Origin of the sequence: Paraburkholderia sp. CNPSo 3274 (genome assembly GCF_024206475.1) — a bacterium.
Classification (GTDB): Bacteria; Pseudomonadota; Gammaproteobacteria; order Burkholderiales; family Burkholderiaceae; genus Paraburkholderia.
Window position 1 is genome coordinate 1 of sequence record NZ_JAMBPR010000066.1, and the last position, 50,404, is coordinate 50,404.

Below are 50,404 nucleotides of genomic sequence, written 5' to 3' on the forward strand. Positions count from 1 at the left end.
GCGCAGCAGGTTGGCGTTGATCTCGTGCTCTTGCGCAATGCGCGCCACCGACACGCCTGGGCGCAATGCAGCCTCGACCAACGTGCGTTTGCCGCTTTCGTCGTAGCGGCGACGGCCATCCCTGCTTTGCCGAACCACCCTCAACCCTGAGTCTTTGTCAGCCATAGGTGTCCACCTCCAAATAGGTGGACACCTATGCTCCTCGCTCAGAGTCGCATTGGGTAGACGTCGATAATGGATCGCTTACGATTTTTTCAGCGTGTTCAGAGGAACTATCACCCAGTTTCAGAGGTGGATAAACACACTGCAGGTCGCCAGATTGTCAACCTGCGGTCGACAGTCTTGCTCCAAAAGGGCCAACGGGTCACGCGAAGTGCTGCCATCTGTGGAAGCGACGCAGGGGCATTTTTCCGGCGCCAGGAAATGTCATTTCGCCGGAGCGCATTTTATTTCCGGCAACGAAGCTTTAACTTTGTCGGGAAGACGCTTGCAAGAGCGCACACCGGAGACAATTGAAATGCGCAATATCAACGAAGACACCATCACGCTCGCGGTGATCGAATCCTTCGCTAAGTGCGAAGACGCTCGCCTGCGAACCATCATGACCAGCCTCGTGCAGCACCTTCACGCTTTTGCGAGAGAGGTGAAACTGACCGAGGCTGAGTGGTTCAAGGCTATTTCATTTCTGACGGAGGTCGGTCACATCACCGACGACAGGCGCCAGGAATTCATCCTGCTTTCCGATACGCTTGGCCTGTCCATGCTGGTGACGGCTCAGAACAACAGCAAGCCGGCCAATTGCACCGAGGCAACGGTGTTCGGGCCGTTTTTCCTTGAGGGGGCGCCGCTCTACAGGAACGGCGACGACATCTCGAATGGCGCACATGGCGCGCCATGCTACGTGAAAGGACAGGTACGAGGCGCGGATGGAAAGGTTGTGCCGAATGCGTGGCTTGATGTATGGCAGTCGGACGAAGACGGCTTTTACGACGTCCAGACGCACAGTGGCGACGGGCCCACAGAACATCGTGCTCGCGGGCGGTTGCAGACCGATGCCGAGGGGAATTTCCATTTTCGGTCGATCCTCGCTGAAGCTTATCCGATTCCCCACGATGGGCCGGTCGGCCGGATGCTCGCCGCGACCGGACGCCACCCCTGGCGCCCCGCCCACCTGCATTTCATGCTTCAGGCGCCCGGCTACGAGACCCTGATCACTCACGTGTTCCGGGATGGCGACCAGTATCTCGATTCCGACGTGGTCTTCGGTGTGCGCTCGTCCCTGATCGCAGACTGGGTTCGTCACGAGCCCGGGATCGCACCGGACGGCAAGGTATTCGAGGTACCGTGGTACACGCTCGACTACGATTTCATCCTCAATCCATCGGAGGCAATCGCATGATCCGGCATATCGTTATGTGGCGAGTACGCGGTGACACGGAGGCTGAGCGTGCGGCAACGTCGGAGCTTGTGAAGACAAGTTTCGAAGGGCTGCGCGGTCGAATTCCGGGAATGAGTCATCTTGAGGTCGGCATCGACTCAAGCGGGGTCGATTACGCATGCGACGCCGTTCTCGTGACGGAGTTTGAGTCCCGTGAAGCGTTGGACGCGTACGCGTCTCATCCTGAGCATCTGCGTGTCCGGACGGAACTCGGCGACCTGCGGACCGCGCGGTTTCAGGTCGACTATGAGATTAACGCCGCGGCGACACGTAAGGTGGAGGCGGAGCACGCACATGCCAAAGCTTGAATTTCTCTATCAGGCACGCCCGGGCCGCGTTGTTTTCGGCGCGGGTAGCTTGCAGCACCTCGAGCGCGAAGTCCTGGAACTCGGCGCGCAGCGTGCGCTTGTGCTCTGCACGCCGGAGCAACGCGGGACTGCCGAAATGGTCGCTTCGAGGCTCGGTGCCCGCACGGCAGCCGTTTTCGACAAGGCTGTGATGCATGTGCCGATTGAACTCGCTCGCGAAGCACGTGCGTTGGCCCGGGAACTGAACGCGGATTGCGCGATCGCCGTTGGTGGAGGCTCCACGGTCGGCCTCGGCAAGGCGATCGCGATGGATTCCGGTCTTCCTATCCTGGCGATTCCCACGACCTACGCCGGTAGCGAGCTGACGGCGATCTATGGCATTACCGAAGGCGGCCTGAAGAAGACCGGAACGGACGTCAGGGTGCTTCCGAAAACGGTGATCTACGATCCCGACCTCACGGTGACATTGCCCGTTGGACTCTCCGTTACGAGCGGCATCAACGCCATCGCACATGCTGCAGAGGCGCTCTACTCGCGCGATGCGAACCCGGTGATAAGCCTGATGGCGGAAGAGGGCATCGCATCGCTGGCGCGTTCGCTGCCAGGCATCGTTGCGAATTCCACGGACATCGATGCCCGTTCGCAGGCACTGTATGGCGCGTGGCTGTGCGGGACGACACTGGGTAGCGTAGGAATGGCGCTACATCACAAGCTATGCCACACGCTGGGCGGGAGCTTCAATCTCCCACACGCGCAAACCCATACCATCGTGTTGCCGCACGCGCTTGCATACAACAGGCAGGCTGCGCCTGACGCGATGACCCGCATTGCGCGTGCCATCGGAGCCGACGATGCAGCAGTCGGCGTCTACGAACTGGCGAAGGCCAACGGCGCGCCGGTCGCGCTGAAGGATATCGGGATGAAGGCCGAGGACGTGGAAAAGGCAGCGGAAATCGCCAGCTCGAATCCGTACTGGAATCCACGGCCGATCGAACGTGAAGCGATCCACGCCTTGCTGCAGGATGCGTTCGACGGAGTTAGCCCGCACTAGGGTGGCACAGGCCGGCATCAGCCCGCGCCAGCATTGATGTCGCGCATGAGCACATCGGCCGTTTGGATCTCTGGAGGTGCAGTATGCATTTCACTGTCTATTGTCTTGACCACGACGGCGTCGTCGAGCGCCGGCTCGAACACTACGACGCCCACAAAGCCTACCTGCAGACTTCACCGGTGAAGACCTTGATCTCCGGCCCGCTGACCAAAGCGGACGGAACGACGATGATCGGTAGCTTCTTCCTCTATGAGGCAGAGGAGATCGCTGACATCGAGGCATTCGTCAAGGACGATCCGTTCAACAAGGCGAAGATCTGGAAGTCGATCGATATTCGGCCATTCATCAAGCGCGTGGATAACCGTTAGCCATGCCTTGAGGGATGACGGCGGCCTGGTGTGCGTAGGTCGCCGCGTGGTGGCATGGATCAAAACGATGCCTGAGTTTCTCGAATCTAAAGGATTACTTATAAATAGGAAAGGAGACAATGATGCAAACGGGTCTTGATGGAAAGATCGTCTTGGTAACTGGCGCTGCGAAGGGCATCGGCCGCTCAACGGCAGTTGCTTTCGCGAAGGAGGGCGCACGACTGTGTCTGGTGGATATCGATGGCGGCGCACTCGAGGAGGTCCAGGCGGAAATCCGTGCGATGGGAAGCAACGTGAGCATCGCTCAGGCCGACCTCTCGATGGCCAACGGCGTTCAGGAAGGAATTGATGCGGCGCTACGGCCGTATAGCGGGCAGGTCGACGTGCTCGTGAACAATGTTGGCGCGGGCAAGGTGCGGACATTCGAGGAACTCTCGGACGAGGACTGGGATTTCACCCTGAACCTCAATTTCATGAGTTACGTGCGTGCATGCCGCCATCTGCTTCCTGCACTTCGCTCGCGGGAGAAAGCCGTGATCATCAATAACGCATCGGACCTGGCTCGACAGCCGGAGCCGGTTCCCATCGACTATTCGGCGTCAAAAGCGGCGGTGCTTGCTCTGACCAAGGGGCTGGCGCGCGCGGAGGCGCCCCGGATCCGTGTCAATGCGGTCGCCCCCGGACCCGTATGGACGCCGTTCTGGACCAAGGAAGGTGGCTTCGCGGACACGATGGGCAAGTTCCACGGCATGGCGCCGCGTGAAGCCGTGGAGCATGAACTCTCCCTGCGCCAGCTCCCGTTGAACCGTCTCGGTACGCCTGAAGAGGTGGCGAACGTAATCGTATTCCTGGCCTCAGACCTCGCTTCGTTTGTAACGTCAGCAGTGTGGGGCGTCGATGGCGGCAGCATTCGAAGCCTCATCTGAGGACGGGGGCGCGCGCAGCCGCAGAGCTGGTACGGTCTTGGCGTGCGTTCCCGCGCCCTATGAGGGTAACCGAAAGGTAGCAGGAGAAGATATGTCTGGTTCGTCAATGTCTACCCAGGACCGCAGCATTCTCGCGGAGGCGCTTGCCATGCTGCTAAGGGAGCGCAGCTACGCCCATCGCCTGGCGATCGAAATCGCAGCGGCGCGCGCAGAGCAAGGGCCGGATATCTCGGAATATGGTGTCGTGGATATCCTTCGGTTGAGCCGGGAGTTTGCACCGGATGGCCCGAACAGGCCAGAGCATCCCTACGTTCAGAGGTTGCTGCAACCTAAGTGTGCAGGTTCGCCGTCGCGCCGAACGACTGTTGCTACCTCTGAAAATTGAAGTTTGCAATAAATAGCGCGTCGCACAGGCGCGTGGTTGGACACAGGAGACTTGTATGTTGCGAATTGCTGTCCTTGGTGCGGGCCGCATCGGAAAAATCCACGCTGCAAACGTGGCCGCTGACCGTCGTCTTGAACTCGTCGTTGTTGCCGATCCCAACGAGGCTGCGGTTGCAGAGCTGGCGAGTTCGCTCGGCTGTGATTTCAGCCTCGACTGTGGGGCAGCGGTCGATCGCGAAGACGTTGACGCGGTCATCATCGGCACGCCGACTGACACCCATATTGACCTCACCCTGCGCGCTGTACGGCTCGGAAAACCCGTTCTCTGCGAGAAACCGATCGATCTCGATATCGATCGGGCGCTCGCTGCGGTGGAGGAGATCGAGCGACTGCAGGGCAAGGTGATGCTCGCTTTCAACAGGCGCTTTGATCCTGACGCGATGGCCCTGAAAAAGGCGATACGTGACGGCGAGGTGGGTGACGTTCGTCAGGTCGTCATCACGAGCCGCGACCCCGGCCTCGCGCCGCGCGAATATCTTCGCCACTCTGGCGGGATCTTTCGCGATATGACCATTCACGACTTTGATACCGCGCGCTGGCTGCTGGGCGAGGATCCGGTCGAGGTCATGGCGATGGGTAATCGTCTGGTCGATCCAGGCCTGGATGAGATTCCCGACTTCGACAGCGTGATGGTGCTGTTGCGCACGGCATCCGGAAAACAATGTCACATCAACGGGTCGAGACAGGCCGTCTACGGCTTCGATCAGCGCGTGGAGGTGTTCGGTTCGAAGGGAATGGTTCTGAACGAGAACCATCGCCCGTCGAGTCTGCGTCGCTGGACCAGCGGCGCGACCGACGCGCGCGATCCGCTACTCAACTTCTTTCTGGAGCGGCACGCGGATTCGTATCGTGTCGAGCTCAACGCCTTCATCGACGCATTGCAGAGCGGCACCGCAATGCCCGCGACTCCACGCGACGGCATCAGGGCGCTTCACATCGCCAATTGCGCGCTCGAGGCGGCGCAGAGCGGCCGCGCAGTCCCGATCTGAAGGCCGTGACCGCGGGCGCATGGCGAAGCCGGCGTCCGCGTCACCCGTTGAAAAAAAGTTGACAATGGCGCGATGTGCGCCCTAAATGGAGAGGATACCTCTCCATTTAGGGCGATTTCATGGCGCAACCGGAAACCTTCAGCGGCGTTGCGATTTTCGTAGCCGCTGCCAAATCGCGCAGCTTTACGGACGCTGCGGACCAGCTCGGGCTGACCAAGTCAGCCGTTGGCAAGTCCATTGCCAAGCTGGAGGAGCGCCTTGGCGCCAAGCTTTTTCACCGGACGACGCGAAGCATCGCGTTGACCGCCGATGGCGAGGCTTACTTTGCGGCGTGCTCCGCGGCGCTGGACGAAATTTCGGCGGCCGAAGCCGCCCTCGGGCCAGGACAGCAACGACCGGTGGGCCGCCTGCGCATTGATATGCCTGCCGCGTTCGGTCGACGTGTGCTGGTTCCGATCCTTCTCAAGATCGGCCGGGAGCACCCCGATCTCCAGTTCACGATGACCTTCTCCGACCACATCATCGACCCGATCGAGGAGGGCGTCGACCTCGTAGTGCGATTTGGAGAACTGCAAAGTTCAAGTGGGCTCGTCGCGCGCCGTCTGACGAGTCAGAGGATGGTCATCGCGGCGGCTCCAGAGTATTTCAAACGGAACGGCACTCCAAAGACGGTCGATGACCTGCAGCACCATTCGTGCATTGTGGGGTATCGCAGAGGGCAGCCGCTTTCATGGCGGGTCAACACAGATGGGGAATCGCGGCGCATCTCGCCGCCACCGACTCATCAGATAAGTGACGGCGATACCATTGTCGACGCCGCGTTGTCTGGACTCGGAATTTGCCAGATGCCGATGTCGCTGCTCCGACCGGGCCTGAAGGATGGAACACTCGTATCGGTGCTCGACAAGATATCGAAAGATCTCATCGACGTGCACGTTGTATGGCCGAAGGTGGCGCATCTCCGGCCAAAAGTCCGGCACGTTGTTGATACGTTGGTTGCGCTGGCCGCAGAAGGGGCGCTCGACTGATCAGTCGTTTTCGCGTCGGTAAGTTCGCGACGAGATTCAGGAGACGACGATATTCAAAACGGTGGACGGCACGGTGCGGCCGCGGACTTTCAACTACTGCATTGATGAAACTGGTGGGGCCAGGCTGTCTGAGATCGCATCGACCGCCAAAATGGGAGCCGAGACACTCGCTTCTAAGAATGGTGTATCGCATTTAACATAACGAAATTTATCAATCTTTTAGGGTCGAAGTCAAGTTAGTCTATCGCAGTGTCCGGCGCCGTCCAGGCGGCCAGATCGCCCGAAATGTTCGTTGCCGCCCCTAATCCAGCCCGACCTCACGCTAACGTCTATCCATGCAGCCTGTGGCGGGCAGCAAGGAGGCGACGATGGAGCATCTGGTCAGAGTACACAACGAGAACGACCGGCAATGGCTGCGCCGGCATATCGGTGACGCAGCCATCGCTGCGAGGGCTCAGGCAAACCCCGGCTTTCCGCCGTCTGCAGGCAGTTGGGTGTCAGGGTTCCAGGATTTCACCTGCCGCGGCGGGAAAGCCCGAGCCCGGTGGCTGAGCAGTCCCTGGCGACCATCCGGCGCATCCTCAACGCTCGTTCCACGATGACCGTAGCGAACCCGATCGTTTCCAGCTAACTACAGTCGATCGCAACCGGGGTATGCACAGTTGTTTGTAGGCTATACATGAATGGATATTTGATCATACGGATTGTCAATCGTGCTCTATGGCTCCAGAGGCCCGTCCTCGCCGACCATGATGAAACTGGCCCAGTAGGAGAGGTGCGGTGCTTGCGCCCGGGGTGTCTCGCGTCCATCAGCATCGCAAGTTGTGCGGCGCGCAGCGCCGACGAGCGTCCTCCCTCCAGACAGTCGCCTGTAATAGCCCACCATTAGGTTCCTGGTCGCTGCGTCATCTACCTTCCACAGACTCGTTACCTGCGTTTCCACGCCAGCCAGCACTAGAGCCCGGCGCAGGCTGTACACACCTTCGCCATTCTGTACCTCCCCCCGTCTCGCATGCGGACAGGACCGCGAGCTCGGTGTCCGCCAAATCAAGCCCGACGCTTCCAGTGCCATAAGAATGCCGTCGCCCTGCCCAGAGTACACATAGTTGGCTCCTGCCAGCGCCAACCCGGATCGGAGCGACGGGTCCTCACCAGACGGACCATGTGGCCCACCGCCCCCCAATGGCCGTATCGCTGCGGCCCCTTACTTGACGGGCAGGTCAGCCAAGAAAAATCCATGAGTGGCCAGATGCAGTATGCGTGGACTTATGAGCTGCTTGAGTCGCGCTGCGGTCGCACTACTCCCAGTGAGCGCCTGTTGGTCTGTCAGATCGAGGATGCCCTGGATCGCTCGAGCTTCCTCGACGGTGCCGGGCAGCGGTGCAATTCAACTGCTCCAGCGCGCATATCGGCGGAGCGGCTGCTGGAATCAGTCCTACAGGCACAAGTGTGCGGTAGCGCACATTTATTTGTGGGCGGCAACGAAATTAGTTGTCGTATTAACTAGGCTGGAAAATCACGGCCGCAGACACGTAACGCTGCCCTGATGCTGTCACGCATACCTCGCTCCTTATGGAACGCGGGGGCAAAGGAGACGGACTTGGATGGCAAGAAATTCTCTAAACCGGAGATCGTTCTCCTTGGGGATCTCGCGTCCCACATAATGCTCGAGCGCAACCCTGGCAAGGATAACGATGAGCCGCCGCACTATCCGAACTTCCGGCGGCAACATGAACCTTTGCTGCCTGAGATGATTGCCGAAGCGCTTGCCGATGGGCGCACGCGCTTTGACAAGCAGCGAGTCACTTGGCATAGGCCTGAAAGAGTCAATGCAGGAATTGATCCTCTAGACGGTTGTGAGCAGTGCATCAGTGTCCTTGAACTCTTTTCCCCCGGGTCGCGCAAAGGTGAGAATGTTTCAGTGTTGCGTGTCAAGAAGGAGTATCTGGCCTCTGCATACCAAGCAGGCGAATGCGACAGCAAGTACTTCCTCGACTCCATACAAGCGGGCTTAGGGCATGCCCGGGAGGAAGGCAATTACCGGATCGCAGTGATCTATGACCAGAACGGATCGACCCGCGAAGCGATCCGCACACTTGGCAACGATAAAATTGGCGCCTTGCGCGAAACGATAGGTCATCACAAACTTGTCATCTGTATAACGAATGACGTCTTGAAATGGGTGAAGTCGCTCGAGTTCCTCGACGAACACGTTTTCGGTCGCGTTCCGAAGCTCGCTCAAGAGACTTCTGGTATTGATACGCCTGATCCGACTATCAGCTACCGCCACAAACGGCCATCGATCACGATCCAGATCGCCGCAGATACACTTCGCAAAGCCGGTATCAACATTACCAAATACGGTGCGTTAGAAGACAGTATTCGCGATATTTCGCAGGCGACGCGACAACCTCCGCTGTCCGATCTGCTCGCGTTTGCCGACGACCTGATCATTCTTTTTCGTGAGACGGGTAGCCTGCATATCAAAAAGATGAACACAGTAGGGTATGCGGCTTCTATTCACTACTGTCCAAATTTTGACCGGATTGCTCAGGCGAATCCGGGCACGTACGGCAAAGTACCGGGCAAGTCAGCAGTCTTCCTCACAGCGGTGATCAAAGGGTTATACACGTCCGCGGAAAAGGGGGATCCAGAGCCTGAACTGGGCGGCGCGCTGCGGCTCGGTGCAGTTGCATTCAACCGTCATTTTGCAAAAGGGCTTCAACCGGGCGACCCTTTCTCGTCCATCGTGAGAGTACTCTCGCATACCCAATGCAATGAGCTGGCGGGATATTGCGAGAACAGCAAGCGACGCGAGTATCTGGCATGTTCGCTCTCGCTGGACGTGGAAGACATGAAAGAGCCAACGAAATGGAGCCGCGCTGCATCGTTCCTAAGGCAGGACGAAGATATCTTGGCGACCAAGCTGCGCGACATCGTAACATCAAGCATGGATCAGGTATTGATCACCTCAGAAGACGAAGATACACGATCACTCAGAACAGCGCAGCGCCAAGCGGGTCTATCACGCACTCCGGGCGAGCCATGGTTTCCTCGTAGCTTCATTGAGGTCCCTTATGTCACCTTTAACAAGCTAAAGCTCGTGGATAGCAAGGAAATTGCCGAGCACTATGCGCTTGCGAAGATTATCAGCAACTATATTGAAACCAAAACGTGGGCGACCCCGCTTTCAATTGCCGTTTTCGGTACCCCGGGCTCCGGTAAGTCATTCGCGGTACAGCAGGTGCTTGCTTCTGTCGACCCTATGCGCAAGAGCGCGCCCCTTACATTCAATCTTGCCCAGTTTAGCTCTGTGGATCAATTGACAGACGCATTTCATAAGATACAGGATCGGGCACTCGCGACAGATGAAGTACCTCTGGCGATCTTCGACGAATTCGACGCAAAGTTTGTTGACGATCTCGGTTGGTTAAAGTACTTTCTCGCTCCAATGCAGGATGGTCTATTCCGCGGAAAGAGCGGTGACTATCGCACGGGTCGCGCGATCTTCCTTTTCTCTGGCGGCACCAGTGACAACTATAAGGACTTCACGGCGCCGTTGAATGACAGAACGCGCGAAGACGAAATCCGCGCGGCAAAACTGAAGGATTTCGTGAGTCGACTGCGAGGGTACCTCGACATTCTCGATCTCAATCAGGGGCTCCATAGTGTGGGGCCAGACAACAGAATGATGCGCCTGCGCCGAGCGGTTAAGCTGCGAGCCCTGCTTAAAATAAATGCAAAGGATATCATGGTCACGTATTCGGACGGCGTCGAACATGCCCGAATCGGCGAACGTGTGATTGACGCCTTTCTAAACTGTGAATACGTGCACGGCGTGCGGTCAATGGAAGCGATCATCCAAATGAGCCGATGGATCGACGGCTGGTTTGTTCCGGCATCGTTACCACCGGAGGATCAACTCAGTATCCACGTGAAGGATGGCAAATTCCTCGGGTGATAAGGGCCGGTCACGCGCTACCCGGCGGGCGAGAGTAAATGAATCGATATCGACTCTTCCAATACGTTTAAAATCTTCTTACGCGAAGACGGACGAGACCGCGCCAAAGCGGGGGCGAAATCGGGTCGCAGCGAGTATGGCCGATAGGAAGTCTATAGTGGGTCAATGCACTCCGACCCTTCCGATCCGGCTTCAGTCCTCCAGTTGCGAATCAGTCTGCGCGGCGTCAGCCCGCCGGTCTGGCGGCGAGTGCTGATTCCCGAGCAGGTCACGATTGCGCAACTGCATCGTGTGATGCAGTTCGCCATGGGCTGGAACGACGAACATCTGCACCGGTTCATCATCCGTGGCTGGCGTTATGGTGGACATCATGACGGCGCGTTGCAGTTCTTCGACGGCCCAGAAACCCTGTCGCTGGCAGCGTTTGGCCTGCACGAACATGAGCGCTTTGTCTACGTGTACGATTTCAACTCGTGGTGGTTACATGACGTGCGCGTCGAGCGGCGAACGTGCGACCAGCTGTCAAGACCACCACCTCGCTGTATTGCCGGCGCCGGGCGCTGCCCGCCGGAAGATACCGGTGGGTCCGGGAGATACATGAACGCTGTGGAAGTTCATGGCGAGCACGAATTTCTCGAGTGGATTGAGACTTTACGCGAAGGTCTGATTGACGTGGACGATCTGCGTATCGAGGCCGACGAATGGTTGATCTGGCTGGACCGGCGTTTCGACCGTCGGGCGGCGAATGAACGCCTGCAGAAGCTGGCGCGGTAAGCTGTCCGCCCGGGCGATGTGCCCAGCGGAGGCCGCCATGCAGATCAGCGTGCAGATAGTGGTTCAGACGGACGTCGACGAGCAGCCGAGTGTCACTGAGATTGCCCACTTCGAACGGGAAGGCTTCGATGCCGGCTCACTCGGCTTGCATCTTGATGAGGCAAAGGCGTTGCTGGGCCAGCTTCAGCGTTCGATGATCGACGCGCAGGCCGCCGAATCGATCGCCCGGATGAGCGTGTGTCCGGAGTGCGGCTTGCCTCTGACCGTCAAGGGCCACCATCGTCTGGTCTACCGCTCGGTGTTTGGCCGGCTATCGATCGACAGCCCGCGGTACTATCAGTGCCGATGTTCCGGAGCAGGGCCCCGGTCCCTCAGCCCGCTGGCCAGTTGCCTGCGGGAGCGGACGAGTCCCGAGCTGCAGTATCTGCAAGCCAAATTTGCCGCGCTGATGTCTTACGGGCTGACCGTCCGGGTACTGGAGGATGTGTTACCGCTTGAGCATGTGCTCGCGGCCACCACGATCCGCAGACGCGTCGCCGGACTCGGCCGCCGCCTTGAGAGTTCGAAGGCGACGATCGCCGTCGAGCAACCACTCCGCGTCGATCCGCCTGCCGGCCGACGCGCTATTCCGCAATACAGTTCAGTACGCGCAGTGGGAATCGACGGCGGATATATCCGGCTGGCCGGACACAGCAGCAGGCAGGACGGCTGGTTCGAAGTGATCGTCGGGAAATCACTGCACGACGACGGCGGCGGACACAGCTTCGCATACGTACATACACTCGAGCACGCGCCCGCCGAGCGGATGCTGGCGTTTCTCGCCCAGGAGGGTGTCGGTGCGGACCAGCCAGTAACTTTCCTGTCCGACGGCGGCGACACCGTGCGCCGCGCCCAGCTCGACTTTGGCGATTGTGGCGAGAAGGTACTCGACTGGTTTCACGTCGCCATGCGAGTGCAGAATCTGGAACAGGTGATCAAGGGGTTGCCGGACCGCGACGAACGGCCGTCCGTCGGCGCGATGATCGATAGGCTGCACAGTGCAAAGTGGCACCTCTGGCACGGCTGCCCTTATCCGGCGCTGCAGCGGCTTGAAAGCCTGGGCTGGGAACTCGCCGCGGTTGGCAGTCCAGAGGAGGCCAGGCTGCTGGCCAGACTGGATGAGTTTATCGGTTACATCGAAAATAACCAAAGCTTTATTGTGAACTACGGAGACCGCTACCGTCACGGCGAGCCGATCACCTCGAGCTTCGTCGAATCGGCGGTCAACCAGGTGGTCAGCAAGCGCTTTGTGAAGCGGCAGCAGATGGCGTGGCGGCCCGCTCTCGCGCATGCCCTTCTGCAGGTGAGGACGGCGGTCCTGAATGAGCAGTTGCGATCACGGTTCGAGCGATGGTATCCGACGCTCGCGCTCAACAATCACGCTCACAATATCGCGGCTTAGTGCCCCCGCTTTGGCGCGGTCTCCTATTTGACACGCAAGTGGCTAGGCCTGCGTCCGAAGCCGCTGGCGATATTTCTGGCGCAGTCACTGGCTCGCGCAATGGGGGCAAAAACTGCATTGATCGTTTCGAGCAAAACGCCCGTTTACTCGAGCTGGCGGTACCTGTTTCGAAAGCGAAGGATCAAGGCCGACTACCGTGCACTGGCGTGGGATTGCGGCGCACGCCGGTCGTAGCGCCAATGGCATGTTCTTCCGATGCCGCATCGCAGGCTGGCGCCTGATGCGGCCGGCAACGACGCCGTACGGCGCAGACGTCACGCGTTGCTGGCGGCGCTGGATGGGCAGATCCGCGATGCAGTGCATGGGTAGGTGGCGAACCTGTAGTGCGGGAATGCCGTCGAAAACCCCTGACCCGAAACCAGTGGAACTACCAAGTTGCCGCGCATATTCGTTTGTGGTCAAATGACCATGTCATTTGATCTAGATATCTGCTCTACCCCCAATTTGGATGACGCCCGTATGGGGTGCTCTCTTCGGTGCAGTGGCAATTCCTGGCGAAAGACCGGGAGGGCGCTCTTGCATTCAATGCCCGAGCGGTTCTCGACGGTCGGTTGAAAGCGCCAGGGTAAGCGACATGAATTTCTGGGGACGGTTCGCGTGGAGGCAACGCGAGGCCGCCCACTAGAGCGATAAGAAAGAACAAGTGTCCAGGTCTTTGGGGATCTCGGACTGAGTACCAATGGAATCGACGCTGCTCGATTTCACCATACAGAGTGAGACAGGATGAACCAGGCGACTGCACCTTCGGCGCTACGCGCCCAACTGCGAGACGGCTCCTTGCTGGAAACGCGTGCCTGGCTTGCGTCGGGATGGGAGGGGGGCACGGATGGTCGTTCGTTTCCCGTATCGAATCCAGCGACGGGTGAAATGCTGGCTCGCGTGGCCAGTCTTGGCGCCTCAGAGATCGAGAAAGCGATTGCATCGTCGGCGCTTGCACAAGAAGGCTGGCAGAAACGGAGCAGTCACGAGCGCGCGAGGATATTGCGCGCGTGGTACGACTTGATAATTGCGAATGCCGACGACCTTGCATTCATCATGACGTCGGAGCAAGGTAAGCCGCTCGCGGAGGCCCGCGGCGAAATCATGTATGCAGCTTCTTTCGTGGATTGGTTTGCCGAAGAAGCGAAGCGTATATACGGCGACGTCATTCCTCACCCGCAAGTTGACAAGCGCATCCTTGTCATTCGTCAGCCGGTCGGCGTTTGCGCCGCGATCACGCCGTGGAACTTTCCTGCCGCGATGATCACTCGCAAGGTTGCTCCCGCACTGGCTGCGGGTTGTTCCATCATTGTGCGCCCAGCAGACCTGACTCCGCTGACGGCGCTTGCGCTTGCCGTACTGGCTGAGCGAGCCGGAATTCCGGCCGGTGTTCTCCAGGTCGTGTGTGGACCGTCGCGCGAGATTGGAGCGGTCCTCACGTCTAGTCCGATCGTGCGCAAGCTGTCGTTTACCGGTTCAACGGAAGTCGGCCGTGTACTCATGAGCCAATCGTCCGGAACGATCAAGCGACTTTCTCTCGAACTCGGTGGTAACGCACCTTTCATCGTATTCGACGATGCAGATCTCGACGCAGTGATCGAAGGTGCCATGGCGTCGAAATACCGGAATAGCGGCCAGACCTGTGTTTGCGCGAATCGCTTCCTTGTTCAGGCAGGCATTCATGACCGTTTCGTCGACGCGCTCGCCCGGCGAGTTCAGGGGCTCAACGTAGGAAACGGCACGGAACCCGGGGTACAGCAGGGGCCGCTGATTCAGAAGTCGGCCTGTGACCACCTGAGCCAGCTGATTGACGATGCAGTAGCCAAGGGTGCACGAATTGTCACGGGCGGCAAAGGTCATCGGCTTGGCGGAACGTTTTTCGAGCCGACGGTTATTGCCGATGTGACGCCGGCCATGCGTCTCGCGCGCGAGGAGCTCTTCGGACCCGTCGGTCCGGTGTTCCGTTTCGACGACGAGGCAGACGCGATCGCAATGGCCAACGACACTGAGTACGGACTGGCGGCCTATCTCTATACACGCGACCATGGCCGCATCTGGCGGGTAGGTGAGGCACTCGAGTACGGCATGGTTGGCCTGAATACTGGTGTGATTTCCAACGAGGTAGCGCCGTTCGGTGGGGTAAAGCAATCTGGCCTTGGCCGTGAGGGTTCCCGTTATGGAATCGAGGAATACCTGGAGATCAAGTACATGTGTGCCCAGATCTGACTGCCGACGTCTGCATGAAGGAAATGTCAATGAAAGTTCTCCCTCAGTCGATGCTCTTCGAAACCGTTCCGTCAATTCTCCAGGAATGGGGCTGTGTACGCCGCTTGGGTCAAGTGATGGCGGCATGGACGGATCGACGCAATGTGCTGATTGTTACCGACGCGGGGCTGCACAAGGCCGGTGTGCTGGAGCCCGCGAAAGCGTCGTTGGTGGCCGGGGGATTCTGTGTAGCAGTTTTTGACGAGGTCGTGGCGGACCCGCCAGAGAGTGTGGTATCGCACTGCGTCGAGTTCGCGCGCTGTGCAGAGGTAGACGTTGTTATTGGCCTTGGCGGTGGTTCGTCGATGGACATTGCAAAACTGGCCGCCGTTCTCACCGTCTCACAGCAATCGCTGGCAGAAATGTACGGAATTGGCAACGTTCAGGGTGTGCGCCTGCCATTGGTGCAAATCCCTACCACGGCTGGTACCGGGTCCGAGGTCACCAACATCTCCATCGTTTCGGTTAACGAAACAAATAAGATGGGGATCGTCGCACGTCAACTGTATGCCGACAGGGTGATCCTCGACGCCGAACTGACGGTCGGGCTGCCACGCAGTCATACCGCTGCAACAGGCATCGACGCGATGGTCCACGCTATTGAGGCCTATACCAGCAAGCACAAGAAGAATGCTATCTCCGACGCCCTGGCGCGTGAAGCATTGCGATTGCTGGCGAGCAATCTGATCCCGGCTTGTGAAAATGGCCAAGACCAGCGCGCGCGCGAAGCAATGCTGCTGGGGGCTACTCTTGCGGGACAAGCCTTCGCCAACGCACCAGTGGCCGCGGTCCATGCACTTGCGTATCCGCTGGGGGGGCATTTCCATATTCCGCACGGTTTGTCCAATGCATTGATGCTTGCACCAGTGCTGCGCTTCAACGCCGAAGCGGCAGTTTCGCAATACTCGGAATTGGCAGACGTCGTAGGTGCGGCCGGAAAAAGCAACGCGGCAGAAGGCGCAGCCGCGTTCATCGAATTTATGGATGACCTGATGGACCGATCCGGCGCTCCGCGCCGTCTCCGCGACGTGGACGTGCCGCGGTCGAGTCTTCCTACCTTGGCGGCCGATGCCATGAAGCAGCAGCGCTTGCTGTTGAACAATCCCGTTGTTGTCACTGAATCAGACGCATTGCACTTGTATGAACAGGCCTATTGAACCGGGGCAGGCAATTCTGTGATCGCCGTTACGTCAATATAGAGAGCATCATGAATAATGTAGAAACGATTGAGCACCACGAGGTCGTCATTCTGGGCGCCGGCTTCGGCGGCCTCGGAATGGCCGTTCGCATGAAAATCGCGGGCATCGACGACTTTGTCGTCCTGGAGAAGCGTCCCGAGCTCGGCGGTGTCTGGCTTGATAATTCGTATCCCGGCGCAGCATGCGATACCGAGTCGCATCTGTACTGCTACAGCTTCCATCCGCATCTTCGCGTAAGTGCCATGTATGCCGGCAGGAATGAGTTGCTCAATTACTTGAACTCGCTATCCACACGGTTCAACCTGGCAAAACACTTGCGGTTCAACAGCGAGATTCGTAGTGCTGAATGGGATGTGAGCGCGAGACTTTGGCGATTCGAGCTAGCCGATGGTTCGCGCTTGAGCGCTCGTTTCTTCGTGCCGGCTTGGGGGCAGCTCAATCGCCCGATGATTCCCACGATTCGCGGCCTGGCAAGTTTCAAGGGAGACTATTTCCATTCCGCGCAGTGGCGGCATGATGTGAATTTGAGTGGCAAGCGTGTTGCAAGCATTGGTAACGCCGCAAGCGCGGTGCAGTATGTGCCGGAAATCGCGCCGAAGGTCGAGCACCTTGCTGTGTTCCAGCGAAGCGCAAACTGGATCATGCCACGCAATCAGATCGTCTTCTCGATGGAGCAACTCGATACATACGAGCGAGATCCCCATCTCTTTGAGGAAAGCAGGAAATCGTTGCATGCATTCCGTGAAGCAGGGTTCGAGCGCACACGCATCGGTACCAACGCGCAGACGGAAGGCAAGAGTTTGGCTTTGGCGCACCTTCATCGGCAGGTGTCGGACGCGGTACTTCGCGAGCAGCTCACGCCGGATTACGAATACGCCTGCAAGCGAATTCTGCGATCAGATGATTACTATCCAGCTCTTATGCGCGAGAACGTCTCGTTGGAGACGGCGGGCGTAGAGGCTTTTGTCGAGGATGGTATCCAGACCAGGGATGGGCGTGCTCTCCCCTTCGATGTAGTCGTGTTCGGAACGGGATTCGAGAGTCAGGCATTCCAGGGTAGCCTGCAAGTTCGCGGGACGGATTGCACGTTGGCGCAGGCATGGGAAGATGGCCCGGAAGCCTATCTTGGCATGACGGTGCCGGGCTTTCCGAACATGTTCATGTTGTATGGGCCGAATACGAATCTGAACCACAACTCCATCGTTTCGATGCTCGAGATCCAGCAAAGCTACATCATCGACGCGATCAGTGGTTTGGCTGAGGCTGGCGTGAGGGCGGTAGACGTCGACAGGAAGGTGTTTGACGAATACAACAACAGGCTACAGTCAGCGATGGCCGGCTCTGCGTTTTCGGCGGGCTGCTCAAGTTGGTACAAGAACGCGAAGGGCAAGGTGATCAACAACTGGGCTGGCACAGTGGACGAATACCGCACTGTGACACGATGGGATCAAAGCGCGTTCGGTGTGATCTGACCGGGGATGCACATGACATCAGTGCACTGGTTGCCGCTGACGGAGGTTTCCGAAGATGCTCGGGACGCTGTTCGGGCGTTCCGCGAGCTGGGCGGAATGCATTACGGTAGCTTTTCCGTAGACCAGTCGCGCGTGAACTTCGTGCGCGCGTGCGAAATGAACGGCATCACAGGTGACGAGCCTGTTGTCCATGAGGATATGCCCGTTCCCGTAGCGGACGGCAGCATTATCGTACGGCTCTATCGTCCGCGCGACGGGGAGGACAACGAGGAAAATCCACTTGTTGTCTTCATTCACGGAGGCGGGTGGGTGATCGGGAGCGTGGACACACATGATGGCATCTGCCGACATCTCGCACGGCATAGCCGATGTCCTGTCGCCTCGGTGGAGTACCGGCGAGCGCCAGAGCACCAGTGGCCAGTCCCGCTCGAAGACTGCGAGCGGGCATTGGACTACCTGATCACCAACGCCCCTGCGCTCTCAATTAACACGTCTCGGGTGGTCCTGGCGGGCGACAGCGCCGGCGGCAATATGGCGACCATTATCGCCAATGCGGCATCGACGGTGGGATCCACAGTCATCGGGCAGATCTTGTTTTATCCGGTGACGGACCTGACGGCGACGCTCCCGTCATATCAGCGCATTCAAGGTGGATTTCCGCTTGTAGCCGAATCGATGCTTTGGTTCCGGGATCACTACGTGCCGGCTGGCGTTCCGTTTGATCTTCCGCGCCTGTCCCCGCTGCTGCATGCCGAAGGTCGGCGACAGCCGCCGATGTTCATTGCAACGATGGGGCTGGACCCGCTATGCGACGAGGGCATAGCCTACGCGTCGTGCGCTGCACGAGCTGGGAGCAATGTCGAGCATCATCATCTTCCTGGGCATCACCATGGCATCGTCACCGCAGCCCGCAATATCGCGGCCGCGAGATATCTACTGGAACGCGCAGTTTCCTTTGTTCGACGGCTTGCCGAAACAAGATAGATTCAATGTTTGATGCTTTAATCTCCACGAGGGCTCGTGCATACACCCTGACGAGATCGAAGATGTCGTTGTCAAACTTACAAACGACCGAAAAGCATCGAGTTTCTCGACGCCTTACCAAAGAGCAACGTCGGAAAGATCCTCCGGCGAGAGTTGTGGGCCCGAAGAACTAACGTCACCGTCGGGATCCGATGCTATCGGGGTCGCGCCCATCGCGTTTATCCGGTCTTGCACAGAAATGAAGGGACGGGAAACGTCCGCCGTGGGGCAGTCTCGCGAGGTACCTTAGCCCCACTTCGTGTGCTGCGGTAGTCCAGAGTGACTGCCAGTCAGCGGGGGAGGGGGATTGAAGGCGGAAGGAGCGAAATAACGCCTGATGTTGCCTAGTCGGCCATTGCTACATTCGCAACCGATTGTGTAATGGAAAGCCCTTATTCAAATTGTCATTCGACTGCATGAGACTGGGAACACTGGAACTTGGTCAAATGATCATGTCAGAAGTGACCGATCGAACCGAGGTGCGCATGTCGGCTGCTCGCGTGCATGTCAGAGTGCATGCATGGATGACCTGTCTCGGGGCGTCTCCTGTTGGGTTGGTGAATTGTCGCCCTATATGCGGGGAATCCGACATCAACGTGTTCAAATGACCAAGTCAATTGATGCGTTCGTGTGGCGTTACAGATATCTTCAATAACTGGTCAGTGGAGGGATCTCATGACTAAGAACCAAGCGTATTCAAGTTCGATAGAACATATAGAAGTACTAATCATTGGCGCAGGAATCTCTGGCATCGATGCCGCGTGCCATCTCCGCATGCACCTGCCGGATCGCTCGTTTGCCATTCTGGAAGCGATGGAGGGATTCGGTGGTACGTGGTGGACCCATCGTTACCCCGGGGCGCGCTCCGACAGCGACCTGTACACGTATGCGTACGGATTCCGTCCGTGGAGTGGGCGTTCGATCGCCACAGCGGATGAGATCCATGGCTATCTGGGAGAGGTCATCAAGGAATATGACCTCGGTTCGAAGATCCGCTATGGGCATCGTGTTCACACGGTGGGCTGGTCGAGTGAACAAAGGCGCTGGACTGTCGAAGTATCGCGAAACGATACGGGTGAGCGCTTCTCGATAACTACCGATTTTTTGTGGCTGGGGGCGGGATACTACGACCATCGTCAGGGCTTTACGCCCAAGTGGAACGGGTTCGATCGTTACAAGGGAATGATCGTTCATCCGCAGCACTGGCCCGAGGACCTCGACTATGCCGGAAAGCGGGTGGTCGTGATCGGCTCGGGGGCTACCGCCGCAACGTTGATTCCGGCGATGGCCAAAACCGCAGCGCACGTGACGATGCTTCAGCGGTCACCCACGTTCTTCACATCCGTTCCATGGACCCACCAACTGGACGCTCCTCTTCGCGAACTTAACGTTCCGGAAGAATGGCGTGCGGAAATCCTGCGGCGTGCGCATCTCAAGCAGACGTTTGACCTGATCAACCTGTCCGCGGCGAACCCGGACGCTGTTCGCGATTGGCTGATCAACGAGACTCGCCAACAATTGCCGGAAGGTTTTGACGTCGACAAGCACTTCAACCCTGGCTATCGGCCGTGGCAGCAGCGAGTTGCCGCCGTCCCCGAGGGAGACCTCTTCGCGGCTATTCGTGACGGGAAAGCATCCGTAGTGACGGACATCATCGAGTCGTTCGATGAGAACGGCATTACCTTGGCATCCGGCGAGCAACTGCAGGCGGATATCGTCGTGACGGCGACCGGCTTCGACATGAGTGCTTTTGGCCAGATCGCATTTCACGTCGACGGAGATCCAGTCGATATGACCAGGCGGGTCTCATATCGAGGAATGATGATCGAGGGTATCCCGAATATGGCGTTCATTTACGGATATTACCGTTCGAGCTGGACGCTCCGCGCTGATCTCATCTGTGAATTCACCTGTCGTGTGCTCGCACATATGGACAAGGTTGGGGCGAAGACGGTGGAGCCGCGCCTGCGAGCCGAAGACGCCGACATGCAGCGGTTGCCCTGGACAGACCCGAACAACTTCAATGCAGGATACGTTATGCGGTCGCAACACCAGATGCACTCACGGGGAGATCGTATGCCGTGGCAGCACCATTTTGAGTACGAGGAGGAGAGCCAGACTCTTCCGGAATTGAGCCCGGATTCCGAAGTCCTCGTATATCGCTGATCTCCCAGTAACGTTCACATAAAAGGTAATGTTATGGCACTCGATTTGCATCTCGCTGGTTTTCTCGAAGCTTTTGCCGGATCTGGCGCGAAGCCACTGCCGCAGTCAACCCCGGAAGAGGCGCGCGCATTGATGCATCAATTGGCACACGCAGTGCGTGCATCAGGGGCCGTGGTCGAAATTCATAGTGTGGAAGACTTGACGGTTCCCGGCGCGACTGGATCGCTACGGGCGCGGCTTTATCGTCCGACTCAAGAGAGTCATTTGCCAACGGTCATTTATCTTCATGGCGGTGGGTTTGTCATTGGTGATCTGGATACCCACGACAATATTTGTCGAGAGCTGGCTCGTGGTGCGAACGCGGTAGTAGTCTCAGTGGATTACCGGCTGGCTCCCGAGCATCGGTATCCGGCAGCGGCGGACGACGCTGTCGCCGCGACTAAATGGGTTATCGCAAACGCTGGGGAACTGGGCGGCAACGATGTAGTGGCGGTTGCCGGCGATAGCGCTGGCGGCAATCTTGCGGCCGTCGTGACCCAACAACTGCACGTTGAGGGAATTTCGCTTGCCGCCCAGTTCCTGATTTATCCGGCGGTAGCACAAGACCGATCCGACTTTCCCTCCTTCAAGGAAAACGGTGAAGGCTATCTGCTCGACCTCGATTCGATCGTCTGGTTTGATCGACATTACGTCCTCGACGGTACGAACCGGGCGGATGCACGACTGGCCCCGGTCCTCGCCAGGGACTTTGCAGGGCTGCCTCCCGCGGTCATCGTTACCGCGGAATACGATCCACTGCGCGACGAGGGCGAAGCATACGGTCGCTTGCTTCATGCAAGCGGCGTCAAGGTAGAAACGATCAGGTGCGATGGCATGCTTCACGGGTTCTTCGATATGGGGGGGATCTCCCCTGGCGCCCAGGCATGGATCGAGAAAGGAATCGCAAGTTTTCGGAACATGCTCGGCAGCGCGCAGCACCATTGATACGTTCACGGTAGCGACTTGACTCTGCTGTTCGCAATTCTGTGGCCGCATGCAGCGTGGCAGGCGAGTTCAAACGTCGCCGGTGCGGCCACAGTCCTGTCGTATGACGGAATGTGTCCGATTGCGCGACGCCTCTGTGGAGCCGAAAAGTGCGTGCTTTCGCGACAGGGCTCCTGTTATTTGTCTCGATGCACTCGGACCTATCGACCGTGTTGAGACAGAGCGCGACGCGTCGGTACGCTTTGCAGTGGAACCGCACTTTGTGGTCGAAAGTTGTGAACGGGTGTGAAAAATCAAAATATAAGGGATGGAGGAGTCGCCAATATAGCCGGGCGAACATTTGGGCCTGGTGACAAGTGCGTACGTTGTGACCTCCTTTTATAAGGCCGGCCAGGCCGTGGGAAATGCTCGCATGTCTGATCAAGTCAAGATTTGACGTGCGAGCCGACCTCACGTGCATTCGCTGCGTAGTCTATCCAGGACACAAACCTGTGAAGAATTCATTCGATTATCTTGTTGTAGGTGGCGGATCGGCAGGCAGTGTGCTGGCTTCGCGTTTGACCGAAGACCCTGATGTGACGCTGTGCCTCTTCGAAGCCGGCGGCACCGGCGATGGATGGACAGTAAGCGTTCCGGCCGCCTTGGTGCTGATGATTCCATCCCGGCTGAACAATTGGGCGTTTCAGACCATTCCGCAAAAGGGACTGCTGGGACGACGGGGCTACCAGCCGCGTGGCAAGGCGTTGGGCGGATCGTCTGCAATCAATGCCATGGTGTACACGCGCGGCCATCATTCCGACTACGACGATTGGGCGGCGCTTGGCAACGAAGGCTGGGCCTGGAATGACGTTTTCCCTTATTTCAAGCGAAGCGAGCATAACGAGCGTCTTGGCGATGAATGGCACGGCCGCGGCGGCCCACTTTGGGTCAGCGATCTGAGGACAGGTAATCCATTTCAGGAACGTTGGCTGGAGGCCGCACGACAGTGCGGCTTGCCCATCACGGACGATTTTAACGGTGCGGAGCAGGAGGGCGTCGGCATTTACCAGGTAACCCAGAAGAATGGTGAGCGCTGGAGTGCAGCACGTGCTTATCTTTTTCCGCATATGAAGGTTCGCGGCAATCTGACGGTGGAGACCAATGCGCAGGTTAGACGCATTGTGTTCGATGGAAAAAGAGCCGTTGGTGTCGAAGTCACGCGTGCGGGGAGTGTCGAGACGGTTTGGGCGAAAAAGGAGGTGATCCTTTCCGCGGGCGCTCTTCAGTCGCCTCAGTTGCTTATGTTGTCCGGCGTTGGGCCGAAGGACGAACTTCATCGCCATGGGATAAAGGTCGTGTCCGATCTCGCGGGCGTTGGAGAGAACTTGCAGGATCACCCGGACGTCGTTGTCAGCTACAAGACAAACAGCCTGGATGCGCTCGGCGTCTCGGTGCGCGGCGGGATCAAGACGCTGCGCGACATCAAGCAGTATCGGAATTCGCGGCACGGCACCTTGACGACCAATTTCGCTGAAGGTGGCGCCTTCCTGAAGACACGGGCCGATCTCGATCGACCGGACGTTCAGATGCACTTTGTCGTTGGTCCCGTCAACGATCATGGAAGAAAGTTGCAGCTTGGACATGGGATTTCCTGTCATGTGTGCCTGTTGAGGCCGAAAAGCCGTGGATCGGTCAAACTGCAAAGCGCGGATCCGCTTGATACGCCGTTGATCGACCCGGCATTCCTCGAGCACACGGATGATCTCGAAGTCCTGGTCGAGGGCTACAAGTTGACTCGGCAGTTGATGGCGGCCCCGGCCATGTCGGAGTTTGTGACGGAGGATCTGTTTGAGCCGCGGTCGCAATCAGACGAAGACATTCGTGGGTTGCTACGTGAGCGGACCGACACCGTTTACCACCCGGTAGGAACCTGTCGCATGGGAAGTGACGAACTCGCCGTCGTTGATTCTCAATTGCGAGTTCGGGGAACGGAGGGGTTGCGCGTCGTTGACGCCTCCATAATGCCGACGTTAGTTGGCGCAAACACGAACGCTCCGACGATTATGATTGGAGAAAAAGCCTCGGATTTAATCCGGGGGATTGCAAGATTTCCGGCCACGGTGCCGAATTGAATTTTAGAACGGTGGTTTAACTAGCACCCTTTCGCGCCGGCATTCGTACGCGCGAATGCCGCAACCATGCACGGATGTTGCGGGCGTAGGATGCGCAACTACAGAGATGGCTATTCGGGAGACCCGCGCCCCTATTCGGTCATAGACAAACTTTCAAAATGCCGACATAATTCACGAACGTGATGGTCATCTGACCATGTATCTCGAATGAACGCTACACGCCTGTACGACGTGAGCGCAAGAGGATTTTCGGGTGTCGGAGCTTACCAATGACAAGAGTTCGGGCTGCGTTGCGGCGACAAGACTTTGTTGACGCTGCCGTTGATGTCATCGCCGCGCATGGTGTTGCAGGAGCCACCACGAGGCGAATAGCTCAAGCCGCAGGCAGCCCTCTAGCGTCCCTACATTATGTATTCCACACGAAGGACGATCTGTTCGATGCGGTTTACGAATCCCTGTTTGAGCGTATCGCGACGAACCTCGCCGCCGATAGTACATTTCACTCTTTCGCCGAACTGGCTGGATGGCAGTTGCGCAAGATTGTCGAATGGCTCGTGCAGAATCCGTCATACGCCCGCGCCCAGTCCGAGCTGATCCAGTGGGCAGCGCGTCATCGACCCGATTTCGCCTTGAGAACCTATGTCCAGTCTGTCGAGCGAACGACGGCTTACTTCAGCAAGTGCGCCGTGGAAGTCCACAGCGACATGATTGAAGCCGTAGCGAGAATGAGCCTCGTCCTGATCGATGGATTACTTAATAGTTGGTATGCGGAAGTGAATATCCGCAAGCTTGCGGCGAACCTGAATAATGCGAGTTCAGCTTTGGAGGCGTTTGCAACCGCCATCTCGAACTCAACGGTACAGGTTTGAAATCGACGCGGCCTGCTATGGCGCTTTTTGAAGCCCATTTCGACCTTGTTTCCGGTACGTAGATGGACGACGGCATCCAGCTGGGCACCTCCAGAGAGAGACACCCAGCGTCGATTCTAGCTAGCTGATGGCGCCCGGCGCCGCGCCGAACATAGACTTCGTCTCCAGGAACTCCTCGATGCCGGCGTAGCCCCATTCCCGTCCATTTCCGGACTGCTTGTAACCACCGAATGGTGCCGCGATGTCAACTGGCGCACCGTTCAAATGGACCATTCCGGTCCGCAACTTTCTCGCGACACGCTCCGCTTGTTCGATCGAGTCTCCATAAACGTAGCCGGACAATCCGTACGGCGAGTCGTTGGCAATGGCGATAGCGTCTGCTTCATCTTTATAGGGGATGGTTACCAATACGGGGCCGAAAATCTCCTCGGTTGCTATTTTCATGCGATTGTTCGCGCGGCTGAAGATCGTCGGCTTTACGTAGTAACCTCTCTCAAGCCCGGAAGGATTGCCGGGGCCGCCCGAGATGAGCACTGCACCCTCCTCAATTCCAACCCGAATCATTTCCTGCACCTTTTGATGTTGGCGGTGGTTCGCCATTGGTCCCATTGTTGTGCTGGGATCGCGCGGGTCGCCGACTACTACCTGCCCGCACGCGGCTGCTGCAATCGCTTCTGCTTCCTCAAGCCGATGCTCTGGCACCAGCATTCGCGATGGCGCCGTGCACGTCTGACCGGAATTGGCCATCATCTGGAGCACCCCATGCGTGACTGCTTGCTGAAAGTTTTCGCTATCCAGAATGATGTTCGCCGACTTTCCACCCAGCTCTAGCGTCACCCTCTTGATCGTCGTCGCCGCTGCCTGAGCGACCTCCACACCAGCGCTCGTTGACCCCGTAAGCGACACCATGTCAATGAGCGGGCTGGAAGCGATGGCCTTGCCCAGGCGCTGTCCGGAGCCCTGTACGAGATTGAATACACCGGGAGGTACGCCTGCCTTCTCAAGGATCTCGGCGAGAACAATTGCCGAGTACGGTGCATTCTGACTGGGCTTCAACACAATTGTGCAGCCCGCAATCAGAGCCGGTGCAACCTTGCACATGACCTGGTTCATTGGCCAGTTCCATGGCGTAATCAACCCGCAAACACCCACTGGCTCCTTCACGATCCGCGAAGTGCCTTGGGCTCGTTCGAACGGGTACTGCTTTGCAACTTCCAGGGTCGTATGGAGGTGCCAGAGTCCCAGCGCCGCCTGAAGTGGTCGAGAAATGGCATCCATGGGTGCGCCCATCTCCAGAGTGATTGCGTCCGCCATGTCCTGCAACCGCTCTGTGTATGCACCAATCACGCTCTCGAGCATTTTAAGTCGCTCAACCAGGGACGTGCTCGAAAATGCTGCGAAGGCGTCACTAGCTGCCTTCGCAGCCAGATTCACATCCACTTCGTCAGAGAACAGCAACACCCCAGAGACCTCGCCGGTCGCCGGATTGATGATTTCGTGCTCAATGCCACCGTTGGCCGGCTCCACCCATCGTCCGCCTATGAACGCCCGGCGTAGATGGTCTTCTTCAAAAATTGGCATCAGCTTGCTCCATGTTAATTGGCCTCACGGGCGAATCTTCAGAACCGCCCAGGAGCATCCATGCTATCGCCTTTTTTGATCATTTGGCCAAGTCGCACGACTTAGTAATAATCAGTATTGACCACTAGTACTTCGAAGAACGATGCTTTCCAGGAAACCAACAGTAATGCTGCTGAAAAAAGGCCCGCAGCCAATGCAATCGGACAACGAGGTGACGAGCTGGCTTCCTGCCAAAGCTTGCGACAAACCGAGGTCACTTTTCTTGAGCACAACGGTGTGGCCTATCGGCAAGAACATCCACTTACGGGGGCGGTGAGTTCAAATCCACTCACTGCTTGAGAACCCAGGTAAGCATCACAGAGGGTTAACCTTCATCGACAAGGAATTTTTCGAGCAATACCTTCTACTACACGGTCATTTGATCAAGTCACGTAGTAGACTTCGCGCCGGATGGCCAAGGAAGTGCGCAATCCGCAAAGTGGCGAACCGCGATCCGGTCGCTTTTAGATTTGAACGTCGAACGACAACTCTCCTTCGGGAGCGAAAGGTAATTACCATGGCAATCATTCAAGTACAGCAGATCATGCAAGAGCACCCGCTGCATGCTCGCGCCCCACATGAGTCCCGCTACGAAGATGGCAGTGCTTTCTGCGACGGCAACTATGTTCCCATCACCGAAGCAACCGTCCCGCTAGTTGACGCGGGATTCTTGCATGCCGATGCTGCCTACGATGTTGTTACCGTCTCACGAGGCAACTTCTTCCGGCTCGACGATCACCTCACCCGCATGGAAGAGTCATCGGCGAAGTTCTTCCTCGAGAATCCGTTCAATCGCGACCAGGTCAAGGAAATTCTCCACAATCTCGTGCGAAACGCTGGCCTGAAGGATGCGTACGTCTGGTGGTGCGTCACGCGCGGCCCCCTGAGCGTCGACCGTCGCGATCGCAGCGCGATGAAGAATGCGATGTTTGCCTTTGCCGTGCCGTTCTTCTTCCAGGCGGACGACGAGGTCCGCACGCGAGGCTCGAACTTGCTGATCAGCAAGCGGTACAACCGGATTTCTGCAAAGGCTGTGGATCCCACGGCCAAGAACTTCCATTGGATGGACATGAAGCTCGCTCTCTTCGAGGCGATGCAACAAGAGAAGGACTGGGCGATTCTCGTCGACGAAAACGACAACCTGACCGAAGCCGCCGGTGCGAACGTATTTTTCGTCAAGAACGGCGAACTCTATACCCCTGCTGAAGGCTGCCTGCTCGGTATCACGCGCCAGAGTGTCTTCGATATCGCCGCCGAACTCGGCATCAAGATGAACATCGGCAAATACACGGCGACCCAACTGCGCCAGGCCGACGAAGCATTCACGTCCTCGTCTGCAGGCGGAATCATGCCCATCAGCTCCGTGGATAGCCAGCGCCTTGGTGACCACAACGGCGCCGGCCCGATCTCCGAGAAGATCCATAACCTCTACTGGGAGAAGCGCTGGGCAGGGTGGCACTCGCAGCCAGCTGAATATCTCGCGTCTGTCCCGGCATAAGCCGGGAGCCCATCATGAGTGATGCATGTGCAAAGCCGCCCCGGTCAGATTTTTTATACCCGGTTTTGGGGCGCTCACGATAGCTCTAGCAATCGTGAAGGGATTGATAGTTCGTCCGGCCCTCCATCAAAGTACCGGACAATACTAGCTTCCAGGTTATAACGACGACCGGTTCGTTGTCTAACAGCATCTGGTCAGGAATCCAGATCGTTTCAAAAGTCTGGCGCGGAGTGGCGATGACCTACGTTGAACCCGCCATCGGCGACATCGCACTTCGCGCGGCCGGACATTCGAGTCGTTAAGCGGAAGGAATCGAGAGGAGAACTGTGATGAAGCAGAGGAATATCAGAGCCGTGTCCGTGATCGCGGCCGTAGTATGTCTTTTGACTGGAACTGCAGCCATGGCGGAAGACCTCACGCCGTCAGGAGCCGAGCGCGCGGCCAGTAAGGACGGTCTCGTGCCGGTTTTGGCCGGGCGGGAAGCTACGCCTTCAGGCTGGGAATGGGGCAAGGTCCGGGGCGACTTCTGGAAGCACAAGAACGAGAAGCCGTTGTACACGATCGATGCGGCAAGCGTCGACAAATACGCCGACAAACTGTCGCCGGGGCAGATCCAGCTCATCAAGCAACTGAAGGGCTACCGCATGGAGGTCTATCCCTCCCACCGCGAATGCCAGTTGCCGGAATCCGCCGAGCAGAATTCGACAGCGAATCTCACGACAGCGAAGCTGGCTTCGAATGGCGAGACGATTCAGACCGCGACATTACCGGGTGTGGCATTTCCGCAGCCGAAGAATGGCGCCGAGGCGATCCTGAACTACGAAACGCGCTACCGGGGCGAAGGCGTGGAGTGGGCGCCGGGCGTCACGGCCATCTCCCCACGCCCGGGCGGTAGCGACTGGATCGACAGCGTCGGCCCGCAGGTCTTCTATTTCCCGGCGGGCAAGGATGGCAAGACCGCGCCGCAGGACGTCGACCAGTTTAGCCAGGGCGCCTATTTCGAGGTTGACTCACCCGCTGCACTGGCCGGACAGGCGTTCGTGCAGCGACAGTACTTCGACAAGGACTCGGAGACCTACTACTACTTCCCCGGACAGCGGCGTGTGCGACGCATGCCGGCCTATACACACGACGCACCGCTGATCGGCTACGAAAACCAGTATCTGATCGATGAAGCCAACATGTTCAACGGTTCCATCGACCGCTTCAACTGGAAGCTCATAGGCAAGAAGGAAATGATCGTCCCGTATGACGATTTCGGCATGTACACCTTCAAGGACAAGCTGCACGACGTCGCCACGCCCAACGGCATCGCGTCCGATCATCGTCGATATGAGGTGCACCGCGTCTGGGTGGTCGAAGCAACGCTCAAGCCTACGGCGCGCCACGTCGATTCTAAAAAGATCTTGTATCTGGACGAGGACAGCTGGCTTGCACTCGTCGGCGAGGACTATGACGCGCAGGGCAAACTCTGGAAGGTACGTGAGAGCTACCCGATTCCGGTTTGGGAGCTTGGCGGCGCCTGCGACAACGAGCCGTTCGTGCAGTATGACCTCAACAACGGACGCTACGTGTTCGACGCCTCCTCAATCGGTCAAGGCAAGGACATCCGCTGGTACGAGCATATTAATGATCCACGTTTCAAGACGGACTTTTTCACGGCCGAGTCTCTGAGATCGGTGAGCGAGCGCTGAGGTTCGGCGCAAATGCGGGGACCGACGTGCATCGGTGGTGCGCGTTGGCACTGTGAGTGTCAGCAGGGGAGATGAATGAAAACGAAAAACATCGGGATATATGTTGCGGCGTCGCTGGCCATGTTCGGCACGGCCGCAACGACTGCGTACGGCTATGAGTTCACGACGGGCCTGAACGATCTCACGGGTTCGTGGGTCACCAACCTCACGGCGGGCGGCGGTATCCGCACAAAAAACCCAAGCTGCTCGCTTACGGGCGACCCGAATTCATTCGGTTGCGGCGCGGCAGCCAACACCAACCAATGGGGCGCCGCCGACGACGGCAATCTGAACTACCGCAAAGGTCAGCCCTTCAGCACCTACATCAGCGCGACGAGCGAACTGCTCTTCAAGATGCCAAGCGAAGGGCTCAAGTTCATGATCCGCGGCACGGGTATGTACGACTTCCTTGCCGGCGACACAAACCGCACACCGTTGTCGAGCACCGCGTCGGCACAGGTGGTCTACGACGTGCAGCTGCTCGACCTCTGGGGCGAGAAGGACTTCACAATCAACGGCCAGAATGCCCACGTTCGCCTGGGCAACCAGGTGATCAACTGGGGCGAGAGTATGTTCGCGCAGGGCGGCATCAATGCCACTAACTCGCTCGATGTCCAGAAACTGCTGATTCCTGGCTCGCAGCTAAAGCAGGCGCTGCTGCCCGCGCCGATGATCAGCTTCGCCGCCGATCTTTCCCATGGATTTAGTACTGAGGATTACTATCAGTTCTGGTGGAACGGCAATCGCTATCCACCGGTAGGGTCGTACTGGTCCCTGTCCAACAGCCTGGGCCGCGGGACGACCCCGTATACGGTAAGCACGAACAACCTCAACGTGTCCGGCCCCAGCGCGGGTACGATCGCGGGGCCTGCCAGCGGCAACCAGAACACGCTCAACGGCATCTACACGGGTCTCGTCAACGGCGATTTCGCCGGGCCCCCGGACAACGTCATTGGCCTTCCTGTCAACTGGCAGGCACCATCGAAGTACAAGCCGCAGTTCGGCCTGAAGTTGAACTATTCGCCTCGTTCCTTCGACGCGAACTTCGCGATCTACTACGTAAACTATACCGACAAGTCGCCCGTGCTTTCTTCGTTGGCCAACGGGACGCTGCAATGGTCGTATCTGCAGAACCGCCAGCTCTTAGGCGCCAGCGCGAACTTCGGCATCGGCAACTGGGCGATCGGCACCGAGCTTTCGTACCGGCCGCACGATGCCGTGGCGCTGTCGGGGTGCTATGGCGCGGGCGGTCCACTCGATCTGAACACCAACGGTGTAGCCGGGGTGAATTGCCAGCAGTGGGCCGACATGAAGAAGTTCCAGTACGACATCAACGGGTTGCTGGCGCTTACGCGCAGTGAGTATCCGTTCCTGAAGCTGATTGGCGCGGACGCGGCGACGCTGACGTGGGAGCTTACCTGGATCTACTACCCGGGCCTGAGTTCGAGCGGCGTCACACGTAACGTCAACGGTCAGGCGGTCACGCAGGTGCCTCAAGCCGGTTACCTGCCCTGGCTGAACAATGGCTCGAGCCTGGGTTATCCCATCGGCATGGCGCAGGGCACGTCGAGTTCGGTTGGCGCCACGGTCGACTTCAACTGGACCTATGACGGCACGTTGATTCACGGCTGGCAGGTAACACCGGGTATCACGTTCGCCGATAGCCTGTACGGCTACACGCCCACGCTCACTGCGAACTACCTGCAGGGCGCAAAGTCGCTGAATCTCTATGTGCTGTTCAACCAGAACCCGACCGTCTGGCAGGCGGGTATCAACTACACGCTGTTCTGGGGCGGGCACAACACCGTGGGTAATCCCTACGCGGACCGCAACTTCGTCGGGATGTTCGTCACCCGGAACTTCTGATGGCCGGTTCCGTACGCCATTGAATCATCTGAAGGGAAAATGCCGTGTTAAATCGTTTGGTGAAAACACTGGAAAGGGCGTTCTTCGCTCGCCGCATGGCCGTGCTCGTGAGCATCGGCCTGTTCACCGCAGTCATGGCGTTTTTTGCTGTGCAGCTGCGCATGGATGCGGGCTTCGAGAAGCAGATGCCGATCGGTCACGAGTACATTCAGACCTTCCAGAAGTACCGTTCCGACCTGCTGGGCGCGAACCGCATCACTGTAGTCGTGCACGCACGGAAGGGCTCGATCTGGACGAAGGAGGGACTCACGCGGCTGTACAAGGTGACCCAGGCCGTCGCGTACCTGCCGAACGTGGACCGCATTGGCGTGCAGTCGCTGTGGACACCGAACGCTTACGTGAACGAGATCACCGACGAGGGCTTCCGCGCCGAGCCGATCATCTCCGGCACGATCACGCCCGATCAGCTCAGGCCAGGCGTTGTCGCGAAGATTCGCCGCGCGACTACGCTCGGCGGCTATGTCGGCACGCTCGTTTCGCATAACGAAGACAGCGCCATGATTACGGCCGAGCTCAACGAGCGTGACCGTAACGGCAAGGTGCTCGATTACGTGGCGTTCAACCAGCTGCTCGAAGCGCAGATCCGCGAGCCGTTCGAAGACGCGGGCTATGAAATCCAGATCATCGGCTTCGCCAAGCAGATCGGTGATATCGCCGATGGCGCAACCGCCGTGCTCGGCTTCTGCGGCATCGCGCTGCTGCTCACGGCGCTCGCGGTCTACTGGTACTGCCATTCGGTGCGCTTCACGGTGCTGCTCATTTCGTGCTCGCTCACGTCGCTCGTCTGGCAGTTCGGCACGCTCAAGCTGCTGGGCTTCGGCCTGGACCCACTCGCGGTGCTTGTGCCATTCCTGGTCTTCGCGATTGGCGTCTCGCATGGCGTGCAGCAGGTCAACTTCATCGTGCGTGAGATCGCGCACGGCAACAGTTCGTTCGACGCCGCGCGCCACAGCTTCAGCGGTCTGCTGATTCCGGGTGTACTGGCGCTCGTGACGGCATTCGTGTCGTTCATCACGCTGCTGCTGATTCCGATTCCGATGGTGCGCGAACTCGCCATCACGGCTTCACTCGGCGTTGCCTACAAGATCGTGACCAATCTGGTGCTGCTGCCGGTAGCGGCCTCGTGCTTCAACTTCACGAAGCGCTATGCCGATAGCGCGCTCAAACGCAGCGAGCGGCGCTCGGCGTGGCTTCGTGGGCTCGCACGCATCGCCCAGCCGCGTTATGCGGGCGTGACCGTGGCGCTGACGCTGGTGGTGTTCGCACTGGCCGCGTGGCAAAGCCGCGACCGCGTGATCGGCACGCTGCAGCCTGGTGCGCCCGAACTGCGCGCGGACGCGCGTTTCAACCGTGACGCCACCTCGATCGCAAGCAGCTACGACATCGGCCTCGACTGGCTCACGGTAGTGATCGAGTCGACGGGCAAGGCGTGTGATAACCCGGCGGTCGGCCTGTACGAGGACGACTTCACGAGCACGATGCGCACCGAGCCCGGCGTGGTGTCAGCGCAGTCGTACTCGGCGCTGCTGCGCCGCTACAACCAGGGCTACAACGAGGATTACCCGAAGATGAACGTGGTGCCGATCGACCCCGAGAACTACGGCGCAGTGTCGGTGGACGCGGGCCGGGTGAAGGGTTTCATGAAAGCGGACTGCGGCATGACGGCCGTGCATCTGTTCCTCACCGACCACAAGGCGACGACGATCAGCCGGATTCTCGACGACGTGAAGGCATATCGCGCATCGCATCCGTTTCCAGGCATTACGGTGCGGCTCGCGGCGGGTAATGCTGGCGTGCTCGCCGCGACCAACGAGGAAGTCGCAGTGAGCGAACTGCCCATGATGCTGTACGTCTATGCGGCGATCCTGATCCTCGTGTTCCTCGCCTACCGCGATTGGCGCGCGATGCTGGCTTGCTGCCTGCCGCTCTCGGTGGCCACCTTCATCGGTTACTGGTTCATGAAGGAACTGCAGATCGGTCTCACGGTGGCGACGCTGCCAGTGATGGTGCTGGCCGTGGGCATAGGCGTGGACTACGCGTTCTATATCTACAACCGGCTGCAGGTGCATCTGGCGGGCGGCCAGAACATCGTCAAGGCGGTGCAGCACGCGATGCTGGAAGTGGGCGTGGCCACGATCTTTACCGCGATCACGCTGGCGATCGGAGTGGCGACATGGAGCTTTTCGGCGCTGAAGTTCCAGGCTGACATGGGCAAACTGCTGGCGTTCATGTTCCTCGTGAACCTGCTGATGGCGATGACGGCGCTGCCCGCACTGGCCTCGGTGCTGGAACGGTGGTTTCCGCGCCGCAAGCCGGCGCGCGCACCGGGCTTGTTCAGCCACTGATATCTGGAGACCAAACCATGATCAAGATGCTTGTTGCCTGCGCGGCGTTGTGCGTGAGTGCGGCGGCCTTCGCGCAGCCGCAGGGCGCGGTGGCGGATTGGGCGGACAAATCCGCGCACGCGTGGACTGCGCCGTCGCACATGATGTTGATGGACGCCACGCGCGCTGGTTCGCGCATCGTCGCGGTGGGTGAACACGGCGTCATCATTCTTTCGGATGATGAAGGAAAAACGTGGCGTCAGTCCAATGAGGTGCCGGTTTCGGCAACGCTTTCGGCGGTTACTTTCACGGATGCGCGGCACGGCTGGGCGGTTGGCCAGTGGGGCGTGATTCTGGCGACAAACGACGGCGGCGAGACCTGGCGAAAGCAGCGCATGGACCTTTCAGTGGACCAGCCGCTATTCTCCGTGCTTTTCACCAACTCGCAGGACGGCATTGCAGTGGGCCTGTGGTCGCTGATGCTCGCCACGCACGACGGCGGCAAGACCTGGGCGAAAGTGACGGTGCCCAAGCCGCCGGGTGCCGGCCGGGCGGACCGCAACCTGTATCACATCTTTCAGGACCGTCAGGGCGCGCTCTATATCGATTCGGAGCAGGGCATGGTGCTTAAGTCCACGGATGGCGGCGCGACCTGGAACTATCAGGCGACGGGCGGCAAGGGCACGCTGTGGACGGGCGTGGCGCTGCCTGACGGGCGGATCGTCGTGGGCGGGCTGCTCGGTAGCCTGTACCAGAGCGGCGACGGCGGGGCGACGTGGACGGCGCTGAACGCCGGCACGAAGAGCTCGATTACCGATCTCGTGGCGACTAAAAACGGACTGATGGGCGTCGGACTCGATGGCCTCGTGTTCCGGCAACGCGAGGGCGGCACGTCGTTCGAGGTCCATCAGCGCGAAGATCGCGCGACGCTGACCGCCGCGCTGTTCAATGGCGCCGGCGAGCCGGTATTGTTTTCGCAGGATGGAGTGCTCGACGCTCCCGGAGCGAAGTGATAACGCGTTACATGCAGGACGCCCGAATTAGCCAATTTATAAAATAGGAATACGACATGAATGCTAATGCCATAGTGAGCCGGACAGCTCTCGCGACTCTGCTGATTTCCGTCGCGGTTGCAGCCCAAGCGCAGGCCGGTGATGATCTTCCCCCGGAGCAGTCGACTCTGCATTCCGTGCAGGTATCGAGTGCAGGGCCGGTCGACCCGGGCGCGCAGATTGAAACGGCTCGCGTGGACGGGCGCGTGGCTGCGAACGTCGGACCGGTGCCGGGCAAGACTCGCGCGCAAGTCCGTGCCGATCTCCTGCAGGCCGGAGAGGAGGGAATGCTTCCGCTGCGCTGGGTTGACTATCCTCCCAGCGCCGCGACGCGGACACGCAATCGGGAGAATTATTTGCTTCTGGAACAGGTGTGGAAGGAAGAAGGGACCATTCCGGCAACGAGCGTAAGCAAATCGAGCGGATTTAACTAGGAATGCAGATAAAATTTCTGGTGGCGACGAATCGGGTTGTGGGTGCGAAATTGAAGGGGCGGTGCGAGGGGGATGGTATGGGTGTTGTTATCGCCAACGCGAAGATGTCGATGAACGCGTGCGATGAAATTGCTGTCGAGGAAGCGATGCCTTTAAAGGCGGGAGCTCTTCCACAATTCTTCACTGGTTCTCTATCTTGTCATCCAACATCAGACGTTTACCCACTCGCTCTCGGATGACAGGTTTGGTTAGCGAGTCTCAACTGGGACCGAAGTGAAAAATATTGCTAAGAGCATCAAGTTGAAAGTCGCGTTTGGCTCGAGCGTCTGCGTGATTCTTATCTCCTCGATCGGGTTGTTCGGGCTCTATGGGCTTTACACGCTGAATGCGAATCTGAACGACGCCTTCTCGGGGCATGTGGTCCCGATCAATGAGTTGTCAGAAGTGCGTGCAGCGCAATCGGATCTCACGCTTCAGATCGCTCGGATCGAAATGTTCGTTGAGCCTGCCGTCACGCGCGATGCCATTGAAGCGATTCGTGCCGATCAGGCGCATATCGCCGAAGCATGGAATAGCTACTACGGAATGGGAATCCGTAGTGGCAGGGAGCGAGATCTTGCGATAAAGATCCGAGATTTGCTTCCGCAATTTACGCATGTCACCGACGACGCCATCGACGCCTTGAACACCGGCAACGATGACGTCGCTATTCCCATCATCAAAAAACTCGTTCCGATCGGAACACAGTTGACGGGCGTATTGGCTGAGGACGCCGCGTTGCATCTGGCACGGGCCAAGCAGTTCGTGGTGGACAGTGGGTCGACCTATCAAAGCGTGTTATGGATCGCGATCGCGCTGGTGGTTCTCGGCATTGCACTGACGGCCGGTGTTTCGATCTATCTGACGCGCGCGATATCGCAGCCACTCGGCAAGGCCTTATTGGTGGCGAATCGAATCGCCGACGGCAACCTGGAGAATGAAATCTCGACGCAGGCACGCGACGAATTCGGCAATTTGCTCGAAGCGCTGAATCGGATGAGCTACCAACTGAGCGACACGGTGCGCGGCATCAAGGACATCGCCGAATCGGTGGCCGTGGCATCGCGAGAAATCGCCATCGGCAATACGGATTTGTCGGCCCGAACCGAGAAGCAGGCGACATCGCTCGAGGAAACCGCGACGAGCATGACGGAATTGACGGAGACGGTGAAGCACAATGCCGATAGCGCGCGAGAGGCCAACGTGCTGGCCACTCGTGCCACGAGCATGGCCGATGCAGGTAACGAGGCGGTGCGACACATGGTCGGCACGATCGAGGAAATCAGCGGGAGTTCGAACAAGATTACCGACATTACGACCGTCATCGAAGGCATCGCATTTCAGACGAACATCCTTGCGCTGAATGCTGCAGTCGAGGCGGCGCGCGCCGGCGAACAAGGCCGCGGGTTCGCCGTGGTCGCGAGTGAAGTTCGCAGTCTGGCTCAACGTTCCGCCGACGCTGCGAAGGAAATCAAGGAGTTGATCGGCTCGTCAGTGGCGATGATTCAAGACGGCGCGAAGCAGGCGACGCATGCGCGGGAAACGATAGGCGAGGTCAAACTCGCGATCGAGCAGGTCTCGTCGATCGTCGGTGAAATTGCGCAGGCCTCGGAAGAGCAGACGCGCGGGATCGAACAAGTCAATCAAGCGATAGTTCAAATGGATGAGGTGACGCAACAGAACGCCGTATTGGTGGAACAGGCCGCGCAAGAGGCGCAGGCCCTCAAAGATCAGGCGCGGGTGTTGAATGATGCGGTGTCGGTCTTCAAACTCGCGAATGCGCAAGCCAAACCGAGGGTGGGAGGCCACGCGATGGCTGACCTGCTCACCGGATCGAGTGCGCACTAATACCCGGGAGTACTCTGACGAGGATGCCCGGCGTCACACCGGGCTACCCGGTTCGATGGTTTCCTGCGCAATGAGGATCGCCGTCGCTTTCATCAATTCGAACACGAGATCGATGCTCTGCGACTGTGCCTGCGGACCGAACATCAAGCTTGCGACACTGTCGGTTTGCGTTCCGATCAGCGTTGCCCGTGCGGGGTATTCGCGCGCCGTAGCGAACGCGTCGACCTCGCGTACGCGGTTGACTTGGATCGCCCGATAGATTGGGGCGGTGCTTGACGCGATTCCAGCGGTATCGGGTCGCGGTTTTGTAGAACCGGTTTGCTAGCGAGCCTAAGCGTTGAGTAGCGCCCTAAGCGCCGCCTGTCGCGGTTGGGCACGAGTAATCGTCCCTCAGGGCATCTTTGAGCAGATGCTTGCAGGAGGGGCGGCGCATGGCACGAAATCGCAAACGTGATACGCCCCGAACGGCGCGGATATTATGAGGAGACGCTGCGGACGTTGCCCCAGTGAGGTTCAGCGCCTCGAAGTAGCCGCAGCAGCTTGCTACTTCCGTACTAACTTGCGGGTGGTCTTGACGGTAGGGTTAGAGGTTGAAAGCGCCGACGCATAGGAAACCAACATCCTGCTGGCGTGGTCGATATCAGCGGCCAGACGTTTGGGATCTTCCTGGGCAAACCACGAGAAAAGGAGCCCGTCGATCAGAATAATGATCAGCCGCGCGATGGCATCCAGGGCCTTGGCATCCGCACGAGGCTCGGCAGCGGCCAGGTTGGTGCGGGTACCTTCCAGGGATATACGAAAGGCACTAATGGCCATATCGGGCTGATGTCTGAGCGCCCACGTATACAATTCTGACTGGGTCTTCGCGTATGTCGGGTTTGCCGCGAACCAGGCCATTGCCGCGCGCAGGTTGAAATCCGCCAGATCGGACAGGGTCCCGTGCTCTGGAGCGTCCGGGCTATCGGAGCGGATCGAATCGATCAAGGTTTCATAGACAGCCAACAATAGCTCGTCTTTCGAGTGAAAAACGTAATGCAGGGAAGCCAGCGGACAGCCCGCAGCCTCGGCGATGCGACGGGTCGTGGCTCCCTTCACACCGTGTTCTGCAATAACCGCGACCGTGGCCGCTACGAGGTCCTGGCGGCGGACTTCAGCCCGTACTCTCAGCATAGGCTAGAGCTCCGTTTCATGTCTTCGTTTAAAGGAGGTACCCGGGCAGGGTAATCGAATGCCTCGATATTAACATGACGATGGACGGCATTTCGCAGTCAACGCATGGGATTGCGCTGCAGGCATGTTGCGACGCTATGGCGGCGAGAGAAATGCAGTTGGCAGAAATTTGCCGGGAATGCCGGCGGAGTTGCGCGCCGCGTGCGGGAACTGGTCGGCGGATCACAATGCAACCGGTCGAAACCATTTCATCACGGCGCCAAAGCTGCGGCCACCGGTGCGTCGCTGTGCCTACGCAAACGCCACGAAGTCGACGCGACGTGGCAGCATGCTTCGCGAACCACGGGCGGATTCATTCATGGGTCGTCGGGCCGGCACATCGAACGGTATCTGTCTGTCACGTGTCATTCAGCTTCCCGTTTTGATGTTCTTTCCCCAGACGGAGCGCAGATGCGACGACTTAACGTGGGAGCGTGAAAGGACCATCACACGCTCCCTTTGAAATTGGTGCAGTTGCCTTGGTGTGGGAGCCCTCATCATGAGGCTAATGGAAACTCCGTATTCCCAATGTGTTTTTGAGGCATAAACTCTGGGCTGTAGCTACATGGTCAATTGATCAGGTTCGTTTGCCTGCACCACTACTTGACACTTGAGCATCAGTTGGTGCAGTCGATTCCCCGCTACGGGGCGCGCGCCCCGCTACAGGAGGGCGCATTCGCCGCAATGCAGAGGGAAGGCGAACACGTGGAATCGGCTGGCATACCGTTTGCTTGATAGTCAAATGACCAAGTCATACGATTTAGTCGGGTGAAATATAGCGAAAGATATCTGCAGGTAATGTGGGCAACGATAAGGGTACGCGAATGAAAAAAGCGATTGCTGTCTTGGGATTAGGGGCTATGGGGTCTGCAATTGCCGCCTGCCTGATTGAAGATGGTGCGGAAGTCGTCGTCTGGAACAGAAAACCGGAAAAATCGCAACGCATGCAGGAGTTGGGAGCCAGAGTTGCTGATAGTGCCACGGCAGCCGGTGGTCAGGCGGACGTAATCATCGTGGTTACAGGGACGCCAATTGATCTCGCAGCAGAATTCAAGGAGTTGGGCGAGCGCCTGAACGGCAGAACAGTTGTAAATCTTGCTACGGGGCGACCGTCCGAGGTCCAGACGCTGGATCAAATCGTGAGTGATGGTGGAGCAAAATTTGTCAGCGGGACAATTCAGTGCTTCCCACCCGATATTGGCACCGAGAATGCAATGGTCCTTTTTGGTGGCGATGAGAAGATCTGGCTCGACGCTGAACCCATTCTCCGGAAAATCGCGCCGCAATCCACGTACATCGGTGCAAGATCCGACGTTCCGAATGTGCTCGATATCGGGCTGACGGGGACATTCGTTTTTGGTGCTGGAGCAGCCTTCCTGGAGGGGCTCCGGTTCGTAGTCAACTCAGGCGTTTCAGTCGACGAACTACGCGACTTAATTCCGACCTATATCGCAGGTCAGAGCAAATTCATCGAAGGTTTGTTCGAGTCCGTCGCAACTTCAGATTATCAGGCTGGTGGCGCCAACCTACGCGTCTATGCCCGGGCTACCGGGATTTTCCAGCAGGCGCAGGAAGATATCGGGCAATCGCCGCGAATTCTGAAGGCGCTACGCGAGCGAATTCTGTCGTCCATCGAACTGGGTGGTGGTGACCGAGGATTCGCTGCGTTATTTAATCATTAACAGCTCTTTTGAGGAGTCGTCATGTCACTGCAGCATCTTTCAATTAACAGTACTCCTGATGAACTGGTAGAAGCAGTCAGGCAGGATGGTGGCGCAATCGTTAAAAACTTTCTCGGCGCCGACTTGCTCGCGCGTATCAGAAATACGCTCTTTGACATGCTTGAGTCGGCTCCTAACGGAGTAGATGAGTATTTCGCGGGTACGCAGACGCGGCGAATGTCGCGCCTCTTCGCGCGTACTGACTGGATGGCCGAGGTCGCTCTGCATCCGCTCTATCTGGGCGCGGCGCGCAGTATTCTGCAAACGCCGATCAAGATCTGGAGCGGCGAGAACCAGATCGATTTGGCTCCCGATATTCAGGTGGGTGTTACGCAAGCCATTCAGATCCGACCGGGTCAAGGTCTTCAGCCCTTGCATCGTGACGACTCCGTGTGGCTTTGGCGCCATCCGAGCTATGGGCGTGAGGCCAGGTTTCAGGTCATGGTTGCGGTATCTGATTTTACAGAGGAAAACGGAGCCACCGTTGTCATCCCTGGTAGCCACAAGTGGGATGACGAGCGCATGCCCAGGCAAGAGGAAGCCATTCCCGCAGTGATGGCCGCGGGCGACGCTCTTTTCTTCATTGGCTCCACTTATCATGGCGGCGGGAAGAACACTAGCGATGCACCGAGAACCGGTCTGACGATGTCTTATGATTTGGCAATCCTCCGACAGGAAGAGAATCAATACCTCACGTTGCCCATTGAACGTGTGAAGAGCTTCCCGGAAGAGTTGCAGCGATTGCTCGGTTGGACGTACGGAACCACTTTTGCAGGCTTTGTTGAGCGTGATGGACAAATGTCGGACCCGAATGAACTGCTGAAAATGAATGATTTTCTCGAGGTCGGACATTTCGATTGACGGACGCCATGGGTGGTGGGGTATTAGCCTGCTTTTAGGTGGCAATGGGCGCTCACCACCTAAAGGCGTTGTGCTCGGTCGGGACCATTACTGGAGTCGGTCGACAGGTGCGCGGCTGTGCTCAGGCTCGCTAGTCGGGGTGGCTGTCGGTCCTGCACGTCGCTACGTTTGATGGCGTGCTTGCACCACAGGCAATCTCGGGTTACGGGGGCCTTACTGGAAGGAGATTGGAAGGGTGCGTGACGTCATTCTGAGAATACGCGTCCATGAGGTGACTATTCCCCGCTCACCTGAGATGTGCTTTCAACAGTTTGTTGAAGTTAATGAATATAGTCATTCAGGATTCGGAATGGCATTTACTACGTATCATCTAATCCCATATCGGTGTCGATATTGGTTGGTTGAGAATTGAAAGATTCACTGATATTTCAACTGTCAGGGCGGGCAAGTTTGGAATAACGATTTTTCGATCGCTTTAATAATTCTTTGAATCAATGCAGGTACGGATGCAGATAAGACGGCGATTTCTACGCCTCGACGCGATTTCGCATTCGTGTAAACGACAAGGAGTAGATCGTGAATTATGAAATTAAGGGAATCCGGAAAATCGCTCTGCTTTATACTGGGGCTGTGGTCTGGACGCCAACCTACTTGCTTCCATTCAACATTGAAGAGTCAATGGCCCGGTTCCGGCTATCCGAAAGTTGTGCTGGGTGGCTTGCGTCCGCAGTACTTCTCTGCCTTGCCCTTTCCATCATCATTTCGGGGCGGCGCTTGGCGACGCTGAACAAGAGATCGGGCGCGGTTATTGCCGCTGCGGTTGCTATTGCGTCAACTTGCGCGATGTTTTCAAATAATTTTTATATATTTGTCGCTGCGAAATTAATTTTCGGAATCGCTTTGGGCGTCAGCTGCGTTTGCGCGTACGGGGTAATTGCACACGTTAAACACCCCGAGAAAGTGACGGCTCAGGTAGCACAGTCGATGGCCATAATATTTTCCTTCGCGATGTATATTGTGCCAATCGTAAATGTGAAGATCGGCGATATGGGGGTGAATGTAGTTCAGCTCGGAATTCTCGCGATGGCTCTATTTCTCGGCGCATTTATGCATCCGGCCATCAATGCAAACGAGGAAGGTGTCGCGAGGGATGCCATCAAATCCAATGCGGTCCGAGGGATTCTGGCGAGCGCATTTCTCCTCTACGTTTCGCAGACGGCACTCTTCGGTTTCGCCGCAGAGGTTGCCGCAACTCGGGGCGTTGAAGCAGACCAACTCGGCATTCTGTTTATGGTAAATGCTGCCGCCCAATTGCCAGTGGGGGTAGCGGTCACCTGGCTAGGTGATCGTTGTGGTTTGTTCAAGCCGATCGCTTTTGGACTCGTCCTGCTGATCGTATGTAGCTTGGGAATGTATTGCGTGGGCGGCAAGTGGGCATTTCTCGTGTCAACCGCCCTCATCAGTGCCGGTGCGACTATGGTCGGCCCCTATATGTTTGCGGCACTCGCTCACATGGATTCCAGCGGGCGAAGCACTGCGACCTGTGCGTCAGCAATCAATCTTGGCTTGGCGGTCGGCCCTGCAATTGCGGGCACAGTGTTCAGCTTTGCTGGTTTGCACGCGGTTGGCTGGCTTTCCGTCGGGTTGCTTGTGGCGCCGATCTTTCTGACCAGCGTTGCGATCCGACAGTTCACGTCGAAACATTCCCGAGCAGCTATCGCTTGACGCGTGAGGCGAAGTACGAACCCGACATATATCGGTATCACCATCTCGCGTCGAGATGGTGAGGCAAAATTGGCGCTAACGCGGGCAAGCGTAATAGTTAATAGAATTCATAATGATCATTGGAATTTATCATGGAATTGAAATTTTATCTTTTTTGCCTTGCTGATCTTGCGCTGATAGCGACTTCCCTTGTCTATGGCGTGAAGTTTTTCAAGAGGCGAAACTGCCTCCTCGGGTTCGAGTGGCTGATTACGACGTTCTCGGCAACGAATTTAATGATCAATGCCTTAACAGGAGGGCGCGTCTTTTACAGTATTTCCCTCTTTTGCGATGCATTCTCCAGAGGCTTCGGTGTACCAGTTATCACCGTCGTTGGCATGATGGCTGTTACGCATCGCCATAAACCATCGATTGTCGCTGATGTGGTGTATATGGTGGGCGCACTGGCGGGAACCGTTATGGTGTGGACAGCAGGTTTTATGGTTGAACCTAAACCCTATTTCTATCTGGTGACGTGGTCCTTGTTCTCGGTTTACCTCGTCTACGTTGTCAAGAGGTTGCTGAGCGTTGGAGAGAAACGTAACGCTGTGCGCGTTGTCCTGGCGATGATATCCACGCAGGTTATTGCGAGCACCTATGACTTCTACCGTATACCTGGCGACGACGATCACACGATTTTTTATATATTCGCGTTGCTTTCCTGGTCTTACATGTCTGTTTCGCTGTATTACTCCTATCGTGCATTGGAGCGCGCGCAGGAAAAGGAAATGAACCTCAATCGAGGTTATACCATTGGCGCTCTCGAACGAAATCCGCAGTGATTGCTGGCCGTGAAACCGATGACAGACAAAAGTGTCTCGAAAAATGGCCGCCAGGACGCGTCTTGGGAGCCACCAACCGGCGATACGGCGCGTACGTTGACGAGCCGCGGCCGCAACACCGTTGCGCGCATCCTTGCGAGCGCCATCGAGATTTTTGCGGCGGAAGGTTACGGCGGGCTCAGCATGCGAAAGGTCGCAGCCAGTGCGGGACTGGCGTTATCGAATCTGCAGCACTACTTTCCCACACGCGAAGACCTCTTTGCGGCGATCATTACGGAGACCACCGCGGAGTATTCGAGAAACTACGACAACATTCTTCGCACCGACGCGTCGCTCACGCCCGCGCAACGGCTGGAGAAGCTTGTCCGCTTGCTCATCGAAGACGGCAAACAACCACGCACCCAAAGCCTCTTTGTCAATTTTTGGGCGCTCGCCCAAATGCAGGAATTCGCGCGCAAGATCATGGAAGACGCGTATCTGTTCCAGCGCGGCATGATCGGCGAATTCGTCGCTGCTGTGAACCCGCAGTTGTCGCCGAGCGTACTGGCGCACCGCGCCGCGCTCATAACGGGGCAAATCGAGGGGCTGCTTGTGTTGATTCCTCAGCGCAACCGCTTCCCGTCGGATATCAAAGGTATCGAGGATGAAGCCGTGAGGGTGATCCTCACAGTTGCCGCTATGCCCTGAGAGTTGCCCCCTAAATCGGAAAATTGTGCGGAAATCGAAGTCACCCCATGTACTGGCGCGCTGGGAGGGCTGCCAATTGTGCTGAAGCCAGGGATACCGGCTGTATTGTGAAGAGCAGTTGCAGCTACGCTCGAAGTTGCCGAAGTGAGGAAAGACAGTGGTGACGCGGGTGGCGAGGATTGTGCTGGTCAAACCGAATGACGCCTGGGGTATGGATTTTGTGTCCGACCAGCTTGCTGATGGTTCGAAGTTTCGCACTTCGACGGCAGCAGGAAGAGCGCCTCCATGCCCACGTGCTTTATCAAGGTGCCCACACGTTGGCGGTCAATTCCATGTTCATCAGGCCCCGATTGGTCCACTTATCCAACTATCAGAATTCGCGCAACCACCTATTAACACGGGCCGCAGTGGCGTCTGCGGTTTCTGGACCAGCGAATCAATGGGCTCTATGGCGAAGTACGTCTTTCCCACCGTGGCGCGCGCTCGCCTTCGCTCGGCACCCGTTCTGCCTTCGGTCGTCCAATCGCCATGCTGACGTCTCCCGTTCCGTTGGCGTCAACATACCACGTGAGTATCGGTCGGTTAATAACGGAACGGGAGACCAGTTAGGTTGTATCTAACTCCGATCCCCGAGCGGCTTCCTGAAACATTCAAACACGGCGGCCAGCTCATGTTGACGTGGCCCATGGCGACGGCCTGCTGGAGTCGCGCCAGTACCTCTTGCGGGTAGCTGCTGTCCGTGCCACGTTCGTGGCTGTACTCCACAAGCTGTCCGATACCCGCGGCCCAAGTGTCCAGGGTGGCCTGCGACCCTGAGTAATTTCCTTTCTTGATCATCTGCACGCACGTCTGAAGCGTAGCCTCAACGAAGGGAAGACGTGCCGAGGCAAGCGACAAGTAGGTGTCGAGGGAGATGCCTTCGGCGTCACACACGGCGGCGCCGTAGAGAAACCCGAGCGTGGCCGCCAGGGAGAACGAACCCACAACAGCGCCATCGAGAATAGCGGCATTCCCGAATCTCTCTCCAACGAACAGCGCATGTCCACTCAGATTCGCCAAAGTATGCCGCAAGGTTTCGAAGGTCGAACGCGAGCCGGCATACAGAATCGATCCATCCGGCGTGCCGATATTCTTGGGGTAGCAGCCGATACTGCCGTCCAGGTAAGCCACGCCGTGTTCCCTGGCCCACTCCGAAGCATCTTGCGCGTCCTCCGGTGTGCCCGTCGTGAACTGGATTATCGTTTTGCCTTTGAGACGGGCCACGACGTCCGGGGCGCGCAGCAACGAGTCGGACGCGCCATAGTCGAGCACGCAAACAACCACGACCTGACTCGCATCGATCGCCTCCGCGGCTGAGTGGGCGATCCGGGCACCAACCTCGCCAAGCGCCACGGACTTGCTCGCCGTACGGTTCCAGACGGTGACGCGATGATTGGCGGCAAGCAATGCCTTGGCCAGGGCCGCTCCCATTGCGCCCAGCCCAATAACGGATATTGCCTGCGCAGTTACGGTAGCTGCCATCACAAACCTCATTCGAATCGGGCATACGAAGCTTCTGAAAAGGACTCGCTTTTCAAAGCGAGGAATAAAGGTGCCCGCCGTCGACCGGATCGCAAGCGCCGGTCATTCACGAACTGGCATCGATCGCATGCAGCGATCGTGGATGTATTCACGAAAGAGGCGCTGGCCATCGACGTCGCGCAGCAAGGGATCATTCCGCAACGAATGTTCTAACCTACATGGGTTCGAGACGCTGGATGAAGCCAGGACGATCGTCGAGGTATGGCGCCTGAATTACATACAACGATGGTTATCCTGACTTTGCTCTCAAAGAGGTGGCACCAGCCGCATTCGCTCGTCAGCTGATGCCTCGGCCGGGTCCGGCAGGATCCGAAACGCTGTAAAACTCGCTCTGGATCTGGCCTGGAAAACCCCAGCGGGTCAAGAGCATCCGGCACTAACGCTGCACGGTGTCCAGAATATCCAGGCGGTTCAGTGCAACCGACTTCTGTTTGATTGTGCCAAACGCCGCTTCGGTTGCCTCAAGCGTACGCGCGATGTCTTCGTCAGTGTGGCTCGCCGTGAAGAACATGTTGTGCCACGGGTGGAGGTAGGCGCCATTCTTGATGACTTCCGAAGTCCACGCACGGCCACGCGACACGAGCTCGTCGTCACCGGCGAATAGCATCTGGGGCATGACGCTCGGCCCGGTCTGCTTGAGTTCGAAACCATGCCGCTCGGCTTGTTCGGCAATGCCGGCACGCAGCTTGTCCGCCAACCGCTTGGTGTGTTCGAGGTAGTCCGTTTCTCGTACCAGACGCAGCGTTTCGATGGCCGCGGCCATCGGCACAGCCGAGAGCCAGTAGGAGCCCGTAACGAAAATGTTCGTCGCAGCCTCTCGTGCCTTATCCGAACCGAGAACCGCAGCGATCGCATAGCCGCCGCCAATGGCCTTGCCCCAGCAGCTGAGGTCCGGGTGCACACCCCAGTCCGACCATGAACAGTCGCGCGACAGGCGCAGCCCCGTACGTACCTCATCGACGACCAGAAGCGCTTCCTGCTCATCTGCGAGGCGACGGCATTCCTTGGCGTATTCGATCGACGGGAAAAATTGATCGTAGAGCACTTCGTGCCGGAATGGCGTTGCGTAGATGGCCGCTACGTCACCATCGACGCTCTTGACGGCGGCATTGAGGCTCTCGATATCGTTGTACTCGAAGTAGACGACGTGAGCCCGGTCTTCCTTGGTAATCCCCGTCGTATAGGGCACGTTCCACGGGGACGCACCATGGTACGTGCCTCGCGCAACAAGAATCTTGCGTTTTTCTCGATAGGCGCGCGAGATCACCATGGCCATTGACGTGGCGTCCGACCCGTTCTTGCAGAACATCGCCCAGTCGGCATGGCTGACCTGTTGCGTAAGCGCCTCGGCAAGTTGAACCATCACTTCGCTGGGGCCCGTCGCCGTGTCGATCTTCTGCAACTGGAGGGCCGCCGCTTGCTCGATCCGCTCGTTGCCGTAGCCGAACAGATTCGTGCCGTAACCACACACGTAGTCGATGTACTTGTTGCCGTCGACGTCCCAGAGGTGGGTACCTTTCGCTTTGGCAAAGTACAGCGGAAAATCTTCCGTCAAGTACTTGACGCTCTGGTGACCATACATGCCGCCAGGGATGACCTTTTCGGCTCGTGCGAACCACTCGTCCTTCTTCGCCAACCTGTCCATGCTCGACTCCTTTTGAAAATTCGTTTGTGCAACATCAAACTTACAATCTAGTCTTATGACTGATTCAAATGACCATATATGCGGGTGCGCCCAATCTGAGGAATGCACCCTTTGAAACCCCGCGTCGTGCCGACACACCATCTAGCCTTGCGCCACGAACGCTGCATCATTGCGTCGCACGCTTGAAGGGCGGATTTCGTTTTCCGTTCACGTCGCTGCCCAGATCGTCGACCACGACCTTTGCACCCGCCGCGCAAGCAACAGCGCATGTTTGCAGCCGAAACCGGCACCGGTCACGATCGCAACTCGATTCGTCAGGTCGATCTTCAGCGGGTGTCTCGCTGGTGGTGATTCTGTCGTGGATCGTGAATGTGCATCACGGAATCCGGGGAGGGGGATCGCGCCTCCCGGGCCGATGCGGGCGCCTGTTCGTCGCTTCAGAGACCGAGGTGCGTCGCGATATCGTCGTAGTCGATCTGCCACAGGCCCGGCGTGCCAGCGGGATATTGCGAGCGGAATCCGATGATTCGCTGAACGCGCTTCGACAGGCCTCTCACGGTGTCCATATCCACGATGAACGGATACGCTTCCTCCGGAGTCAGATAGGACGGTTGCATCGGCAGCGTGAGCCCGCGTCGGCGCTCGTTCTTCGTCACATTCGCGCCGCCACCGTGGATCACTTTTCCGCTGAACAGCAAAGCGTCGCCGGCATCCATCTCGGCGGCAATGGTCATTTCGGGTGTGCCCTTGCTGTCGAAGTAGTCCTCGTCCCAGTTTTGGCTCCCCGGGATGATTCGGGTGGCACCGTTTTCCTCGGTGAAGCGCGTTAGGGCAATCATGAGGTTGGTAAACACCGTGGGACCCTTGACTCCGAGAGCACAAAGGGGCGGAAAATTGCCGACATCGCGATGCAGCATTTGCGCTGTGTTGCCCGGGCCGATGTCGATGACCTGGGCGGTTGAAAGCCACCAATCGCCGGACTCTTCACGGTAGAGCACCTCGCCGAGTTCATGAAAGAGTTCGTCGTCCAGCACATCGCCAAAAGTCTTGCTGTGCGTGACCATGTTCGTCAGGCGCTTGGTATAGGTGCCGTGGAATTCCTTGATCAGTTCGTTTTCGTGCGACGACCCTTCGCGAAGCCGTTCGAGCGGACCATCGACCTCGCGATTAATGTTCGCGACCTGCTCCGGGGTCAGATATTCCTTGATCCGGACTCCGCCGTACTGATTCATGAGCGACACGATCTCTTGCGCGCTGGTCTGCTTGGGGACGGTGGGGAGGGCGTCCTGAATGTTCTGAATATTTGCGTTCATGGTTGCCTCAAAGTTGCGTGGACGGGTAAATCAGAAGCGGCATCGCTTTCAGATTCCGGTGGTGATCCAGACATCAAGCTAACTATTTGACTTGGTCATGTGACATGTTTGCGTTGGCCTTGTGTCATGCCGTGCTTTCACGTTTGTCGACGGAACACGCGCGTCCTTCCTGCCTTTGTGCCGACATCCGGGCGGTCCATGACATGGTTCCGGGCGCGGCAGACACGGAGCCCATCGCTGAGGTTTCTGGTGAGATGGCACACTCATAACAAACACGGTCATATGACCAAGTCGTATGATCAAGGAAATTAACATGGCATTTTTTGATGGTCGATCATGGTTAACCCGTTCGCTTTCCGAATGGTTTCCGCGATTGAAAGGTGCGGGCCCATTTTGACGAGGTGGGCAAAATATGCTCACATCCTGATGTTTCCGCTGAATCGGTCCTTCCAGGTCTGAGGCGGTTGTCGCACTACGCTTCCACTGCACTCCAATCGATTGAGTTTTGCGCTTGGGAGTAAGCGTTCTTTGAACGACGCTTTTCGCCACGAAGCTGATTCACAGAGGCTACGTGTCCATGTTGGGCGAGCGTGGACACGTGTACATGAGTGCACAAGAAGAAGGCCTACTAGGCCGACTGGTCATCGGTCGTAAGCGCGATAGCCGGCGCAAGTACGACGAGGCTGCGAGGCGCGAACTGATCGAGGCGTGCCTGAAGCCGGGTGTCTCGATCGCCCGGACGGCCGTGGAGCGCGGGATCAACCCAAACCTGGTGCGGACGTGGACTACCCAGCATCAGCGTAGGCAAGGCCGAGCGAAGTTGCTCGCGCCAGCGGGCGAGCCGGCGATCGAGACACCGACAGAGCCGCCGGGCACATTGGCGCCAGCCGAGCCACTCTTCGTGCAAGTTATCACGCCGGTACGCCGCCGACCCCGATTCCAGCAGACCGCGGCATGACGGCTTCGCTGAACGTGCGCTTGCCCAATGACGTTAACCTCTAGCTGGGCAAAGCCGGCCTAGATGAACTGACGGCTAGCGTCCAGATGCTCGGGAGGCTGCCGTGTTCCGGTTCGACGAAGAGCTGAAGGTCTATCTGCATCGCGACGCGGTCGATTCCGTTTGAGTATCAACGGGCTGTCGACTCTGGGCGGGCACGCGATGCGTCCGAACCCGATGGCATCGGTCTTGCTCATGTTCGGCAACCGGCGTCGCGAGCGCGTCGAGATTCTCGACTGGGGCGGCAATGGATTCTGGCTGTTCGTCAACTAGCTGGATTCATACTGCAACTCCTATTCGCGGATCAGAGGGTTTTAGATGCTACGCGCGCTCGCGCCGCTTTCGCACGGTTAGTGAGTCGATCCCATCGGCTGCTGTGCTTCACAGGCGGGTGGGAATCCGGGACTTCATAGAGGAACGCATAATCGTTATAGGCGTGTCGTTTGATAAGGCCGTATTCGACCCACCTGGTGAGTGTTGCTTCGTGGATGCCGAGTCGAGATGCAGCCTCCAG

Annotated in this window: 41 protein-coding genes and 2 pseudogenes; 35 read left to right on the forward strand and 8 right to left on the reverse strand. The window is 57.9% G+C overall.

The genetic code is table 11. The annotated features are described in order from the left end of the window. Positions 1 to 165, reverse strand: a 165-nt coding sequence (locus M3I54_RS33390) for a transposase (protein ID WP_254340981.1), incomplete at its 3' end; no start/stop codon positions are given. A 352-nt stretch (positions 166 to 517) separates the two neighbouring features. On the opposite strand from M3I54_RS33390, the gene M3I54_RS33395 reads away from it, so the two are divergent. From M3I54_RS33395 to M3I54_RS33430, 8 genes are all read left to right on the forward strand, one after another. Then, positions 518 to 1,399, forward strand: a complete 882-nt coding sequence (locus M3I54_RS33395; RefSeq protein WP_254343610.1) for an intradiol ring-cleavage dioxygenase — start codon at positions 518 to 520, stop codon at positions 1,397 to 1,399. Further along, positions 1,396 to 1,746 carry a Dabb family protein gene (locus M3I54_RS33400; protein ID WP_254343541.1) on the forward strand — a complete coding sequence of 117 codons (351 nt, stop codon included), beginning with the start codon at positions 1,396 to 1,398 and terminating at the stop codon, positions 1,744 to 1,746. The genes M3I54_RS33395 and M3I54_RS33400 overlap by 4 nt, the downstream gene beginning before the upstream one ends. Continuing rightward, positions 1,733 to 2,797 carry a maleylacetate reductase gene (locus tag M3I54_RS33405; protein WP_254343543.1) on the forward strand — a complete coding sequence of 355 codons (1,065 nt, stop codon included), beginning with the start codon at positions 1,733 to 1,735 and terminating at the stop codon, positions 2,795 to 2,797. Before M3I54_RS33400 ends, M3I54_RS33405 begins: the two co-directional genes overlap by 14 nt. A gap of 83 nt (positions 2,798 to 2,880) precedes the next feature. Beyond that, positions 2,881 to 3,165, forward strand: coding sequence for a YciI family protein (locus M3I54_RS33410; protein ID WP_133188019.1), 285 nt, complete (start codon positions 2,881 to 2,883; stop codon positions 3,163 to 3,165). A 119-nt stretch (positions 3,166 to 3,284) separates the two neighbouring features. Further along, positions 3,285 to 4,091: an SDR family NAD(P)-dependent oxidoreductase gene (locus tag M3I54_RS33415; RefSeq protein ID WP_246089322.1), complete on the forward strand. Its 807-nt coding sequence runs from the start codon at positions 3,285 to 3,287 to the stop codon at positions 4,089 to 4,091. Between the two features lie 91 nt (positions 4,092 to 4,182). After that, complete coding sequence (locus M3I54_RS33420; RefSeq protein WP_133188017.1) at positions 4,183 to 4,476, forward strand: hypothetical protein; 294 nt, start codon at positions 4,183 to 4,185, stop codon at positions 4,474 to 4,476. 55 nt (positions 4,477 to 4,531) lie between these two features. Further along, a complete protein-coding gene (gene iolG / locus M3I54_RS33425) occupies positions 4,532 to 5,524 on the forward strand; it encodes an inositol 2-dehydrogenase (protein ID WP_254343545.1) in 993 nt (330 codons plus the stop codon). A gap of 119 nt (positions 5,525 to 5,643) precedes the next feature. After that, positions 5,644 to 6,552: a LysR family transcriptional regulator gene (locus tag M3I54_RS33430; RefSeq protein WP_254343547.1), complete on the forward strand. Its 909-nt coding sequence runs from the start codon at positions 5,644 to 5,646 to the stop codon at positions 6,550 to 6,552. 718 nt (positions 6,553 to 7,270) lie between these two features. On the opposite strand, the pseudogene M3I54_RS45465 reads toward M3I54_RS33430, so the two are convergent. Continuing rightward, a pseudogene (locus M3I54_RS45465) lies at positions 7,271 to 7,939 on the reverse strand (CHAT domain-containing protein). A 213-nt stretch (positions 7,940 to 8,152) separates the two neighbouring features. On the opposite strand from M3I54_RS45465, the gene M3I54_RS33440 reads away from it, so the two are divergent. From M3I54_RS33440 to M3I54_RS33490, 12 genes are all read left to right on the forward strand, one after another. Then, positions 8,153 to 10,513 carry a hypothetical protein gene (locus tag M3I54_RS33440; RefSeq protein ID WP_254343549.1) on the forward strand — a complete coding sequence of 787 codons (2,361 nt, stop codon included), beginning with the start codon at positions 8,153 to 8,155 and terminating at the stop codon, positions 10,511 to 10,513. A 165-nt stretch (positions 10,514 to 10,678) separates the two neighbouring features. Continuing rightward, a complete protein-coding gene (locus M3I54_RS33445; protein WP_254343551.1) occupies positions 10,679 to 11,287 on the forward strand; it encodes a plasmid pRiA4b ORF-3 family protein in 609 nt (202 codons plus the stop codon). Positions 11,288 to 11,324: 37 nt separating this feature from the next. Then, the gene (locus tag M3I54_RS33450; RefSeq protein WP_254343553.1) at positions 11,325 to 12,728 is read left to right on the forward strand and encodes an ISKra4 family transposase; all 1,404 of its coding nucleotides are present in this window, start codon (positions 11,325 to 11,327) and stop codon (positions 12,726 to 12,728) included. 27 nt (positions 12,729 to 12,755) lie between these two features. Further along, positions 12,756 to 12,962 (forward strand): DUF535 family protein, encoded by a 207-nt coding sequence (locus M3I54_RS45470; protein WP_375542260.1) that lies wholly within the window; start codon positions 12,756 to 12,758, stop codon positions 12,960 to 12,962. Positions 12,963 to 13,511: 549 nt separating this feature from the next. After that, positions 13,512 to 14,993, forward strand: coding sequence for an NAD-dependent succinate-semialdehyde dehydrogenase (locus M3I54_RS33455; RefSeq protein WP_302059251.1), 1,482 nt, complete (start codon positions 13,512 to 13,514; stop codon positions 14,991 to 14,993). 29 nt (positions 14,994 to 15,022) lie between these two features. Beyond that, positions 15,023 to 16,189, forward strand: coding sequence for an iron-containing alcohol dehydrogenase (locus tag M3I54_RS33460; RefSeq protein WP_254343555.1), 1,167 nt, complete (start codon positions 15,023 to 15,025; stop codon positions 16,187 to 16,189). A gap of 50 nt (positions 16,190 to 16,239) precedes the next feature. Next, complete coding sequence (locus M3I54_RS33465; RefSeq protein WP_254343557.1) at positions 16,240 to 17,703, forward strand: NAD(P)/FAD-dependent oxidoreductase; 1,464 nt, start codon at positions 16,240 to 16,242, stop codon at positions 17,701 to 17,703. Between the two features lie 12 nt (positions 17,704 to 17,715). After that, positions 17,716 to 18,687, forward strand: coding sequence for an alpha/beta hydrolase (locus M3I54_RS33470; protein WP_254343559.1), 972 nt, complete (start codon positions 17,716 to 17,718; stop codon positions 18,685 to 18,687). Between the two features lie 714 nt (positions 18,688 to 19,401). Further along, positions 19,402 to 20,892, forward strand: coding sequence for an NAD(P)/FAD-dependent oxidoreductase (locus M3I54_RS33475; protein WP_254343562.1), 1,491 nt, complete (start codon positions 19,402 to 19,404; stop codon positions 20,890 to 20,892). 33 nt (positions 20,893 to 20,925) lie between these two features. Further along, positions 20,926 to 21,876, forward strand: a complete 951-nt coding sequence (locus tag M3I54_RS33480; RefSeq protein ID WP_254343564.1) for an alpha/beta hydrolase — start codon at positions 20,926 to 20,928, stop codon at positions 21,874 to 21,876. Between the two features lie 491 nt (positions 21,877 to 22,367). Further along, entirely contained in the window at positions 22,368 to 23,987 is a 1,620-nt protein-coding gene (locus tag M3I54_RS33485) for a choline dehydrogenase (RefSeq protein WP_254343566.1), read from the forward strand. A 269-nt stretch (positions 23,988 to 24,256) separates the two neighbouring features. Then, complete coding sequence (locus M3I54_RS33490; protein WP_254343569.1) at positions 24,257 to 24,856, forward strand: TetR/AcrR family transcriptional regulator; 600 nt, start codon at positions 24,257 to 24,259, stop codon at positions 24,854 to 24,856. Positions 24,857 to 24,976: 120 nt separating this feature from the next. Here the strand turns inward: M3I54_RS33490 and M3I54_RS33495 are convergent, their stop codons facing one another. Next, the gene (locus M3I54_RS33495) at positions 24,977 to 26,437 is read right to left on the reverse strand and encodes an aldehyde dehydrogenase family protein (RefSeq protein ID WP_254343571.1); all 1,461 of its coding nucleotides are present in this window, start codon (positions 26,435 to 26,437) and stop codon (positions 24,977 to 24,979) included. Between the two features lie 556 nt (positions 26,438 to 26,993). Between M3I54_RS33495 and M3I54_RS33500 the strand changes: the two genes are divergently transcribed. The 7 genes from M3I54_RS33500 to M3I54_RS33530 all read left to right on the forward strand — a co-directional run bounded on the left by M3I54_RS33500 (position 26,994) and on the right by M3I54_RS33530 (position 37,330). Then, positions 26,994 to 27,974, forward strand: a complete 981-nt coding sequence (locus tag M3I54_RS33500; protein WP_254343573.1) for an aminotransferase class IV — start codon at positions 26,994 to 26,996, stop codon at positions 27,972 to 27,974. 329 nt (positions 27,975 to 28,303) lie between these two features. Continuing rightward, entirely contained in the window at positions 28,304 to 29,668 is a 1,365-nt protein-coding gene (locus M3I54_RS33505; RefSeq protein WP_254343575.1) for a DUF1329 domain-containing protein, read from the forward strand. Positions 29,669 to 29,743: 75 nt separating this feature from the next. Beyond that, complete coding sequence (locus M3I54_RS33510; protein WP_254343578.1) at positions 29,744 to 31,573, forward strand: DUF1302 domain-containing protein; 1,830 nt, start codon at positions 29,744 to 29,746, stop codon at positions 31,571 to 31,573. 44 nt (positions 31,574 to 31,617) lie between these two features. Beyond that, positions 31,618 to 33,978 (forward strand): efflux RND transporter permease subunit, encoded by a 2,361-nt coding sequence (locus M3I54_RS33515; RefSeq protein WP_254343580.1) that lies wholly within the window; start codon positions 31,618 to 31,620, stop codon positions 33,976 to 33,978. 17 nt (positions 33,979 to 33,995) lie between these two features. After that, entirely contained in the window at positions 33,996 to 34,970 is a 975-nt protein-coding gene (locus M3I54_RS33520; protein WP_254343582.1) for a YCF48-related protein, read from the forward strand. Positions 34,971 to 35,026: 56 nt separating this feature from the next. Continuing rightward, complete coding sequence (locus M3I54_RS33525) at positions 35,027 to 35,443, forward strand: DUF4148 domain-containing protein (protein ID WP_254343585.1); 417 nt, start codon at positions 35,027 to 35,029, stop codon at positions 35,441 to 35,443. Positions 35,444 to 35,716: 273 nt separating this feature from the next. Next, a complete protein-coding gene (locus M3I54_RS33530; RefSeq protein WP_254343587.1) occupies positions 35,717 to 37,330 on the forward strand; it encodes a methyl-accepting chemotaxis protein in 1,614 nt (537 codons plus the stop codon). Between the two features lie 543 nt (positions 37,331 to 37,873). Here M3I54_RS33530 and M3I54_RS33535 read toward each other — a convergent pair. Then, positions 37,874 to 38,500 (reverse strand): TetR/AcrR family transcriptional regulator, encoded by a 627-nt coding sequence (locus M3I54_RS33535; RefSeq protein ID WP_254343594.1) that lies wholly within the window; start codon positions 38,498 to 38,500, stop codon positions 37,874 to 37,876. An 863-nt stretch (positions 38,501 to 39,363) separates the two neighbouring features. On the opposite strand from M3I54_RS33535, the gene M3I54_RS33540 reads away from it, so the two are divergent. From M3I54_RS33540 to M3I54_RS45475, 6 genes and pseudogenes are all read left to right on the forward strand, one after another. Beyond that, positions 39,364 to 40,221: an NAD(P)-dependent oxidoreductase gene (locus M3I54_RS33540; protein WP_254343596.1), complete on the forward strand. Its 858-nt coding sequence runs from the start codon at positions 39,364 to 39,366 to the stop codon at positions 40,219 to 40,221. 21 nt (positions 40,222 to 40,242) lie between these two features. After that, entirely contained in the window at positions 40,243 to 41,121 is an 879-nt protein-coding gene (locus M3I54_RS33545) for a phytanoyl-CoA dioxygenase family protein (protein ID WP_254343598.1), read from the forward strand. Positions 41,122 to 41,697: 576 nt separating this feature from the next. Next, complete coding sequence (locus M3I54_RS33550; protein WP_254343600.1) at positions 41,698 to 42,846, forward strand: MFS transporter; 1,149 nt, start codon at positions 41,698 to 41,700, stop codon at positions 42,844 to 42,846. Positions 42,847 to 42,977: 131 nt separating this feature from the next. After that, positions 42,978 to 43,667 (forward strand): hypothetical protein, encoded by a 690-nt coding sequence (locus M3I54_RS33555; protein ID WP_254343602.1) that lies wholly within the window; start codon positions 42,978 to 42,980, stop codon positions 43,665 to 43,667. A 9-nt stretch (positions 43,668 to 43,676) separates the two neighbouring features. Further along, entirely contained in the window at positions 43,677 to 44,354 is a 678-nt protein-coding gene (locus tag M3I54_RS33560; RefSeq protein ID WP_254343614.1) for a TetR/AcrR family transcriptional regulator, read from the forward strand. Between the two features lie 94 nt (positions 44,355 to 44,448). Continuing rightward, a pseudogene (locus M3I54_RS45475) lies at positions 44,449 to 44,604 on the forward strand (IS3 family transposase); the annotation flags it as partial. 332 nt (positions 44,605 to 44,936) lie between these two features. Here the strand turns inward: M3I54_RS45475 and M3I54_RS33565 are convergent. From M3I54_RS33565 to M3I54_RS33575, 3 genes are all read right to left on the reverse strand, one after another. Further along, positions 44,937 to 45,875 carry an NAD(P)-dependent oxidoreductase gene (locus tag M3I54_RS33565; protein WP_254343603.1) on the reverse strand — a complete coding sequence of 313 codons (939 nt, stop codon included), beginning with the start codon at positions 45,873 to 45,875 and terminating at the stop codon, positions 44,937 to 44,939. A 436-nt stretch (positions 45,876 to 46,311) separates the two neighbouring features. After that, positions 46,312 to 47,580: an aminotransferase class III-fold pyridoxal phosphate-dependent enzyme gene (locus M3I54_RS33570; protein WP_254343604.1), complete on the reverse strand. Its 1,269-nt coding sequence runs from the start codon at positions 47,578 to 47,580 to the stop codon at positions 46,312 to 46,314. 437 nt (positions 47,581 to 48,017) lie between these two features. Then, entirely contained in the window at positions 48,018 to 48,893 is an 876-nt protein-coding gene (locus M3I54_RS33575) for a phytanoyl-CoA dioxygenase family protein (protein WP_254343605.1), read from the reverse strand. A 604-nt stretch (positions 48,894 to 49,497) separates the two neighbouring features. On the opposite strand from M3I54_RS33575, the gene M3I54_RS33580 reads away from it, so the two are divergent. Both M3I54_RS33580 and tnpB read left to right on the forward strand, forming a co-directional pair. Next, a complete protein-coding gene (locus M3I54_RS33580; RefSeq protein WP_254343606.1) occupies positions 49,498 to 49,851 on the forward strand; it encodes a transposase in 354 nt (117 codons plus the stop codon). 162 nt (positions 49,852 to 50,013) lie between these two features. Continuing rightward, positions 50,014 to 50,163: a transposase gene (gene tnpB / locus M3I54_RS33585; protein ID WP_254343607.1), complete on the forward strand. Its 150-nt coding sequence runs from the start codon at positions 50,014 to 50,016 to the stop codon at positions 50,161 to 50,163. Between the two features lie 31 nt (positions 50,164 to 50,194). On the opposite strand, the gene M3I54_RS33590 is transcribed toward tnpB, so the two are convergent. Further along, on the reverse strand, positions 50,195 to 50,404 hold a 210-nt coding region (locus tag M3I54_RS33590), incomplete at its 5' end, for a hypothetical protein (RefSeq protein WP_254343608.1).

Coding starts and splice junctions, on each gene's coding strand:
- M3I54_RS33520 (WP_254343582.1), top strand. CDS start 33,996: ATGATCAAGATGCTTGTTGCCTGCGCGGCGTTGTGCGTGAGTGCGGCG.
- M3I54_RS33470 (WP_254343559.1), top strand. CDS start 17,716: ATGACATCAGTGCACTGGTTGCCGCTGACGGAGGTTTCCGAAGATGCT.
- M3I54_RS33475 (WP_254343562.1), top strand. CDS start 19,402: ATGACTAAGAACCAAGCGTATTCAAGTTCGATAGAACATATAGAAGTA.
- M3I54_RS33500 (WP_254343573.1), top strand. CDS start 26,994: ATGGCAATCATTCAAGTACAGCAGATCATGCAAGAGCACCCGCTGCAT.
- M3I54_RS33420 (WP_133188017.1), top strand. CDS start 4,183: ATGTCTGGTTCGTCAATGTCTACCCAGGACCGCAGCATTCTCGCGGAG.
- M3I54_RS33510 (WP_254343578.1), top strand. CDS start 29,744: ATGAAAACGAAAAACATCGGGATATATGTTGCGGCGTCGCTGGCCATG.
- M3I54_RS33575 (WP_254343605.1), bottom strand. CDS start 48,893: ATGAACGCAAATATTCAGAACATTCAGGACGCCCTCCCCACCGTCCCC.
- M3I54_RS33505 (WP_254343575.1), top strand. CDS start 28,304: ATGAAGCAGAGGAATATCAGAGCCGTGTCCGTGATCGCGGCCGTAGTA.
- M3I54_RS33490 (WP_254343569.1), top strand. CDS start 24,257: ATGACAAGAGTTCGGGCTGCGTTGCGGCGACAAGACTTTGTTGACGCT.
- M3I54_RS33565 (WP_254343603.1), bottom strand. CDS start 45,875: ATGGCAGCTACCGTAACTGCGCAGGCAATATCCGTTATTGGGCTGGGC.
- iolG (WP_254343545.1), top strand. CDS start 4,532: ATGTTGCGAATTGCTGTCCTTGGTGCGGGCCGCATCGGAAAAATCCAC.
- M3I54_RS33525 (WP_254343585.1), top strand. CDS start 35,027: ATGAATGCTAATGCCATAGTGAGCCGGACAGCTCTCGCGACTCTGCTG.
- M3I54_RS33430 (WP_254343547.1), top strand. CDS start 5,644: ATGGCGCAACCGGAAACCTTCAGCGGCGTTGCGATTTTCGTAGCCGCT.
- M3I54_RS33455 (WP_302059251.1), top strand. CDS start 13,512: ATGAACCAGGCGACTGCACCTTCGGCGCTACGCGCCCAACTGCGAGAC.
- M3I54_RS33410 (WP_133188019.1), top strand. CDS start 2,881: ATGCATTTCACTGTCTATTGTCTTGACCACGACGGCGTCGTCGAGCGC.
- M3I54_RS33570 (WP_254343604.1), bottom strand. CDS start 47,580: ATGGACAGGTTGGCGAAGAAGGACGAGTGGTTCGCACGAGCCGAAAAG.
- M3I54_RS33555 (WP_254343602.1), top strand. CDS start 42,978: ATGGAATTGAAATTTTATCTTTTTTGCCTTGCTGATCTTGCGCTGATA.
- M3I54_RS33445 (WP_254343551.1), top strand. CDS start 10,679: ATGCACTCCGACCCTTCCGATCCGGCTTCAGTCCTCCAGTTGCGAATC.
- M3I54_RS33405 (WP_254343543.1), top strand. CDS start 1,733: ATGCCAAAGCTTGAATTTCTCTATCAGGCACGCCCGGGCCGCGTTGTT.
- M3I54_RS33395 (WP_254343610.1), top strand. CDS start 518: ATGCGCAATATCAACGAAGACACCATCACGCTCGCGGTGATCGAATCC.
- M3I54_RS33450 (WP_254343553.1), top strand. CDS start 11,325: ATGCAGATCAGCGTGCAGATAGTGGTTCAGACGGACGTCGACGAGCAG.
- M3I54_RS33495 (WP_254343571.1), bottom strand. CDS start 26,437: ATGCCAATTTTTGAAGAAGACCATCTACGCCGGGCGTTCATAGGCGGA.
- M3I54_RS33535 (WP_254343594.1), bottom strand. CDS start 38,500: ATGCTGAGAGTACGGGCTGAAGTCCGCCGCCAGGACCTCGTAGCGGCC.
- M3I54_RS33415 (WP_246089322.1), top strand. CDS start 3,285: ATGATGCAAACGGGTCTTGATGGAAAGATCGTCTTGGTAACTGGCGCT.
- M3I54_RS33545 (WP_254343598.1), top strand. CDS start 40,243: ATGTCACTGCAGCATCTTTCAATTAACAGTACTCCTGATGAACTGGTA.
- M3I54_RS33480 (WP_254343564.1), top strand. CDS start 20,926: ATGGCACTCGATTTGCATCTCGCTGGTTTTCTCGAAGCTTTTGCCGGA.
- M3I54_RS33580 (WP_254343606.1), top strand. CDS start 49,498: ATGAGTGCACAAGAAGAAGGCCTACTAGGCCGACTGGTCATCGGTCGT.
- M3I54_RS33400 (WP_254343541.1), top strand. CDS start 1,396: ATGATCCGGCATATCGTTATGTGGCGAGTACGCGGTGACACGGAGGCT.
- M3I54_RS33540 (WP_254343596.1), top strand. CDS start 39,364: ATGAAAAAAGCGATTGCTGTCTTGGGATTAGGGGCTATGGGGTCTGCA.
- M3I54_RS33465 (WP_254343557.1), top strand. CDS start 16,240: ATGAATAATGTAGAAACGATTGAGCACCACGAGGTCGTCATTCTGGGC.
- M3I54_RS33460 (WP_254343555.1), top strand. CDS start 15,023: ATGAAAGTTCTCCCTCAGTCGATGCTCTTCGAAACCGTTCCGTCAATT.